A 57,671-nucleotide genomic window follows, 5' to 3' on the forward strand; every position below is an offset into this window, starting at 1 on the left:
GTCTGACGAAAGTTGGGTTTCACTTCGTTCAACCCAACCTACAATTTTAAGCTTGCCGGTCTACTACGGGGCTAGTTCATATTCTCAGATTCTGAATTTCGATCGCCTTGCTCCTCCATAGGAGCAGAGTCTGCTCGATCGAGGATATTGAGTAAATACATGCCTAATTCGAGTTCTGACATGCCTTCTCCATCGTATTGAATAATCAGGGAAGCGGCTGCCGGGTTAACCCGCACATGCTTCACTTTAGACTCGGCAGAGAGCAGTTTTTCTAGGCGTTGGGCATAGAGCGAGTCGTTAATTAAACGAGGAATGCGTAAACGAATTCGCCCAGGGACAGAATGGACAATTTTATAATCTTCTTCCTCTGTACTCGGTGTTTCTTCGCTGGCAGGTAAGGCTTGCTGACTGCTGTCTGGGCTAGTCTTGGCTTGTTTCTTGACTTGCAGGATCGCTTGCCGCACCAGGGAGGCGATCGTCAGGTTGACTAATAGGGCTTGCGCTCCTCGTAACCGCAAGCGACTGGTAACGAATAGTCCAGCAACTACTGGTAATATTGCAGCGATTTCACTGGTGTTTTCTAACCATTGTCCTAATTGAGAAGTTAAATCAGAAGAGCTTGGGTTCGTCTGGGTCAGAGTTGAGCTGGAAACTTCTGAAGGGGATGCCGCATCTGTCATGGTCTCTTAGCCGTTTCTTGAGTAGGTTTTCGTAGGGAGTCTAAATCATCCAACCCTAGTGTACTACGGGGGACAGGAATAATAACTCTTCTCAAGGAAATGTTTATTTTCTTCATATCCTTGTCAATTAACTTAATCTTCTTGCTAATAAATAGATATAAGAGTAAACTAATGGTGCAAAATAAATGAGAATAATTAGCAACTCTAATGAACACCAGTCAAGTTATGGGTTGGATGAAGCGATGGGGTCGGAACGATCGCCCAGATCGCCCCCCAGGGCGAGGAAAACACCATCACGGTCATTATGACTATCTCGGAGTCAGTTCGAGCCAAGACGAGCAAGCTAAATCAGAAATCCCCGAAAAGAATGGGTTCCTGCTCAGTGAAGGACAACCGGGACAGCAGGTATGGGTGAGGGGGTTTCAGGGAAAAGGGGGAATCTCTCGCCTGTTAGCTATGGGAATTACCCCAGGATCTCAGGTACAAATCCTCAGTCGTCAAGGCAGTGGCTCAGTAGTGGTGGCGATCGCCGATAACCGATTAGGTCTAGGCGCTGGTTTAGCCTCACGAGTCCTCGTCACCGAAACCAACCCATCTTTACACCCCAATCTAGATATGGAAAACTCAACCTCCGCCCTCCATTTAGGAGACCTGAGTGTAGGCGAAAAAGGGCGCATCATCGGCTACGAAAACACCCATCGCGCCTACAAAAGCAAACTCCTCTCCATGGGACTCACCCCAGGAACAGAATTTACCGTCGTTCGGGTTGCTCCCCTAGGCGATCCCGTAGCTATTCAGGTACGCGGCTTTAATTTAAGTGTACGCAAACAAGAGGCTGAAGCCCTAAAAGTAGAGATGGTAATGGGTAATGGGTAATGGGTAATTGGTAATTTTCCTATCTCCCTATCTCCCCATCTCCCTATCTCCCCATCCCCCCCATTCCCCCATCTCATCAACAAAATTGAAACCCCAGGTTATGACCATGCTCAAACCCATTGTTGCCTTAATTGGTAATCCCAACTGCGGGAAAACCACCCTCTTTAACGCCCTAACTGGAGCCAACCAACGGACAGGAAACTGGCCAGGGGTTACAGTCGATCGCAAAGAAGGGCAGTTTAAGGTTAATGAATCTACCATTACCCTCGTAGATTTACCGGGGGTCTATTCCCTAGATGCAGAAGAAAGTGCCACGGGGATGGATGAATTAGTCGCGCGAGATTATCTGCTTTCTGGGGAAGCGCAACTGGTGATTAATATCATTGATGCCTCCAATCTAGAGCGCAATCTTTATCTGACTACCCAGCTCATGGAAATGCGCGTACCCATGGTCATTGCCCTGAATATGACCGATATTGCCCAGAAGCGAGGCATAGATATTAATCCAGACCAGTTAGGCGATCGCTTAGGGGTTCCCGTTATTCCCATTATTGCCAGCGATCGCCAAGGCATTCAACCTTTAGTTAATCTCATCGGCCAAATCCTCGAAAACTTAACCCATACTCCCAGCTACGTGGCCTATCCCGCAGTCATAGAAGATGCCTTAGCCGAAATCGTCCCCTACCTGACTGAAAACACCACCAATCGGATTATTGAACCTCGCTGGAGTGCCCTCAACTTGCTGCAATACGATGAACGGGGAGCGAGCGAAATCGTTACTCCAGAACTCACCGAGATGATCGCCAAACATCGGCGGACAATTCATCAAGTCTTGGGGGAAGATATTGATATTTTAATTGCCGATAGTCGCTACGGCTTTATTCAAAATGTAGCCCAAGAAACCAGTCAACGCAGTGGAGAAGTCAGTCAATCCATGAGCGATAAGCTCGATGCCATTGTCCTCAACCGTTGGCTGGGTATTCCCATTTTCTTGGGCGTGATGTACCTGATGTTTTTGTTTACCATTAACGTCGGTAGTGCCTTTATTGACTTCTTTGACATTGCAGCAGGCACAATCTTTGTAGACGGCTTCGGGCAACTACTGGAAAGTCTGCGCTTTCCTGGATGGGCGATCGCCCTCTTAGCCGATGGCGCAGGGGGTGGGATACAAACCGTCGCCACCTTTATTCCCGTAATTGCCTTCATGTTCCTGTTCTTATCCATACTCGAAGACTCCGGTTATATGGCGCGAGCTGCCTTCGTCATGGATCGAATGATGCGGTTTGTGGGCTTACCCGGCAAATCCTTTGTGCCCATGTTAGTGGGCTTTGGCTGTAACGTACCCGCAATTATGGCCACCCGCACCCTAGAAAATTCCCGCGATCGCCTGATGACCATCCTCATGAACCCCTTCATGTCCTGTGGTGCAAGGCTTCCCGTTTACGCCCTCTTTGCCGCCGCCTTCTTTCCCATCGGCGGCCAAAACATCGTCTTTAGCCTCTATCTGCTCGGCATTGGCTTTGCCATTCTCACCGGGCTAGTGATGAAAAACACCATACTCAAAGGTGACATTTCCCCTTTTGTCATGGAGCTTCCCCCCTACCACATCCCCCGGTTCAAAGGAGTCATGATCCGCACCTGGGATCGGCTGCGGGCATTTCTCATCAAAGCCGGAAAAGTGATTATTATCATGGTCACCATCCTCGGATTACTCAACTCTTTAGGAACCGATGGATCGTTTGGTAACCAAGATAGCGATAAATCCGTCCTCAGTGTCACCAGTCAAGCCGTAACCCCCGTATTTGCGCCCATGGGCATTACCCAAGAAAATTGGCCCGCCACCGTCGGCATCTTTACCGGTGTATTCGCCAAAGAAGCCATGGTGGGCACACTCGATTCAGTCTACGGGCAATTGGCAATTAGTGACAATCCCGAATTAGCCGAAGCAGAGGGCAGCTTTGATTTGTGGGGAGGCATCCAAGAAGCCTTCGCCACCATTCCCGCCAACTTAGCCGAAATTCCCAGTACCTTACTCGATCCGCTCGGATTAAATATTGGCGACACCACAGACATAGAAACCGCTTCCACAGAACAAGAAGTCCAGCTAGGCACATTTGGAGCCATGGTGAGCCGGTTTGATGGTAAAACCGGAGCCTTTGCTTACCTGCTGTTTGTATTGCTCTATTTTCCCTGTGTCTCTGCCACCGCAGCCGTTTACCGGGAAACCAACTTACAATGGACTATCTTTGTGGCTGCATGGACAACCGGTTTAGCCTACATCGTCGCCACCAGTTTCTATCAAATCACTCAATTGAATGCCCAACCCCTCTTTGCCAGTCTATGGCTGGTGGGAATGGCAGCGATTAGTGTCGGTGTCTTCTTCGCTCTGAAAATGCTCCATCCCCAGTTCAAACCCCAGCGTCAGTCTGAAAACCCCATTTAGGGGATAGGGGAATGGGGGAATGGGGGAATGGGGACGCGGAGACACGGAGATTGCCTATTGCCTATTGCCTGTTCCCTGTTCCCTGTTCCCCAAATTATTAATTGTTAATTGTTCATTGAAAATGATTTTAGAACTGCAAACCTATCTCGCTCAAAAACAGAAAGTCTCTCTAGCGGAACTCGAAACTCACTTTCGCAGCCATCCGGATGCTCTGCGGGGGATGCTTAACAAATTAGTCCATAAAGGCAGAGTACGCCCCTTAGCTTCAGAAGGAAAAAAATGTGGCGGTTGCACCCACTGCAATACCACAGCCTTTGAAGTTTACGAATGGGTAGGAAATCAGTAGCGCTAGGCAAAAGCTTGTGGAAATCAGGATTTGAGACTTTGATCTTGTACCTCATAGCAGCAAAAAATGCTGTATCGTAATGAAAAGTATATTCAGGTATAACAAAAATCACGAGTCTGAATTGATTGAACTCCTGAAAGCTGAACCCGATTGGAGTTCGTTTACCAATGCCGACGCATTAGATAAATTCAAGAATGCCTTGTTGTGTAGTCAAACTTACATTTATAAAAGTCAAGACAACATTTGTGGCTATCTACGCGCTTTAGTTGATGGGTTTGGTATTTATGTAAGCGAGCTTTATATTGCACCGCGCTATAGGAACCAGGGCTACGCACGAGAGCTTCTGAAAAGGATTAAGCAAGAGCATCAGTCTTTAGACGTTTACCTGCTTTCCGATGAAGATCTATATTATGAGAAGCTAGGGTACAAGCGTGTTGGTTCAGTGTTTGAGCTATAGTAGTTGTAGACCTGGCATTGCACACCCGACTTCACGCCCATATTTTCAATCAATCCAGTGCCTATTCTCCTGTGAAAATTTCCGACAAAGAACAAGCAAACTCAGGCAGTAAAGGAGAGGTCAGTACATCATCAATCAATAGAGTTAATTCTAATTTCAGAACCCCCTGATTGCGCCGATAGACCTCTATCTGTTTCGCTCTCCAGTCAGCGATCCAGTATTCTAAGACTCCCCTAGATGAATAGAGTTTTAACTTCACTTGGCGATCGCGTCTTTCATTCTCTGATCCTGCCGACAAAACCTCGATCGCCAGTTCCGGTGCGCCCCCGAAATGTCCAGATTCATCAATTAAGGACGTATAAGTTTCCTTCTGCATCCAAATCACATCCGGAATTACATCATTCCCCTCACTAAACAATACACCCGCACCCATAACTGCATACCCTAACCCAGTTCTTTTTGACCAAGATTTCAACTCATAGTAAAGATTCCCACAGGTATCTTGATGCTTATTATGAGGCGCTCTAGTCACAAACAGTTCTCCATCAATAATTTCATAGCGGTTGCTATTGTCAGGCAGTAAATCCAGGTCAGCACTTGTCCAACGTAATTGAGGTTCTGGGTTAGAAGTGACGATCGATTCGGTCATGGGATTACCTCACTCTACTGGGAGTTTTTCTGAATTATAATATAGTGGTTCTTAGTATTCTAGGCAGTGGTGGCGAAAATTTTCTCGCCCCTACAATACCTTCGCGATATTCTCCAATTCTAATACTGTAGTGCCGTGACACGACTAAAATGAGGCAATAGGATTTTGCTTAAATTCACAAATTTCAAGAACCCTAGCGATTTTCTAATGCCCTAAATTAGCTGTGTCAAGGCAGTAGTGCCGTGACACAGCTAAAAATGTGCATTAGCGTAGGGTGGGTTAGGCGGCTAAAACCTAGACTCTGACAGCAATCTATCAATCCGCCGTAACCCACCATTTTAGGGTTGTCACGGCAGTAGGGTGCGTTAGCGACAGCGTAACGCACCGAAATCAATCAATCCCTAGTCATCCCAAAACCCTTGAGGTTTTTCTATCTGTTCTGTAGTCCCCCAATCTCTAGGATAAACGCCCAACTTCATCAACCGGTGAATCGTGGAATAGGGCCAATCCTGGGGCATTTTACAATATCCATGCCGCACGGGATTATAGTGAATATAATCGCAGGGGAAAAGAGAAGCGGGCATCTTGTGCGAGCCAAAGTGATAACATAGCTTTACTTTGAGTCTAGCTGAAGTTATTCAACCTGATATGTTAGAATTTTGGCGCAGTATACCGAGGACTGTAAGGTTAGGTCTATTATTTCCCCTAGGATTTCTGAATGCGTGGTTGCTCTCCCATGTCATTAATAACCTTCAGCCCTTAGTCAGCTTGTTTGTCACCGCGACTCTGTTTTCATTTTTACTGAATTTTCCCATTCAATTTTTACATCGTCGAGGTCTGAAACGATCTTGGGCAATTGCTGTTGTTTTTCTGGTTGCTATATTATTTGTCCTCTTTTTAGCGGGGTTACTGATCCCACAAATTCTGAGGCAATTGGCTCAACTGCTCAATAGCTTACCCAAAATATTGGCATCGGGCGATCGCCAGATCGATGCTCTGGAGCAATGGGCGATCGCTCAAAATCTCCCCTTTGACTTAAGTGCAATCAGCCTACATCTGGCCCGCAATTTATCCACCCAACTCCAATCCATCGGTTCCCAAGCCTTAGATTTACTGGTTGGAACCATTAACAATATTCTGAATGGCACGATTATTCTGGTATTTACCATTTTTTTGGTTTTAGGTGGAGAATCCTTTTGGAAGGGTATTTTTAGTTGGATACCCGATCCTTGGGGCACAAAACTGAAAGAAACTTCAGAGCAAGTTTTTGCCAACTACTTTGTCAGTCAAACCATTTTAGCCGGAATTCTCAGCGTTGCTCAGACCCTAGTTTTTCTCCTGTTACAAGTTCCCTATGGTCTTTTATTTGGCGTGGCCATTGGCATGACGACCCTAGTCCCCTATGCCAGTGCCGTGACGGTGATTTTAGCCAGTTTCATTGTGGGATTACAAGATTTTGCATTAGGGATTCAAGTTTTGGGGGCAGCTTTGATCGTTGGGCAGATTAATGACAACATTGTTGCCCCCCGTCTTTTAGGAGATATGATCGGACTTAATCCCCTCTGGTTAATGATCTCCCTGATTATTGGCGGAAAAGTGGCTGGACTTCTGGGTTTATTGCTGGCTGTTCCTGTGGCCAGTGTGATCAAAACCATGGTAGATTTTGCCCGTTATCCTGACCGCATGTCCGAGGATAGTTTAGAAGATAAGCCCGATCTTGAACCTCAGTTAGCGCCTTCAGAGCAGGAAGAACAAGCTGAAGAATAAACTTCATAGTGTCCGTTTAATAAGGATAGGGCGACAATGGGAGCAGTTACGGCTCTGAGGATGCGTTGACCGAGGGAAATGGGTTGAAACCCTGTGTTGAGGGCTTGTTGGACTTCGTGGGGAGTCCAGCCCCCTTCTGGCCCGGTGGCGATCGCGATCGATTCGCTAGGTGGGGGTAGAGGTAGGGCAAGCAGATGGGGGGCACTGGTGCGGGTAACGGCCAGGTAGCGATCGCTCCCGTCAGCAGTTTCTATGGCTTGAGCAAAGGAGAGGGGATCGGCGAGATCGGGAATATGCTGCCGTTCGCATTGTTCAGCCGCTTCTGTGGCAATGCGTCGCCACCGTTGCAGTTTTTGGGCGCTAGGTTTCAGCAGGGTGCGATCGCTGATGACAGGGATAATCGACCTTACACCCAATTCAGTGCAACAACGGATAATCTCTTCAAACCCGTTTTTAGGTAAGGCAACCATCAGGGTAATGGCGATCGCCAGTTCCGTTTGGATCTCTATTGGTTCTAAGCGTTGTGCTGTTTCGAGATCCCGCAGTTCACTTAACCACCAGTCCGGTTGCATCAAGGCAATAAAGCGATCGCCCGGTTGCAGTCGCAGCACTCGACACAGATAATGCTGTTGCTGGGCAGTCAGCCGGATTATGTCATTATGGAGTTGTTCGGGGGCGATCGCCACCCTTTGCCATTGCGTCACCATCATTGCTATAGCGATCGCGGCAGCGATGCAGAGCATTATCGCCAAAAATTATATCAAATTCGGTCAATGGGTATAAGTTTAGGAATCGGCTTTTTCTTGTTATCCTTAAGGAAGTTCGGAGACTTGCATCAACCGAGGGAGAAAAACCGAACCTGACATTTAACGAAAGTTTGTTAGATTGAATTCATCAAACAAAGGTAAGTTGTTTAGGAGGTTTATATTATGCCTTTAGTTCGTTGGGAACCGTTCCGGGAAATCGATACTTTACAACGGCAAATGAATCGCTTGTTTGATGATTTAGTGCCCAAAGAAGATCTTTATCACCACAGTTCTTTCCTACCGGCGGCTGAACTGCATGAAACCCCTGAAGCCTTTGAAATTAAATTAGAAGTTCCGGGTATGAAACCGGAAGACCTCGATATTCAAGTGACGGCTGAAGCGGTTTCTATTTCTGGCGATCGCCGCAGCGAAAACACCACTGAAGAGAAGGGGGTAACTCGCTCAGAGTTTCGCTATGGTCAGTTCCAAAGAGTGATTCCTTTACCCAACCGGGTTCAAAACAATAATGTGGAAGCGGAATATAAGGATGGAATTTTGCACTTGACGTTACCGAAGGTTGAAGAAGAACAACACAAGGTCGTTAAGGTGAAAGTGGGTTAAGGTTAGCCTAACATCGGGTGCGTTACGCTTGCGCTAACGCACCCTACTGCTATAGAGCGCAGCGCTATACAGCGCTTTTCGATGTTATGAGGTACAGTTATCGAAAGTTTAAGGGTTGAGTGCCTTCCCATGAAAAGCCTGAAAAATGGGGATTATAGCGTGAAAAATGGTTTTCCCATTACCCATTACCCATTACCCTTCTGCCGCGCGAAGCGCTGTAATTTGGTGCTTTAGGAGTGCGAGCGTCTCGCTCCCTAGAGAAAGGCAGCGAGCAAGATGCTCGCACTACATATACTGCCTCATTTTAGCTGTGTCACGACAATACAAAACCACTTGAGATCATCAAGATATAGGGGTGGGTTTACGAGATCTTTGGTTTTTCTTGCCAGATCTAGGTCAACCCGCCCCTACGGAGTTTCTCCCTTTTTTAAGGGGAGGAATGAGGGGGAGCTTGCGCCTACGGAAACTAATTGTTCAAAACGGCGATAATCTTCTCGTGCAACACGCCATTACTGACGACAACGCCACGATTATCGATCATTTTCTGCCCCTCAGCAAAGTTGAGGGGTTTTCCATACATATCGGTCACCTTTCCTCCGGCTTCTTCAACAACGATCGCACCAGCAGCATGATCCCAAATATTTTCCCGATAATCGGGATATTTGGGGGAGGGTAAGCGCAAGTATAGAGCGGCTTTTCCAGAGGCAACAATGCCATATTTGGCTTGGGAGTCCACCCGCACCGATGCGGCGGTAATGCCGACGGCTTGAGCCATGGCATTTTGCCGAGATTGGTCGCCATGGGCGGCTTCTACGCTTTCCACAAAGCGCAAATTTTCTGTATCGTCGGGACTGACGACATGGATGGGTTGCAGTTCTCCTCCCGCTAAGGGCTTCATTTGCGCTCCTTCTCCGCGCACGGCAACGTAGAGCATACCCGGTTCGGAACCTTCGACGGGCATGGCGGGACAGGCTAAAACGCCGACCTTGATATCCCCGTCTTCAATGAGGGCTAGAGCCACGGCATACTGATCTTGACGCAAAAAACCTTTTGTGCCGTCAATGGGGTCTAGTGTCCAATATCGGGGGGATACAGAGCCATTTCCGCGATCGATCCAGTCGGTTACTTGGTCGGCGGTGGCATCGGGGATTATGTTTTGCACATAACCGAGCATTTTGTTGAGGGTGTCGGCCATTTCCGGTTTGCGTAGCTCGGTTGCGTCTTCTTCCCCGACAACGGGATCGTTGGGGAAGGTTTCGGCCAATGCTTTGCAGATTATGGCTTGGGAGCCGTAATCGGCGACGGTTACGGGACTTTTATCTTGTTTTTCGATCGCCTCTGGAATGTCTTGGCGTACCTGCTGACAGAGTTTTGCGGCTAAGATGGCCGCTTCCATGGCTACCTGTTTTTCGCGATCGTAGGACATAGTTGCCTTAATGAGTTGTCATTTTTTGAAGATATCGTTTCTATCTTGGCAAGAGGATGGGCTGGTGTCACTACATCCGAGGGGCGATCGGTGGTTCGCTGTTTTGATATTCCCCGCTCAAAAAGACGGGGCTTTTTGGATAAGCTGCTCTCCAGTTAAGCTAAAGGCGCGGGTTTCGGTGATTTTTACTTTTACCAATTGACCCTTGAGTTGGTTAATATCTCCGGTAAAGAATGTTAAGCGGTTGCCGTCCGTGCGTCCCATGACTTGGGTTTGATCCTTGGGATTTTGGTCTTCAACTAGGACAGTTTCTATGCGTCCGAGATAGCGCTGCGATCGCGCCTGGGCTTTAATGGCGACTAAATGATTCAGCCTCTGGAGGCGATCGCTCTTCACTTCCTCACTTAACTGATTTTCCCATACCGCCGCCTCCGTCCCCGGTCTGGGAGAATAGGCCGCCGTATTGAGCTGGTCAAAGCCAATATCCTCGACCAACTCTAGGGTATGCTCAAACTGCTCCTCCGTTTCTCCGGGAAATCCCACAATTGCATCGGCACTAATGGAGGCATCTGGCATAACGTCGCGAATCTTGTCAATAATGCGGCGATACTTCTGATGGGTATACCCGCGCCGCATGGCCTTGAGAACCTGATTATCCCCAGACTGAAAGGGAATATGAAAATGTTTACACACTTTCGGCAATTCGGCACAAGCGCGAATTAAGCGCTCCGTGAAATAGCGAGGATGACTCGTAGCAAACCGAAGCCGCTCAATTCCTTCCACATCATGGACAAAATAGAGCAAATCGGTAAACGTATTCTCCCGTCGTCCTTGGGGGGTAATTCCCGGTAAATCCCGACCATAAGCATCAATGTTTTGTCCCAACAGAGTCACTTCCTTATATCCCTGTTGGCCCACCTGCTCCATTTCTGCTCGAATCGCTTGGGGAGTCCGAGATTGTTCTACCCCTCTGACTCCAGGAACCACACAATAGGAACAGCGCTCATTGCAGCCATAAATCACATTCACCCAAGCCGTAATCTTGCTATCGCGCCGGGGTTTGGTGATATCCTCCATAATGTGAACCGGTTCCGTGGCCACCACCTGATTCCCCTCTAGGACTTGCTCCAACAAATCCCCTAAGCGGTTCGCATGTTGGGGCCCCATGACTAAATCGAGTTCCGGAACCCGACGCAAGAGGGCTTCCCCTTCCTGTTGGGCCACACATCCAGCTACAATCAGGGTTAAATGGGGGTTTTCTTGTTTGCGTTTGGCTTGTCTTCCCAGATAAGAATAGACTTTTTGCTCGGCATTATCACGAATGGTACAGGTATTGTAGAGAATCAAATCCGCTTGATAGGGGTCTTCCACGGATTCAAAGCCGATATCGTCAAGAATGCCGGCCATGCGCTCCGAGTCGGCCTTGTTCATTTGGCATCCAAAGGTAGTAATGTGATAACGACGGTGAGTCATAGGGGTTTAGACTGGATAGGGGACAGGGGACAGGGGACGGTTAATATACCCCATTTTTGCTTTTTTGAGGTACATCTCGATCCCCCTCAATCCCCCTCTTGAAAAGCAGGGGGGGTTCATTTTCACAAATTATACCGCAAAAAGCTTGAATCTCTTGCTAATTGCTCATCCCCAGGTTTGACTTCCCTTATTCGAGATAGGCATTGAGATCTTCAATGACACGGGTCAGTTCAGCTTCCGTACTCAGGCGCAGGCGATCGCTCTTCAGGGTCACTAACACCTTAGCCGCAAAGGGACTGGCATAGATATTCGGATTACAGAATACCTCTAGGAAAACCTCCCCATTATGGCGGTATTCCATGGGAGGTTGAGGCGCTTTTCGCCCTGAAGTCACCGGGTGGGCCGCAGAAGCTTTGAGGGTGTCCATCAATTGATTAATTGCCCCTTTTAGATCTTGGGCAGCTTCAGGAGTAAAATTAAAAGAGACGGAGCCTTGGGCAAAGTTAAGGGTCAGTTGGGTCATAAATGGTAAACCAGATGAGACTATTGTATATGCTTGAAGATTATGGTGAAGGATATTCGCTCTCAAGTCCGTCAGGTTCTCTTAATTACGTTAGGACTCAATGTACTGGCGTTGTTAATTAAGGTCGCGGTCAGTTGGAAAACTGGGTCGTTGAGTTTGTTGGCCGATGCGCTCCATAGTATCACTGATAGTGCCAATAATGTATTGGGATTAGTGGCGAATCAACTAGCTTCCCCCGAACCCGATCGCGAACATCCCTATGGACATCAGAAATTTGATGCCATTGGCGCTTTGGGCGTTTCGGCGTTTTTGGGTTTTGCGTGTTTTGAAATTGTCTCTAGTTCAGTCGAGCGTCTGATGTCTGAAGCCGATCCCCTAACGATCGCCTTCCCCGATCTCTGGATTTTGCTGATTGTTTTAGGGATTAATATTTTTGTCGCCTTTTATGAACGGGGAGTAGGACAACGCATTGGTAGTGGGATTTTAGTCGCCGATGCCAAACATACCATGAGTGATGTTTGGGTAACCATTATGGTTTTAGGTGGATTGATTGGCGTGGTGTTAGGATATCCCCTCCTCGATGTCTTGTTAGCATTTCCGGTGGCTGTATTGGTGTTTTATAGTGGCTGGGAAGTCCTCAAGGATAATTTACCTTGGCTCGTGGATGAAATCGCGATCGCCCCTGAAGCCATTCACGATACAGTCATGGAAGTCCCAGGGGTCATCAACTGTCATGATATTGCTTCGCGGGGTGTGGTTGGTCGTCAAGTCTTTATTGAAATGCATTTAATTGTTGATGCGATTGATGTGGCCAGTTCCCATGAAATTACCGAAGCTGTAGAAGCCCATTTAGAGGATAAATATCACCCCGTCCGCGTTCTCATTCATGTGGAACCCCCTGATTATCATTGCGATCGAATTACGTTTCAACCGTGAGCCGATCCCGATCGTTTTTCAAAGTTTTCCACAAAATGGGTTGTTTTTCCACAGTTTCCCGGTGCTTTTCCACAACTTCATGAGGATAGATTCGAGGATCTACAAACTGGATTAGACTTGAGTATGATCGATCAGATTGGTTAATCCGGTAAGAAACAACAATGAAACGAAATTTAGCGATCGCCGCCCTAACTCTCCTATTTTCAGGTAGCCTATCCCTACCCAGTTGGGCCGAAACAGTGATGGAAAAAGTCATGCGTACAGGAGTCCTCACAGCAGGAACCCGAACCCATACAGTTCCCTTTGCTTATATTAATGAACAAGAAGAGTTAGTGGGCTATTCGATTGACATGCTTGACCGAATTCGACAAGAAATGGAAGCCCAACTCGGTAAAGAAATCACCTTAGAATTAGTGGAAGTAACTCCCGATACTCGGATTCCTGCCATTACGAATCACACCGTTGATTTGGTCTGTGGAGTCACCAGTTTTACTTGGGATCGGGATATTTTTGTAGACTTTTCTCTCAGTTATGCCGTCACCGGTACTCGTTTATTAGTCAAGCAAGGGGATACATTAGGGTCGCCAGAATCTTTAGAAGGAAAAAAAGTCGGCGTATTGCTGGGAACCACTAACGAGCAGGTGATTCAACTCATTCAACCGGATGTGGATCTGGTTCCCATGCGCGGTAGTGCGGAAGGATTAACCGCTCTACAAGAAGGAGAAATCGATGCCTTTGCTTGGGATGGGATTCTCTTAGAAGGATTACGGAAAACGGCTGGCGATCCCGATGAGTTCAGCGTTGTACCGGAAATTCCTTATACCCGTGAAGGGATTGCCTGTATGATGCCCGAAGATAACTCTACCTTCCGCGATCTGGTGAACTATACCCTGGCTAAATTCATGCAAGGTTACCTGATGGAGCGCCCAGACGATGTAGCCGTGGTTAATCGCTGGTTTGGCCCAGAAGGGGTGACTCCTGTGAACGAAGAGTTAGTGGTTGAGTTTTTCCGAGATATTATTGATACTCATAGTCAAGTCCCGATCGCCCCATAGCCTCCCTTTCAAGGGAATGATTTGATATCAAGTTCGGTTAATCGGAAAAGAGAAGCGGGCAAGATGCCCGCACTCCTAGAATCAGTTGATCTTACTGGAGTGGGAGCGTCTCGCTCCCTAGATTTTTACTTCGGGTAATGATGCCAAATCTGCTGGTTGGAGAAAGTTTTCCCCGATATTCCGTAGAGATTTCCAGACCATTACCCATAACCGAAGTTTAAAAAAACCCTGACTATTAAATCAGGGGTTTAGATACCAATTACATATTTTTTCCATTCTTGATGTGTACCGCTCGTCACATGCTTGTGCAGCTCAAAATAGAGGCTGCTGTAGGGTTTTCGCGGGGAATGAGATAAAATCATCAAGGCCTCTTCAGGAGTCCGGTTACCTTTTCTGACATTACAGCGTACACAGGCCGTGACTAAGTTTTCCCAAGTCTCACCTCCTCCGCGCGATCGCGGAATCACATGATCGAGGGTTAACCCATCTCCCTTCTGTCCACAATATTGACAGCAATGGGAATCCCTGTATAAGATATTTCGGCGTGTCAAAGGAATTTCTTTATAGGGAACTCGGATATAGTGCCGCAGTCGAATTACGGTTGGTAAGGGAAAACCAGGACACAACAACTTACCATTGTGTTCTACTTGTTCGGCTTTTCCCTTGAGCAACAAAACAACCGCCCGTCGCCAGGTAGCGATGTTGAGCGGTTCGTAAGAGGCATTTAACACCAGAACCTTGCTCATGGATATAATGAATTGCAAAAATATTTTCACATAGCGTAGCACATTGTTGGGCAGAAGGGTAATGGGTAATGGGCAGAAGGCTAATGGGTAAACCATTCTGAAAATAATCTAGAATTTTCTCGGTTTTCCTAAAAAAACATAAAATTTATACTAAAATCTAAATAAAAATTCTGAAATTTATGTTAATGCATAACCCTCCATTAGAGTCTACTTTGACTCCAGAATCAGCGATCGCCGGAACCCCTAACGCCGATCTCCTCATGGGAACTGCCAACCCGGATCGAATTTTTGCGGATGCCGGAGAGGATTGGATCGCCGGAAACCAAGGCTCCGATACCCTTAACGGTAATATAGGTCAAGATCTGCTCTATGGCGGCCAAGACTCGGATTTGCTCTATGGCGGTCAGGGAAATGATACCCTTTACGGAGATAAAGGGAGCGATCGCCTTTCCGGAGACCTGGGTTCAGACCTGCTCATCGGGGGTGCAGGTCAAGACCTCTTTATCCTCAGCCAGCCATCCTCCACCCATCCTAGCCAAGCCGACTGGATACTCGACTTTGAAGACACTCAAGATTATATTCAACTTCCTAACGGATTAACCAGCGATCGCCTCAGCATCGCTTTAGGACGGGATAACTTAACCGGAACAACCCTCATTCAAGACCTAAGCACCGGCCAAACCCTCGCCATTTTACCCGGTATTCATCCCAACCAACTCACCGCCGAAGACTTTATTAGCGATCCTCTCCCCTCCACCCTCGCCCAAACCGCCCAATTCGATTCCCCCTTACTTTTAGCAGATCCCCAAACCCCCACCTCCTTTAACATTGAATTTGACTACCGATTTGACCACAGTGGCTTTTTCAACGATCCCAACCGTCGCCAAATCCTAGAAACAGCCGCCTCCTTCTGGGAGCGACATATTCTCGATGAATTTACCGATCTGGCTCCCGGAACCCCCATTTACGTCAAAAATCCCACCACGGGAGGCACAGTATCCTTTAACCTAGATCGCTCCATTGATGATGTCCTCGTCTTTGTCGGAGCAACTCCCCTATCTTCCCAAATCATTGCCCAAGCCGGGCCAAGTGGCAATTGGACTCCCGGTAGCGAACTAGATGGGCGGTTTAATAGCACCAACTTTGAACCTTGGACAGGTCACATCAGCTTTAATTCCACCATGAATTGGTTTATCGATCCCACCCCCCAAACCCATAACGATATTCCTCCAGGACAAATTGATTTAATGACTGTTGCCACCCACGAACTTGGGCATATTCTCGGCATTGGCAACACCCAAGCCTTTAACCAATGGATATCCGGTCAAACCTTCATGGGGCCCAATGCCCTAGTGATTACCGAAGGTTTAGGCATTCCCTTAGCTACCGATCTATCCCATATTCAAGACCACTTTTTACCCAATGCTATTGGTGGAGAGTCCTTACTCGATCCAATGATTTCTTCTGGGGTACGACAATTCCTTACTCAGCTTGATTTAGCACTCTTGCAAGATATTGGGTATCAAATTACGGTCTAAGTGGGAAGGGGGAAGGCATACACTCTCCTTATCAATGTAGTTGTGTTACTCTTCGTCACCCAAATTAGCCAGATGCTCTTCTAACCCCATGCGGGTTTCGGCTTTATGCAGAAAGTAGCCTGTCATCATTGCCGAAGCTAACAAACGACCCAACTGTTCCCGATTGGTGGTGATGGTAACGCCGAAATGTTCTGGAGGCAATTGTCCGAGCAGTCCGACAATGTTGTGTTCCATCACACTGAGGGCTTCTTTGGAGGGTTGCGAGAGATGATTGACTGTTTGCGGATCTAGGGAATGCAGATATTCACCTAGGGCATTGTTTTCGTTAGCGAGTTGCTCGAACAGGTGGGAGTTTTGGGTGTTGTGATTCATAATAATCTGCTGAATGAGAGAACTAAATTCTGTTGACTGGTCTTTGTTGACTTGTTTTTACTCTAGACGAATTCGCTAAAACGCCATTGGAGGTGAACCGAACTTACGAAGCAGGGATTTTGCGAAACCTTAAAAACTGTTGCCTGCCCGATTAGGGCAGGACTGATGGGTTGAATTAATCACAGTAGAGGGTATCGCGGGTTTTTTCTCCGGTGATGGGATTGGTTCCTTTGGCGATCGCACATAGATATTCCTGAGCATCATATCGGAGAATCACGTCCGTAAAGTCGGCTCCTTCGATGTTAGCATCTCTAAAGCTGGCGAGTTGGGCGAAGGCCCCTTCAAACAGCACATTTTTTAAGTTGGCCTTCCTAAAATTGGCTTCTGCAATGGTGGAATATCTCAGATCGGCTCCTTCTAAATTGGCTCTAATCAGTTTGGCTCCAAATAAACTCGCTCCCCGCAAGTCTGCCCCCACAAAGCTACTTTCGGTCAGATCTGCCTGATCGAATTGGGCTTCTTTCAGGTCTTTGCCGGAAAAATCAGCCCTTTTCAGGTCTACTTTTTCATAGTTTTGGGCTAAGGCTGGAGGTAAGTTACTGATGCCTCCGGTGAGGCTCAGACCGAGGATGAGGCATACACTCAACCATAGAATCAGATAAGTAGGGATTTTTTTGACGGTCATGACGATGGTACGTTTAGGTGTTCAACAGCGATATATAGCTAGTCTAAATGAGTTGTGCCACGGGAAATGCCCTCTCCCTCAATCCCTCTCCCGTGGGAGAGGGACTTTCCCCCTTCTCCCTTCGACTTCGCTCAGGGCAGCGCCTGCGGGAGAAGGGGGTAGGGGGATGAGGGGCAATCGTTATATGAGTAATCCAGGACTGCAAGGGGAAGAGGTGGTTGCCCAATGGTTGCAACAGCAAGGGGCAAGGATTTTGCACCGTCGCTGGCGCTGTCGTTGGGGAGAGTTGGATCTGGTTGTCCAATGGGGGGAGGAGCTGGTATTTGTGGAGGTGAAAACCCGCAGCGCGGGCAATTGGGATGGCAATGGGTTATTGGCTCTCTCGTCCCAGAAACAGGCAAAATTGCGCTCTGCGGCTGAGTTTTTTCTAGGGGAGTCCCCCCAATGGTGTGAGGCTGGATGTCGGTTTGATGTGGCGTTGGTTTATTATCAGCCGGTGGGCAAGTCGGTGGAGGTTGCGGCGATCGCCCCCCCGGTTACCTATGAAAATCACCAGTTTTTGATTATAGATTATCTTCAAGATGCATTTTCTGGCTAAAACTTGTGTGATTTAACCCATTCCAAAGCCGGGTTAAACCTTCTATGATCGAAGTAATACCATCTCAAACCATCTGATTACCCAATCATGAGGATCGCCCGATGTTGAAGTTCGTGATTTTATTCCTGGGAGCTTTTACCCTCATTCTCTGGACAACTCTTATCTCTAATCCTGTCCAAGCCCAACCCCCCAGCGAGCATACCGTTGTCTATAGCTGGGGATACGATCGCCTGGGAAGCGATCAAAGGGTGTGCAAGCAGTTAGAGTCTGTGGTTGAACTCGATCCGCGCTACCCTGACAAGCCTTCTTTACATACCCATAGCCGTGTGGTGAGCGATCGCTATTGCTCCTAAGAGCCAGATCTCAAGACAATCCGCTTAAAAAATACAGGGAAAGGTCACGGTAAAAGTGCTACCCTTTCCTTGTTCGCTTACCACCTGGATTTCCCCTCCATGGAGATCGATCAAGCGTTTGACAATGGAGAGTCCTAAGCCAGTTCCAGGGATTTTGCCCACATTATGCGCCCGTTCAAAGCGTTGAAACAGCTTATCTTGATACTCTAGAGGTAAGCCGATTCCGCGATCGCGAACAGCAAACGTAATCTCCGTTGTCGTTGGCGTAACATCCAGGTTAATTGTGCCACCCTCTGGAGAATATTTGATCGCATTGGAGAGCAAATTCGAGAGGATGTGGCGTAGGATCAGGGAATCGAGATTAATAATTTGGTTTTCCCCATAAAGCGTAAGTTTCAAGGCATGTTTAGAAGAAGCGATCGCCTTCACTTCCTCCAGTACCTCTTCACAAAATTCCACCACATTAATCGGTTCTGGATGAAAGTCTAATTTTCCCGATTCAGTCTGACTTAACGTTAAAATATCTTCCAGTAACTGCTGCATATGTTGCGCTGCGGTTTGAATGCGTTTCAAATGCTTCTCTTTTTTCTCTTCCGTCAGCTTATGTCCATAATTTTGTAACATGCCCGCCGACATTTGAATTGCCGTTAAAGGCGTTCTTAAATCATGGGAAGCCAATGAGATATACTCGGTTTTTTCTTGACTTCTTGATTCCGCATGAGCTAAGGAAGATTCTATGTTGACATTTTCCTGATGTTTTTTTAGAGCCATTTTAATGGTAGCATGAACTTCCCGTTCCTTAAACGGCTTGAGCAAATAGCCATAAGACCCCGTTTCTTCAGCTCTAGTCAACGTTTCATCGTCCGCATAAGCCGTTACATAAATTACTGGAACATTATATTGTTTTCTGATTTTTTCAGTCGTTTCAATCCCATCCATATCCCCTTTAATCACAATATCCATTAAAATCAGATCGGGGATAACCTCTGTCATTTTTTCAAGAGCTGCCTTTCCAGAAGACACGATTCCCGCCACTTCATAGCCTAACTTTTCTAATTTTCGGGCTAATCCTTTGGCAATCAGTAATTCATCCTCAACAATTAAAATTTTGATAAAAGACATAGTTATACCCTCTGACGATACTTTAACTCTAAAAATCGTAATTCAAATGTTGTGCCATGATCTCGAATTAATGTAATTTCACCTTCTAATTGTTCCGTTAGGGTACAAACCAACTCCATTCCCAAAGAATCAACATGACGGAAATCTAAATTTTCTGGAAAGCCAATTCCATTATCGGCTACTTTGACCACAATCCGATCGTTCTCTTGCTGATGCAGGATAATCTTGACCTTGCCTTTTCTCCCTTCCGGAAAAGCATGTTTCAGGGTATTGGATAATAATTCATTAACAATGAGACCACAGGGATGAGCGGTTTCTATATTCAGCAGAACCGGTTCAATATCTAAATCGAAGGTTACTCGATTATTTTCTAGATTATAAGATTCAAACAAGTTATGAACTAAATCTTCTAAATATTCACCAAAGTTGATTGTATCTAGAGTCATGGAGCGATAGAGTTTTTCATGGATCAGAGCCATGGAATAAATGCGACTGCGGCTATCTTCTAAGACCTTAATTAAACTCGGATTGCTGACATAATCCGCTTGAAACTCTAATAAATTAGAAACAACCAATAAATTATTTTTGACGCGATGATGAATTTCTTTTAAGAGAATTTCTTTTTCTTGTAAAGAAGTTACCAATCTGCTCTCAGCTTGTTTGCGATCGCTAATGTCTCGATACATCCATAAATGGCCTCGATCGACGGAATCAATCAGAATCGGCACATAGTTTTGTTCAAGGATGCGACCATCCGCTAATTGAATTTCTTGGTTGGTGACAATTTGTTGATTGGCGACAATTTTTTGATGTTGTTGACTGATTTGTTCTGGATGCTCAAATAAGGGTGCAAATTCATCACCAATATTTCCCCATTCTTGTCCAATTAATCGATTAGAACAGTTGATTGTTTTGAAAGTATCGCAAAATGCTTGATTAATTAAAGCGACTTTATTATGTTCATCTTTGACTAATACTCCAAGCTGAAGATTGGAAATCAAACTGGTTAATCGAGAGGTTGTTTCTTGTAATTTTTCTTCAATTTCTTTGCGATCGGTGATATCAATCCAATAGCCAATAATTTCTATAGGATTTCCTTGCTCGTCCCGGACTAAGTTCAGTTGATCGTAAATCCAAATATATCTGCCTTCTTTATGCAAGAAACGGTACTCATGGCTATAAGAACCTTGTTCAAATAAAGTCTTTAGTCCGTAGTGATTAATTTTAACTCGATCTTCTGGATGGAGATGATTCCACCAAAAGTTATTCTCAAACATTTCCAGTAATTGATAACCAATTAAATCATAGGCATTGTCACTAACAAAGGTTAGTTCAAAGCTATTATGGGCACGGAAACTATATAAAATACCAGGACTGGAGGAGAGCAAATATTGAATCCTTTCTTGACTCATTAACAATGCTCTTTCAGCCACAATCCTTTCTTTGAGTTCTCTTTGAAGTTGTTGATAATATTCGGATTGTTGAATGGCGATCGCTAATTGGGAAGAAATTTGTTTCAATAACTCGATTTCTTCGATTTTCCAATCTCTGGGTCGATCGCATTGATGTACAATCAATAATCCCCAAAGTGATTTTTTTTGAATAATGGGGACGACTATTTTGCTTTTAACTTGAAATTCTTGTAAAAATTCGATTAAACAAGGATGAATTTGAGCAGAAATTACATCGGGAACTACATAAGTTTTTCCTGCTATATATTCATCATAGCATTCTACAGGAAAGGTTTCTTCAGGAAATATTTTATCTAAGGTGGATGACCAACCTGAATTGACTGCTTCAGCGATTACTTGTCCAGTATAATTGGGTAATACTCGATAGACTAAGACTCGATCGGAGAGTAAAAGCTGTTTGACTTCTTTAACCGTAGTTCTTAAAATCTCTTGCAAGTCTAAGGATTCTCGGATGCGTTGAGTAATAATACTGAATAGCTCCTCGCGTTTAACTTTTTCCAGTAACCTAGCTTCAGCATTTTTAAGTTCTGTAATATCATTTTGAATGCCTAAATAGTGGGTTAAAGTTCCTCGATCGTTATGAATGGGTGAAATACTAATTCTATTCCAAAATAAAGTGCCATCTTTGCGATAGTTTCGTAAAATGACTGTACAGCCTTCTTCCTCTTTTAAGGCCTGACGAATAGTTTTTAGTCCTTGTTGATGTCGATCTTTTCCTTGCAGCAAACGACAATTTTTGCCGATGATGTCTTGTGCTGAATATCCGGTAACGCGCTCAAAGGCAGGATTAACGGAAATGACGGGAAAATCGGGCTGCTTGGCATCAACAATGACGATACCATTACTACTAGCAGCGATCGCCCGTTCGCTCAAGCGTAATTGTTCTTCGACTTTCTTGCGTTGGGTGATATCGGAGGCAGCGCCTAAAATTTGTATGGGTTTTCCCTGGTGATTTCGAGTAAAAATTGTATCTCGACTGATGAACCAATGCCATTCGCCCTGGCGATCGCGCATTCGGTATTCAATTTCCCAAATTTCTGTATCACTTGTATCCATCAATTCTTGATGAAATTGATAGACTCTGGGCCGATCTTCTGGATGCATGAGTTTCTCAAACAGGGTATTGCCCATGCCCTTAATTTCACGGGGACTATAACCTAGAACTAACGCAATATTTTTATTGGCATAAATATTTTTTTGCTTCTCTAAGTCATAAATATATAAAATATTTGGACTGGCATCGGCAATGCGTTGAATAAATCGCTCGCTCTCTTGCAGGGCTAATTCAGCTTTTTTGCGATGGGTAATATCTAGGGCTGCACAAGTGACTCCAATGAGTTGCTTCTCTAAATTAAACAAGGGGTCAACGGTTAAGTCATAACACTTTAATTTGCCTTTGTTGGTGACGATAACTTCTGCTCTAACTCCCATCTTAGACTCTAAAACTTGTTGTTTAATTGCCTCTAATCTTTGACCTTCTTCTGGGACAAATAAATCTCTATCCGACTTGCCAATAACGGCTTCTGTTTCATAACCAGGAGGAGGATTATAAATCCAGGTATATCGCAGATCTAAATCTTGGTTAAAAACAACAATGGGAGAGTTTTTTAGGGCAATTCTAAACCGTTCTTCGGCATAGCGGAGGGCTTCATTGGCGGCTTCTAAATCAGCCGTGCGTTGAGCGACTTGATCTTCTAGGGTTTGATTGAGATATTTGAGGGCTTCTTCGGCTTGCTTGCGATCGCTAATATCAGTAATACTGCCCACATATCCGATGATGTTGCCGTCCTCATCCATGTCCGTAACGGCCTGACCCACGACCCAAACCACTGTGCCATCACGATGTTGAAACCGATACTCGGCATAAAACAGGCGATTCTCCTTGACCGCTTGACACCACTGGTCAAGCACCCGTTCTGAATCTTGGGGATGGAGAGTTTGAGACCACCCTTCGATTATCGCTTCTTGTGGGTGTAAACCGGTCATCTCACACCAGCGATGATTGACGTATAAACATCGACCTTGAGCGTCCGTCTGAAAGATGCCCACGGGAGAAGCGCTGGCTAAAGTCCAGTAGCGTTTTTGGCTTTCTCTTAAGGCGGCTTCCATCTCTCGGCGATCGGTAATATCTCGACCGACGGCGTAAAAATAGGGTTCATCGGCTGGCATAGCTGTCCAGGAGATCCACCGATAAGAGCCATCTTGAGTGCGATACCGATGTTCAAAGTTAACGGTGGGGACTCTAGAGGCCAGTTGCTGCACTTGCGCTTGGGTGGCGGCTAAATCGTTGGGATGGACGAAATCCAATAAGTTGCTCGATTTGAGTTGTTCTGGACTATAACCCAATAGTCCTTGAAAACGGGGGTTGATGCGCTTAAAGGAGCCGTCAAAGCCGATAATGCAAAAGAGATCCAGGGAAAGGTTAAAAAATTGGTTTAATTCTTCCGTGAGTCGGTGTCGTTCCAGCACAGAAGCCAATAAATGGCCGATCGCCTCTAAAAATTGCACTTCGTCGGTAGTAAAATGACGATGCTCCTTGGTATGTACGCCCAACACGCCAAAGGGATGCTCTAAGCCAGGAATCAGGGTGGTTACGCCGCTAATGACGCGCCCTTGATTGAGTAACACTGAACCGCGAAACCGGGTTTCTACCCGTAGGTCATCCACGACCACGGATTTACCCGACCATAAGGTATAGCCCGATTGGGTGTTTTTTGTGGCACTGAGGGTTAGTTGTTCCAGGGAATGCTGAAGCGGTTGATGGTGAACCGACTTAAATCCATAGGAGGCTTTAATTTGAAATGCTGCTTGATTGGGCAACAGTTCGAGGATTTCTACATAATCTACATTGAGAGTTTTAGTCATCCGATCGACGATTTCATTCATGAGAACCTGGAGGTCTGTGGTGGCGATCGCCAAGTGGCTTAAATCCGTTAACGTTTGTTGCTGGCGATCGCGAAACCGAAGCTGTATTTGCGCTTCCTGTCGCCGACTTAAATCTATCCCCGTGATAATCACATGGGTAATCATCCCCCGGTCGCGAAAAATTTGGTTCGACCACTCAATGCGGCGTTGTCCACTATTTTCAGTGACCCAATGGCATTGATAAACCTCCGTCGCTTCTCCCCGAAGCGCTTGCTGAAGAACTTGTTTAATCTCCAGTTGTTCGCTGACTGGAATTAAAAATTCCCAAAATTGCTGACCTTGGGCGTGTTTTTCTCCATAACCACTCAAATGTTGACAGGTGTGATTAAAATAAATGATTTCACCCTGGCGATTAACCACAACGACCAAGGCATCAACCGCACTGAGAATGGCGCGGGTAAAGTTCTGCTCTTGCTCCAAAGCGTACTGCATCCATTGATGTTCCCTCAGTTGGGTGGGTAAATCTTGGAAATTTAAGCTTTGTTTTAAGGCGATCGCCAATTGTTCCGCTTCCTCTTTCAGCCAAGCTTCCTCTTGTCTCGACCAATGCCGAGGGGCGATCGCCTGTTGTGCGGTCAGCAATCCCCAAAGATGATGATCTTGGACAATGGGAACCACCAAGTTGGCCCTGACCTGAATTTGGCGCAATAATTCCACATGACAAGGCGTTAACGATCCGGACTCAATATCATGGGTAACTTGGGTGCGTCCATTTTGATAGGCTTTAAACAGATCTTCACCAAAGTGAGGATCGGTGATTTTTTTACCTAACAGGGATTGGCATAGGGGATGTACGGATTCGGCAATGACTGTGCCACCGCCATCGGGTTCAAAGCGATAAATTAAGGCCCGATCGCACTTTAATCCCTGATGAATCTCTTTAACGGTGCGATTGAGAAGGGTCTGAAAATCACTCTTGTGGCGATCGTTGGGCTTTTGCTGTGTGGCTTGAAGCTGGGCCAGCCCATAGTAAACGGCGATCGCATCCAGACCTTGTAAACTTTGTTGCAGTTTTTCCGCCAAGATCGCGCCCATAATCTCTCCCTGGCGATCGAGTATGGGCAAATACTCGATCTGCTGCACATGCATCAGTTTCGTTACTGCCAACAGATCTAAATCCGGTTGCCAAGTTAAACTCCAACCCTGGGTTGTCATCACCTGCTCAACCGCAACCGCTCCCCATTCCTGGCGATGGCGGTACATCTGATGATAATCGGAGACTGTCACCACCCCTAGAACTTGTTGGTTGTCGCGAACCACTAGATAAGGATGAGGTGCTTGATGATCCCAACAGGCGATCGCCTCCTCCACGGTTAGATCGGGTGAAATGACGATCGGATGGCGATCGAGAACATTTTCTAGACTGGGCAGTTGCAAAGATACAGACGAAAAGGACATAATTTAGATGCCAGAACAATTCCAGCCAAAAGCCTTACCTATAGCAGGGGAAAGTTGACAGCGATCTAGGCACTCCTGACCTACCCTCTCTCTGCTATATCACCTGATTTCATCATAGCTTGACTTGAATAAATGGTTTTCCCATTACCCTTCTGCCGCGCGAAGCGCTGTATGATTTCGGTTATTGTCCAACTTTGCAATTTGTCGATAAAAGAATCGTGATTGAACAGCAGTTATATCAAGAAGGGATAGAAAAGGCAAAGCAAAAGGATTATCAGGGAGCGATCGCCCTTTTCACTGAGGTCATTACCCTGAATCCCCATTGGGCAGATCCTTATTACCAAAGGGGTTTAGCCTACTTTGACTCTGGAGAAATCTATCCGGCTATCTCCGATTATACCCAGGCTATAGAGCGCGATCGCTACCATACTCAAGCCTACTATGCCCGCGCCCTTGCCCGCATCAGCCTCAAAAACATCCCCGGAACCCTCGAAGACATCAATTGGGTGATTCAGCGCAACCCTGACTTTGCTGCTGCCTATCAACTGCGAGGGACTGTAGAGCGCAAACGGGGGAACATCCAAAGTGCGATCGCCAACTTCAAACAAGCGGCACACCTTTATTTAGACCAAAAAGACAAAGAAAACGCCAGTCGCACTCTCGCTCTGATACAGCAACTCAAACCCAAAAAACATACCCCACAACCTACCGCCCCATCCGCCCCCTTAATCACCCAATCTGACTTTTATCAAAACCTCATCAACAAAGCGCAACAGGGAAAACCCCAAGAAGCCCAAGAGGAATTAAACTGGATCTTAAAAACCGATCCCAACGACCCTCGCGCCTATGGTTGTCGGGGAATTATTTATTGTCAACTCGGCAACTATCAAAGCGCCATCTCCGACTTTAACCGCGCCCTTGCCCTCAACTTTCAAGACCCCATTATTTATCGCAACCGAGGCAAAGCCCGCGCCCAAATTGGCGATCATTTAGGAGCCATTGAAGACTTTAATCAAGCCCTAAACAATGAAAGTAACGATCCCCTAATTTACATCGCCAGAGGAGACGCTTACCGCTTAACCAGTCACTACGCCCAAGCCATTCAAGACTATACCACTGCCCTCAACCTCGATCCCAACCATGGCACAGCCTACTATAGCCGAGGACTCGCCCATGCTTGCTTAGAAGAAATGAAAGAAGCCATTGACGACTATCAACGGGCAGCCAGTAAATTTTGCGAACAAGAAAAATGGTCAGACTATAATCAGGCGATAGCCCAACTCAAAAAACTCCAAAAAGCCGTCCCCCAAAGTAATACCATTCAACTCGAATCTTTGCTACGTCAAAGACTCTTACGCCTCGTCGGAGGTCATTGGGAAATTGCCCAACGGTTGATCGATCGAGCCAAACAAGACTATCCGGGAATGGCCCAAGAATGGTATCTAGAAAAAGTAATTACGGATTTAGAACAAAGGTAATATCAAATCCGCTAGTTTCGATTAAAAACGTAGGGAGCAAGATGCTCCCAATCCAGTAATATCAAGGGATTTAGTGCGGGCATCTTGCCCGCTAGTTTAACCCATTTACCGGATTTGATATAAGTAGGGGTAGAAAAAATTGTCCAAGGAAAAGTCCTGGGCTGCCACTTCCCACCCGACGCAAATCCTCTAGGACAAGTTGATATTTTCGTTAATTCTCTCACCTACACTTGAACTAGCAATCACTTCGTGAAGCTGTAATTGCTCGAGTAAATCCATTGCTTGTTCGAGAGCTTCTCTACGGGTTTGGGCTTGATGTTCAGGTGGAATTCGATCCAATAACTTCAAGCGTTGCAGGCGTTGTTTTACATCTCCCGTCGCGCCTACGACAAACACCCAACGGCGCTGATTCAAAGCCTCATTGACCATATTTTCGATCGCCAAAGAAGCGGTAACCCCCAACAACGGCACATCTTCTAGATCCAAAATCAACACATCATAGTCTTCTACCATTCCCATCCGTTGAGAAATGGACTTAGCCGCCCCAAAACTCATCGGCCCTCCCAAACGTAATAGCAGAATGTGGCCCCTTGCTTGCTGTAATAATTGCCGCTCCCACGCCGTTAAAGGCAAATGATGATCTTCATGATGTCCGGTCGTGGCTTGCACATCCTGTTGTTGGAGATCGCTTAACTTTTTCACCGTTAACAGATTGGCCACAAATACTCCGACTGCTACCGCCGTAATCAGATCGACAAACACGGTCAGAAACAGCACAATATACATTAAACCTGTGGCTTTAACGGATAATTTATGGGCCCGTTTAAGAAAACTCCAATCAATAATATCGATGCCCACCTTAATTAAAATCCCTGCCAATACCGTATGGGGAATGGTTGCTGTTAAGGGCCCTGCACCAAACAAAATCACCATTAACACCAACCCATGGACAATGCCAGAAAGGGGCGTTTTTCCTCCTGCTTGCACATTAATCACTGTTCGCATGGTAGCTCCAGCACCGGGTAAACCCCCCAGAAATCCAGAGACCATGTTACCAATCCCTTGACCGATTAATTCGCGATCGGAGTCATGTTCAGTGCGGGTAATATTATCGGCCACCAAAGAAGTCAGTAGAGAATCAATCGATCCCAGTGTGGCTAAAATCAAACTATAGCCCACCATATCCTTTAAGTCCTGCAAGCGAAACTGGGGAAAATGGAGGCTAGGTAGTCCGCTCGGAATTTCGCCAATACGAGGAATCTGAGTTCCTTCTGGGAAAAAGAGGGACACTGAGGTACATACAATTAAGGCCAGTAAGGGAGAGGGAATGACTCGATTAACTCGCTTCGGAGTTAAAAATACGATCGCCAAGGTGAGTAAGCCTAACCCTGTGGCTTCTGGATCGGCATTTTGGAAGAAATACCTAAAGTTTTCCACTGCTTCAATCACGTTGGCTGAATTGGGATGACCCAATAGGGGGCCGACTTCAATCAGGATAATGATTACCCCAATACCAGACATGAAGCCAGAGATCACCGTGTAGGGAATCAAGGTGATATATTGCCCTAGTTTCAGCGCTCCAAACAGGATTTGTAAGGCTCCACCGAGCATAATTACGGTAAAGCTCATGGCTAGACCGGTTTCTGGATATTTGGCAATCAGTGCTGTAAATACACTGGCCATGACTACGGTCATTGGCCCTGTGGGGCCAGAAATTTGTGAGGGAGTTCCCCCAAATAGGGCTGCCAACAGGCCGATGCAAACTGCACCATAGAGACCGGCGATCGCCCCTGCACCAGAGGAGACCCCAAAGGCTAGAGCTAGGGGAAGGGCCACAATGGCGGCCGTAACCCCGCCAAAGAGGTCACCTCGCAGGTTTTTAAACGTAATCTGATTAATCAGTTGCATAGCAAGTTAGAGGAAACGGGGTGATGGGTAATGGGTAATGGGTAATGGGTAATGGGTAATGGGTAATGGGTAATGGGTAATGGGTAATGGGTAATAGTAACCAGTTTCAGTTATACAGAAAGTTTGCTTTTCTATGAGTGAATTATGAGCATCAGAAGCGATCGATCTCCATTAAATAAACATTAAAAATACCCCCAATAAGTAAATACTTTGGGGGATATGTTAATAGATATTTGATCCTAGACCATTTAAAAATTACTGAGCTGGAAAGACTCCTGGACGAACGGTTAACGGTAAGGACTGGTCACCGCGACGAATTAAGACCTTCAAAGGACTGCCCACCTGGGTATTTTGTACTGCTTCTTGAATCTCTATGGCTTCTTTCATCGGTTTGCCATCAATTTCGGTAATCACATCTCCAGCTCGGAGTCCAGCTTGGGCCGCTGGAGATTGGGGCATCACTTGCACAATTAAAACGCCCTGCTCTGCGGAGAGATTAAAGCCACTGTTGGGGTTTTGATTAATGTCTTTTTGCAGCTCTGGCGTTAGGGTGACCATCTGAATGCCGAGGAACGGATGCTCTACTTGGCCTTTAGTGACCAATTGATCGGCAATGTTTTGGGCGGTATTGATGGGAATGGAAAAGCCTAAACCTTGGGCCCCTTGAATAATGGCGGTATTGATGCCAATCACTTCCCCTTTTTGGTTGAGTAGGGGGCCGCCGGAATTACCAGGGTTAATGGCTGCATCGGTTTGAATAAAGCTGACTCGTTTATCGGGAATTCCGACTTGGGCGCTAGAGCGACCGGTGGCGCTGATAATGCCTACGGTAACGGTGTTGTCTAAACCGAGGGGGTTGCCAATGGCGATCGCCCATTCACCCGGTTGTAAGGTATCGGAATTGCCCAATTTCACCGTGGGTAGATTTTCCCCGTCAATCTTAACTACCGCCACATCGGTTACTGGATCTGTGCCTAAAACTTTCCCTTCTAAGGTGCGGCCATCTTTCAGGGTCACGTCTACGGTATCTGTACCCTCAATCACATGGGCATTGGTTAAAATCACACCCTCTTGATTAATGATAAATCCAGAACCCGATCCCTTCACTTCTCGCTCTTGGGGCATGGGGGCAGCACCGCCAAAGAAGCGCCGGAAAAAGGGATCGTTGAATACATCCGGTACTTGTTGAGTAACAATTCGGGAAGCATCAATGCGAACGACAGCCGGCCCCACATTTTGCACCACTTGACTGACAAAACTCCCTTCACTGGGGGAGACTAGGGGCGCAGTTGGAGTTGAAGGGATGGCAGGGATGGTATTAGAAGCTTGTTGAGTCGCAGGAGATGAATGGGGCGATCGCGATAAAACCTGAGTCCCCGCTAAGGTCAGGGTACTGCCAAAGAGCATCAAGGTGATATAGATGAGGGGTTGTTTCCAGGGGGCTGGAGTTGCGGTTTGATCGGATGGATGGGAATTGGTCATGGGTCACACTCTGGCGATATCAGGTTAAGTCAAGGCTGACTGTTTAGATTCATATTATCTGTTATTAGATTAGCGATTTTCTCAGTTGATTGGCTGTTTCGGTTAACCGCACTGGGGGCGCTATGTGCTGGTAATGGGTAATGGGTAATCGGTAATGGGATGGGGAGATCCTTAACCTATAGGGCTATAGGGGCCAAAAGCCTTCATCGGTTTCATCGGATGAAGAGTTATCGCCGCTTCCGCCATTCAAGGCAGCAATTTGACGTTCATAGGTATTGGGATCGAGTCCGTCACCGATGGTGGCAAATTCTGGGTCGATCGCCTGTTCTAGAGCTTGAATGCGATCGCTGGTATGGGGATGGGTGCTTAGAAAAGTGGGAACAGAGCGCGATCGCAGCAATTTTTTCATAAAGTCTATCATGCCAATTTGGGCATAGCCGGCCGCTGTCATCATGTTTAGTCCCACTCGATCGGCTTCATATTCGGCTTCCCTAGAGTGGGGTAAACGTAGGGCAATTTCTACGCCTATTTGCACAATTTGGCTTTCATCGACTCCCGCAGCAGTGGCTAACCCATTGGTTAAAGCCATGCGGCGCATCTGGTTAATGGCATGACGTTCGGCAATGTGGGCAATTTCATGGCCGACGACGCTGGCGAGTTCGGCTTCGTTTTCGGCTTCTTTAATCAGTCCGGTGTGGATATAAACAAAGCCGCCCAGGGTAGCAAAGGCATTTACGGAATCATCGTCAATGACTTGGAACGTATACTGATAATTGGATGTGGGGGGACGATAACTTTCTTGCGCTAATCGTTGACCAATGCGATCGATATAATCAGTTAACTCTGGCTCGTCATAGATTTGGACTTCCTGGCTAATCAGTTGCTGGTTTATTTGTTTACCTAGGGCCATTTCTTGGCGATCGCCTAAACTGGCCAGTTGCACATATTGAATCACATCTGGCAAAATATCCCAAATCGAAAATCCTTGGCTCACTTGGGGAGTGCCCACCCAAAGTCCGAGGGCAACCCACAGGGAAATTATGGGATAGATCCATCGCCGAAACCGCGATCGCTTCATAAGGTTTAACATGATGCTCATTCATCGTCACACAAATCGAGTTGACGCACCTAGAGCCTTAAAAGTTGCTTCAGCTTCTAACGGTTTTCCGCTCTGCCGCGCCTTCATCTCCGCGAAGCCCAAACGCTATCTGAGGGATTCAGCGCTCTGAGTTCAGTTCTAAAGCCTGTTCTACAGGAGAAACAATCCCCAAGACTAAGAATAAGGCTCCCACCGTGGTTACTCCCAATAGGAGCAGAAAAATTAGGCTTTTGAACCATCCCAACCCGTCGCGATCAACAGAATCTATTGTCTCTACGGCCTTTTGTTCAGCTTGCAGCTCTGGTACACCCGCAGAAACTACAGGTGTAGGGGTGAAATAGGATAATTCTCTCATGGCAGTTCTACCCAAACTAAAGGGAATAAAATAATGAATGATGCGTTTTATTCCTGACTAACTGATTGTTATTAACTCTTTTATCTTATGGTAACACTTTCTGGAAAAATTTTCCATCAGGATTTACACTCATTCGATAAAAACATTTTTTTATTGATCTAGAATCTCAGGAAAAAAGATATTATATCTATAATAACAATACTATTTAGATATGGGGATCAATTTTCACAATTCTCAAAATAAGGCTCGATATCAGGTAAGGATCGAACCGTATAGCCGTCGGTTTAAGCAGCCCTTGCAGACCCATCATGGACTGTGGCGCGATCGCCAAGGAATTTGGATTCAGTTGTGCCCCATGGCAGCATCGGAGGCTGGAGAGTGTGGCTGGGGAGAAATTGCCCCCTTACCGGAGTTTGGTTCAGAAAACTTAACAGAAGCCTTACACTTTTGTCAGTCCTTGAGGGGTGAGATTTCCCCTGAAGAGATTAACTCAATTCCGGATGATTTACCAGCATGTCAGTTTGGTTTTGAGTCAGCCTTAATGGATCTGCATCCTTTAGAAAATCCGCCCCATTTAATGAACATTTGTGGATTATTACCTACAGGAAAAGCCGCCCTCGACCCCAAATTACCGATTTGGAATCAGGGCTATGCAACTTTGAAATGGAAAATAGCGGTAACGGAGATTTCCCAAGAATTGGCCCTGTTTCAAGACCTCCTATGGATGCTCCCAGAAGGGGTAAAGTTGCGCCTCGATGCTAATGGGGGACTGACGGAGGCTGAGGCCCATCAATGGTTACAAGCGTGCGAACATCAGCCGGTGGAATTTTTGGAGCAACCCCTAGGGAGATCTGAGTTTGAGGCTATGTTAGCCCTCTCTCACGAGTATGAAACCCCTTTAGCTTTGGATGAGTCGATCGCCACCTGGCAACAGTTCCTACAGGTTTATCATAGGGGATGGCCAAGCATCATGGTGATTAAACCGGCAATTTTTGGCTTTCCTTCTCGGTTAATCGAATTTTGCCACGCTCATCCGGTGGATATAGTTCTCTCGTCTGTCTTTGAAACGGCGATCGCCCGGAAAATGCTCTTCAGATTAGCCACAACGCTCCCCAACCTAGATCGTGCCCTGGGATTGGGAACCGATCGCTGGTTCGAGGATGGGGGAATGGGGGAATGGGGGAATGGGGGAATGGGGGAATGGGGGGACACGGGGAGATGGAGACGCGGGGACGCGGGGACGCGGGGACACGGGGAGATGGAGACGCGGGGACGCGGGGACGCGGGGACGCGGGGAGATGGAGACGCAAAGAAATGACCTATTGCCTATTGCCTATTGCCTATTGCCTATTGCCTCAAATCTTGACCAAGCGTTCAGAGTCTGATCGCAACCGTTGCAGAATCTGTTTTAACACCATTGCTGTCCAATCCACATCTGCTGCTGTGGTTTGTTTGCCCAACGTAAAGCGAATACCGCCGATCGCCTCGCGATCGGAATATCCCATGGCGCTTAAAATTGGACTCGGAGAGAGTTTCCCACTATGACAAGCCGAACCTGCGCTAATACCAATTCCCGCTAAATTCAGTTGCCGCACCAAGGTTTTCCCTGTAATTTCCTGGGTATCTTGCCAACACAAACTTACATGATGGGGCAAACGATGCCAGCGATCGCCCGTCGGAACCAAGCCTTCAATATCGACTAATTGCTCAAACAGGCGATCGCGCAACCGTCTTAAACGCAGTATTTCCTCCGGTAATTCTTCACTTGCTAACTCCGCAGCCACCCCAAAACCGGCGATCGCCACCGTTGCCTCCGTTCCCGAACGTAATCTCCGCTCCTGTCCTCCTCCCCCAATCAACGGATGCAACTCCACTCCCGGACGCACATACAACGCCCCCGCTCCTTGAGGCCCATAAATCTTATGACTCGACAACGACAGCAAATCAATCGGCAAACTGTCCACATCTAAGGGCAACCGTCCCGCCACCTGTACCGCATCCGTATGAAACAGAATCCCATGGGCTTGAGCAATTTTGCCCAACCTCTCAATCGGCTGTAGGGTTCCCACCTCACTTTGACCATAGATAATCGAAATCAACACCGTATCGGCACAAATCGCCGCCTCTAAATCGGCTGGATTTACCCGTCCCTGGCGATTCACCGGTAAACGAGTCACCCTCCATCCCTGTTGCTCTAAAAATTGGGCCGGTTGAGCAACAGCCGAATGCTCCACACTAGAAATAATCAAATGTTGCGGTTGACGATATTGCCGAGCAACTCCCATCAGGGCTAAATTATCCGCCTCCGTTCCCCCAGAAGTAAAAATAATCGACTCGCTAGAGGTCGCTCCGATTAAACCCGCCACCTGCATTCTGGCTAATTCTAATACCGTCGCCGCCCGTTGCCCCCAACTGTGTAAACTCGACGGATTACCCCATTGATGGAGCAAAGTATCCTGCATAGCAGCGATCGCCTCTGGGCGCGTCGGGGTGGTAGCACTATAATCCAGATAAATTTGCATAGGTGGGGTTTAGTCGCATTGGGATCTCCTCTTTTCAGCTTAGTATGGTTTGACCTCTGTGTGTCAATTGGCATCTTCGACTAGAGATTAGATACACTAAGCAAGGCGATCGCCATACAGGACTCCGGCCATCGAAGTCCCAAAATTTAGGCGACAGGGAGCATTATCGCCAATTAATCTACCCATGCTTAGACAATGATGGAAATTTTGGCTAAACAACAGCACAAACAGGGAATTCGGTGGTTGATGGGATCGGGGGCGATCGCCGCCATTTCTGTTTTTAGCCTTCTGGGTTATACCTGGATGGCTCAACGTAGCCCTGCACCCGTAAAAGTGACCACAACGGCAATCGAGTTAGAGTCAGTAAAGACGACCATTAATGAAAGTGGGATCTTAGAATTGGCCGATCAGCAAACCCTGAAAGCCCCCAATGATAGTACCGTCGAGCAAGTGTTAGTGACGGTGGGTCAACGGGTACAGGCTGGAGAAGAGGTGATTCGTCTACGCAATCCCGAACGGGAAACTCGCCTGCAAGAGCAACTGACTCAGATCGAAGAAACCATGGTTCAATTGGCTCACGATCAACAGAGGGTACAAACAGCCCAAGAGAAATTAGGGACAGCCCAAAAACAGTTTCAGATTGATACCTTGGAATTGGAAGAAAAACAGTTAAGACTAGAGCGTTCGCAGCAAGAGGTACAGGAAAAACAAGCTAATCTAGAGGATGCCCAGGAAGAGTTAGAGAATATACTGGAATTAGAAGAGAAGGGATTTATTTCTGGGGATCAATTGCGAAGCCAGCGCCAAGAGGTGCGAAATGCCGAAATTGCGGTACGCGATGCCCAATTAAGGGTAGAAACAGAAACATTAAGCTTAGAACGGGATAGATTACAAAAATCGAATCAACAGCAAGCGGCGATCGCTAATGCCACTTCTGAGCTGCAAAATGCCCAACTCAATGTCAACAGGACGCAACTGCAACTGCAACGGCAAGAGCTAGAACTACGCAAAATTGAACAAGAACTGCAAGATACTCTGATTATCGCTCCCATTGATGGGATGATTTTAGGGGTGAATGTGAATAATGGTGAGGGGGTTGCACGGGGACACGAGTTATTGACCCTTGGAGACCCCAACCAGGAATATGTACGGCTGAGTTTATCGACCCTGAATGCGGCGAAAGTGCGCTTGAATCAACTGGCTCGGATTACGATTATTGGCCCCGATTCTCCGGTGTATGAGGGTCAAGTGGTGTCCTTATCTCCCCAGGCAAAGTCTGCTTCAGAAACGGAAGGGAGTGGACTGGCTACGGTTTCGGCGATCGTTCAACTCCATCAGCCCACAGGAACCTTGATTCCCGGAAGTCAGGTGAATGTAGAAATTATCCTTGAGCAACGTCAAGATGTGGTAGGAGTTAGTTTAGAAGCCCTACAAAGGTCAGGCAAAACCACCTTTGTTTGGGTCAAAGATGAGCAGGGGTTAGCCCAAAAACAAGAGATTACTTTAGGCTTAGAGGGGTTGGACTCCGTTGAAGTGCTTTCGGGATTAGAACTAGGAGATCGAGTGATTATACCGACTCCCGGCCTGAATTTGGAACCGGGAATGCCCTTAGAACAGGCATCCAGTTCAGAGGAGCCACTTAAGAATCGGTGAGGGCGGTATGTTGAAGCACTCGATATAGTAGCCACAGCGTGACCATTAAACCAACCAGTTCGGCGGCGATCGTATTGATCATCGCTTGCAGGGCAATCATATTCATCGGCACAACGATCGAGCCAGGATTAACCACGGCTGCTCCTGGAACAGGCGTATAAATCGTTGAGGCTCCAGGGGGTAAGGATAACATCCGAAATAATAGGGTTCCAACTTGCCAAAGAGCCACAATCAAGGCACAGCTCATGCCACACAAATTCACCAAAATGCCAATCCATAAGCTACGCCTAATTTCTGCCTTGGAAGGGCGAGTGTCTAGATTTCTGAGCCGATCGGACAGTTGAGTATAATGAAAACACCAATAAATCGTAAAAATTAAGGTTAATAAACATCCATAGGCTAAAATTGTCCCAAGCCAAGCATTTCCGGCTTGTGAAGCGTTTGGCTTATTGTCAAATAACAAGACAAACAGCAAAATCAGAATGGGGATAATGCCTAAACCGAGTTGCACCCAAAAGCCAATCCACCCCCATCGATGGAACGACTTGGCAATTTGGTGGACGTTAAGATTAGGGCTGGGTATCGGATCAAACATAAATTAGGGAATTTAGGGGTTATGATCGATAGTGTACAGGGAAGAGGAAGATAAGGAGTATGGCATCTCTTGTTTTAGAGAATTGGTTTATCCTAAAAACAACTATGTCAGGATGCATCTAGGGACATCATAACTGTAATGAGGCAGTCCACAGTGAGCTTAAATACTCATCCTTATCTTGTCCTTAAAACCCAGTCATCAATTCGCCATTTTTCGTTAACGGGGAATCAGTGTTGGACACTTGGACGAACTCAGGACAATACGGTGGTATTGCCTGACCCGTGGATTTCGCGAAACCATGCCATGATTCAACATACAGACACGGGATCGGTTTACCTGATCGATCTGGGAAGTCGTAATGGAACGTTTGTCAATGGCCGTCGGGTGAATGTGCCGGTTACTCTACAGGATGGGGATCATTTAATGTTTGGCCAAACGGAGGCCCACTTTCACGATCCTTCGGCTGCTCCAGAAGCGACTTTAGATTTGGAAGAGACGGAGGATAATTCCCATGTGACGGCTGCTTTGCATGTGCGGCGGTTGATTTCGGTGATGGTGGTGGATATTCGCAATTTTACCGGTCTGACTCAACAGATGGATGATGTGACCTTATCGACGATGATGGGGAATTGGTTTCGGAATGTGGGCAAGATTCTCCGCAAGTATGATAGTTGGGTGGATAAGTATATTGGGGATGCGGTGATGGCGGTTTGGTTCCATGGAACGGAGGGGGTGAATCACACGGAGGTGATGAAAATTCTCTATGCTCTCAATCAATTGCATCAGATGACCGACGAGTTGGCTCAAGAGTATCCTTTACCGTCACCGATGCGGATTGGGGCTGGGGTAAATACGGGCTATGCCATGGTGGGAAATACGGGAAGTGGCGATCGCCCCGATTATACGGCTTTGGGCGATACGGTGAATGCGGCTTTCCGGCTAGAATCTTGTACGAAGCAAATTCAGAAGGATATTGCTCTAGGTAAAACAACTTATCAATATCTATTTAGCGTGGGAACGAATCCGACGTTGTTTGAAAAACATATGGTGCAACTGAAAGGGTATGAACATCCGGCGGTGACCTATGGCTGTTCCTTTCGCCAACTCCAGGCATTTTTGCTTAAATCGGCTAAATTTCACTGATGCATGGCATCAATGGGCCAAATCAGTTCCATAATAGGAAGGATGGCTGTGTCATGGTTTAGTAATAACTGATTAACAAAGGAGGAATGATACCCATGAAACGATTGCTGTGCCTATTCTCTGCTTTCGTGATTTTGATTGCCACTCTGATGACCCTGAATACAGCGCCTGCTACGGCTGGGTCTTGGCAGGTTTTGAGTGGACAGCCGATCTTGGCCGAGGTGGATGTCCGCAATAAGGCAGATGATAAACTGGCAGAAATTGGCGATCGCATTGATTTGAATAACTCGAGTGTCCGCTCCTTTCTAGATCTGAAAGGGTTTTATCCAGTCTTGGCCACCAAAATTGTCAACAATGGCCCTTATGAGAAGGTTGAAGATGTTCTGAACATTCCTGGACTGAGCGATCGCCAAAAAGCTAGACTTGAAGCCAACTTGGATCAGTTCACCGTTACTGAACCCACAGAAGCGTTTGTCTATGGACAAAATAATGTGAACAATGGTAACTATGACTAGACCCAATTCGTGAAACGGACGGTTAGGGATCATCTCAGATGATTCTCATTCAGACTCCGGCTCAGTTTTAAGTTAAAGTTAAGTTAAAGTTTTGTATCCCAGTCCCTTACTCTATTCATGGAAAGAGACTGGGATTTTTCTCGCCTTTTTTTGTGGTGGACTGATAGAGAAGGTGTTATACTGAAGGGGATGGATAAGTTATCGAACTTCACAACAATTAAAAACGCCCATAATCGTGAATTATCTGTTACCGAAGCTACTGAATTATCAAACCCCCCTGAGCTACAGTGGGTCGTTATGGAGTTCATCTCTCCGTCGATCGGGTTTGATGGGGTTACAACTCACTCAGTTTGCGTTCACTCTAAATCCGGACATAGAAGAAAGTCGGGTTAACTTATCCTCTGACCCTTTTTGTTTTGGGTTCGTGAATATTGACGATCCGTTGAGGGTCTAAACCTCTTTTAGATTTTAGATCGCCTTAGCGACCTCCAGTATCTCCAGTTCGGTCAGGAGACCCGTTATCAGGAGGTTCGTACCCCTTGAGCAGTTGGATTACATTTTGATGGATTGGGTCAACCCTCTCAAGAGAGGTGTGGGCCCAACTTGGTTGCGAACAAGTGGCGATCGCTAATGCTCCAGCGAATAGGATTGCTGTGTGTTTTTCAAGTCTTAACTGTGTTCCCATACCCAATAGCCCTAGTCAACGCGAGACTTACTTTCCATTATACCGGCAATTTTACTGGCAGTTTTACCCAATTTAACAATTATTGTTCATTCGTCAATTCTGGAGGTTCCGTAGATATACGGTTTCATTTTCAGAGGTTTCACGATACTGCCCAGTACCGCCTTCCAGCAATTAGCCTGGAAAATTACGGAGCCTTGTTCTTCTATTCTTACTGCGAAATATTAAAACCGGAAGAAAAAGAGCGGAATTTATAAAGATTTCATAAAGTCCCCTACTGAGGACAAGAAGCCAGGAGATAGCGATTCTTCCCCTGTAGTTTGGCTTGGTACATGGCTTGATCCGCCGATTTGATCAGTGCTTCAAGAGTTTTGCCATCTTGAGGATAGACACTAATCCCCAAACTTAGCGTAATCTTAAGATCCTCTCCGTTCAGCATCAGGGGTTGAGTAACAGCCAAGATGATTTTTTCGGCGACTCGAATGGCTATGGATGGATTGGGAATTTGAGGTAACAGCACCGTAAATTCATCTCCTCCGAGTCGAGCAACGGTATCGCTACCGCGCAAACAATGGGTGAGCCGTTGAGCAACTTCCTTAATCACCAGATCTCCCATATCATGGCCAAACGTATCGTTAATCTGCTTAAAGCCGTCTAAATCGAGGAAGAAAGTGGCCAGCATGGTTTCATTGGCTTGGGCATAAACGAGAGCTTCTTGCAGTTTTTCTTCAAACAACTTGCGATTGGCTAAACCGGTGAGTACATCATGATTGGCCATATGTCGCATCTGGTCTTCTGAGAGTTTCAGTTCCGCATTGTGACGTTTGAGATCTTCGGCTAACCGTTGCAGTTCAGCTTCCCGTTCTTTTTGCTGGGTAATATCTCGGATCACACCCACCAAAAATAAATTCCCCCCAGCATCCTGATGAAGCGATCGCTTGGTCTCGATGACTCGGTGAATTCCCCCAGCATCCGTAAATTCTTCTTCTTGCTGGGTGCTTTCCTGAGTCAGAAACAAGCTCTCATCTTGTTGCCAAAATTGTTCGGCTTCTTCAGTAGCAAACAAATCATAATCCGATTTGTCCATTAACATTTCTAAAGGATAGCCCACTAACCGGGAGTAGGCTTGGTTTAAGACAATCCACCGATGATTTTGATCTTTAACAAAAATCGGATCGGGAATGCTGTTAATAATGCCCTGGAGTAATTCTGTAGAGCGTTTGAATTCTCCTTCTTGATGGGCAAAGTGAATTAAAATCATCAGGGCCGAGCCAGTAAATCCGAATATAGGAGGAATGAGGGGAAACCACCAGCGAGAGATAAACAGGACATAGCTGGTCAGGCCTAGACTTCCTAGGGTAATTCCTGAACTGACCATTAACTGGGAGGGGTCTCTTAACTTCCAAGCCAGAATAGAGCCTAATGCTGACCAGGCGAAAATCCACAGAGCTTCAATGGGATCGGGTAAGGTTTTGATCGGAGTTTGTTCCCCAGTGGCCAGATCTAAAATAAAGCTAATGAAATTGGCTTGAGCTTCGACACCGGGAACCTCATCGGGATTACTGTAGGGAATCGGTACAAAGTCTTTGAGGCTAACTGCGGTTGAGCCAATTAAAACAATGCGATCGCGAAATAAATTGGGGTCAACCCCTCCATTCAAAACCTCAGAAACAGAAACCGTGGTGAAGGTATCGCGAGGGCCGCGAAAATCCGCTAAAAAAGGGTATCCACTGGCATCTGCATTCACATAGGCTCCATCATTAGGCTCAAAGGGATAGAAGACTCTTTTGCCTAATTGTAAGTAGTCGGGATTGACAGATGCGGGTTCTTCTTCAATGTCGAACTGGTCTAGGTACTTCAGAGCGAGTTGTAGGGCAAAGCTTTTGTGAAGGGTGTCTGTATGTACATAGAGTAACCCTCGACGCACTGTCCCATCCACATCTAAGAGAACATTATTAAACCCAACTTGGGTTTTAGGATCTAAGGCTGGAGGGGGGGGAATATTCGGTACGGTTTTATCGGCAACCCGCTCAATCCCTACTAGGTTAGGCAATTCTTTCATCACCTGTTGTAATTGTTCGTAACCGGGATTGACGGGTAAATCTCGATATAAATCTAATCCAATGGCTTGAGGTTGGTTCTGGGCAATTGTTTCTAGGAGAGTCGCCAAGGTGCGATCGGGGATCGGCCATCCTAGGTTTTGTAAGTCTGGTTCATCAATACCGACAATCACAATCCGGTCATCTTTGGGTAAGGAAGGTCGAAGACGAACCAGGCTATCAAAGGCCATGAGTTCGATCGCCTGTAAGAGACCGAAAAATCGTAGCGTCAGAATTACTAGAGTAATTCCGGAAGCGGTAAAAACAACTCGATGTCGATCGGAAAAGCGTCGGGTGAGCCGATGCCAAAAAGCCTGTATGGAAGTTGGATATGACACGGATCGGGTTTTGGGTTAGGAGAAAGGAGAGTAACCACAGAAAGAGGATGACATATCCTGTTCTTGTTCTTGATCGGAAAAAATAGATGCACAGAACTACAGTCAAAAAATCGGAGTGCAAAATTTTTCACAGAAGGGGGTGAGGGTCATTTTGACTGATGAATGGGCGTTTACCTTCTCCAGGGATAGGTTTTGATCGAAGTCTTGATGTAAGAGTTGATCGAGATGAGCGATCGCACTGAAACCCATCGTTAAGGCGATCGCTTGCACAAAAACCCATCCCTTGAATTGTAAACCCATGATCCTCGCCCCTCGCAACACTATCGTATTCTGTTATATGGGCTTTTGCATTGTAAGACTGTGATGGTTTACCGATGGGTTGAGTGATTTGCATCACTGTTGCCCAAAGTCACTCGGGCCCTGATAATCGGATAATTCGGCTAATTCGTTGAGCGATCGCACTCCGGCATAGATTTGACCGTTTATTTCCCAACTGGGAAAGGCTTGAATTCCAGCCGCTTTGCACTGTTCGACTTGGGAATTCACCCCATCGGCAGCACATTCAACATAATCGAGTTTAGCGGCTGCTTCTTTGCCCAACAATTGTTTTTGTTCATGGCAGTGGGGACACCAATACGCGCCATAGTTTTTGGCTCCAATCTCATTGAGATGGTCAATCAAAGCCAATTCAGCCGGCCCGGAGGTAGTGGTAATGGGGGGAACTGTTCCTGGAGCTGCGGTTGGATTATTCACACTGCCATAGACTCCTAGGGTCGCCACCAGGGTGACCATGGCTACCGTTAATCCGGTCAAGGCTAATTGGCCCATATCTTCCCAATCATGGCCGATCAGGGTGACTACAAATAGGGAGAGGGACAAGAGAGCCGAAAGCACACAGTAGGGACAAAAAGCTCCAATCGTGAAGGCCATGATATACATCAAATAGGCACTCCCCACGACCATTACCGTACTGGTAACGAACATCAGGAAACGAGTCCACTGGTCTAGGGTGGTTCGCACTTCCTTGTTTCGATCGGGATTAATCAATAAGGGGGCGATCGCCAACATCAGCATTCCGGCATAGCCAAAAAAGCCAAACAGGGTCAGAGGCAAGCCAAAAACCGTTGCATAGGCACTGCCCAAGACCTCTTTACAGCCATTGGTTGGGCAAACCGCTTCTGCGCTACCCAAAACCTCAGCCACGGTTAAAAATGCCGTTTCGATCGCCCCAAGAGTGGCGATGGCGGCCGTAATGGGTCGAGACCAACGATGAATCCAGGGACTAGAACGCCTACGCCTCATAGCTTTATTTCTTTATTTAGTAATAAACAATAGGGATATTTCTGATTGCAGCATAAAAATCTTCGGCTTGCCACCTGACAGGGCTTCAGAACCAGCCTATTTTTTGCTTGCTAAAACTCCTGTGAGCCTTGATATCCAGAGACTTCCGCCAACTGCTGTAAGGGCAAATTTCCTTCATATTTTTCCCCATCAATCACCCAAGTTGGATAAGCCCCAATTCCTGCCTGTTGACAGACTTGGGCTTGGGGCGTTGTTCTCCCTTCTGGAGAACATTCGATATAAACCGGCTCTGTTTCTTCCAGCAGGATTTGATTGACCGCTTCTTCCCCAAACCGCTCTTTTTGCAAATGGCAATGGGGACACCAGTAAGCCCCATACATTTTAGCGCCAATGTTCTGAAGATGTTGGGCTAGGGCTAAACTCGCTGGAGTCGAAGCCGTTTCGATGGGCGGACTTTGGGAGGGTGAGACTTGAGCTTGAGCGGGTGTGCTGATGGGGGAAGGATTAAGATTTCCCAGGAAGAATAATCCCCCCGTACCTAATCCTAGCCAGAAGAGGGAAAGGGTCAACCTTTTGGAAATCGATTTTTGGGAAGAGTTCACAGTTTTTCCTCCATTGATAAAGTTTTGATGGCTGTGGCCATGGACTGGGATTCAATCGGGGAAGTTTCCTGAAGGAAGGTTGTTCAGTTCGGGGTTAAACTCCGTTGGGCGGCTTCCACAAACTGGCTCACGCGGTTGGGATCGATGGGTTGTTCTATTTGGCCATGGCGTTTAAGGGTACTGGCAACAATGATGCCATCGGCATGGGGGAGCAGGTTACTGATATTGTGCCAAGACGCTCCACTGCCAATAAATACGGGGGTTTCTGGGGCCAGTTGGCTGGCTAATTTCAGCTCTTCGATATCGGGGGGCGTTCCGGTTGTTGGCCCGGATAGGATTATGGCATCTGCCAAGCCTCGTTCTATGGTGTCTTTAATGGTAGCCGCAAGGGGTTGATGCCCTAGGGGGTGTGCATGTTTGACGAGGACATCGGCTAGAATTTTTACGTCTGTTCCGAGTTCGCGCCGATAGCGTAAGAGTTCGTGCGCTTTGCCTTCGATTAAGCCTTGATCGGTTGCCATTACGCCAGTCAGGACGTTGACGCGAATAAATGCTGAGTCGGTGCAGGAGGCGATCGCCAGGGCACTCTGAGCATCATTTCGCAACACATTCACCCCGATGGGTAAGGTGACTAGGTTTTTGAGGCGATCGATAATCAGGCTCATGGCACTAACCACGGCCGGATCGACCCGATCTTTGGTGAAGGGAGCATCAAAGAAGTTTTCTACCATGATGCCATGGACTCCGCCGGATGCTAGAGCCGTGGCTTCTCGTTCGGCCCTAGCGATGACGGTTTGCAGGTTCGATCCCCACCGCGATGACGTGGGTAGGGGGAGCAGATGAACCACACCAATAATGGGGTTTGAGGTTTGAAAAATCTTAGTTAAGTCCACCCGTTTTCTCTTTCCGGACTCATCAACAACAACTCCCAATGGGCTTCTCCGATCGGGTTACTGCAACAGTTGTAAACGTTATGGGTTAGGAATCGCTCTTTCATAGGTTTAGGCCGGCTCGCAGGAACAGATGGAAGAATAAGCCAAGAGTTGCTTTTTACCTGTGTTGGTAAGACAACACCGTATGATAATACCATAGGCTTGATCTGTGGGATTCAATCACGCAAGGGGATAGCTATATGCTCAGTTATCTGAGGGGAAGGGTTGACCAGGTTCAGAAGCGATCGCCAAATCGCGTCACGCTAGTTTTGGAGGTTCATGGACTCGGTTATGAGATCCAAGTGACTCGTCAATTAGCAGAAGCGGTTTCGGAGCATCAGGAGGGTGAGGTTCAGGTGTTTACTCATTTGATGATTCGGGAGGAGCAACCCCTGTTGTATGGGTTTGCTTCCTCAGCAGAGCGGGATCTGTTTCGCCAGTTGGTGGGAGTCAGTGGTATTGGAGCGCAGTTGGCGATCGCCCTTTTGGATACCCTGGGACTGTCGGATTTGGTTCAGGCGATCGTTACCGGCAACATTAAACAGTTGGTACGCACTCCTGGGGTGGGCACTAAAACGGCCGAACGCATTGCCCTAGAATTAAGAACCAAGTTATCCCAATGGCGCGATACCTCTGGAGTCACTCTACCGGTTTCTAGTACCATTCCTTCTGCTTTACAAGAAGATGTGGAAATGACCCTTCTCGCTTTAGGATATAACCAGGAAGAAATTGCCCAAGCTTTAGGTGCATTAAGTCAGAAACCTAATCTCATGAAAACAGAAGATCCGGAAGATTGGATCAGGGAAGCCATTAGTTGGTTAAGTTGAAATTGATTTTTTAAGAGGTAATTCTATGAATTCATCTGTTAAGTTACCTAATTTTTTGATCATCGGTGTTCAGAAATCAGGCACAACTTCAATCTATCATTATTTAAAAGAACATCCTCAAGTCTACATGAGTCCTCGGAAAGAAACGAATTTTCTGTCTAAAGATCCGAATAAAGACCCCAAAGACAGACCGCCTTTACCCTCCCAGAAGAAACGAATTGATACATTTGAAAAGTATTGTGAGCTATTCCAAGATGTAACGGATGAAATAGCTATTGGTGAAGCGTCTCCCAACTATATGGCTAACTATGAAATCGCAACCCAACAGATTAAGCGTTATATGCCGGATGCCAAGTTAATCGCTATTTTGAGAAATCCAGCCGATCGCGCCTATTCCGATTATCTGATGCATGTTCGCGATGCGATTGGCAAACCGAGAAAATTGTCCGAACAGATCGTTAAAAAAGGCAAGCAATCAGCCACTCTAAAAAAAGGGTTTTATGGAGAACATTTGAGCTATTTTTATGAAAATTTTGATCGGAACCAAATTCAGGTTTTTCTGTATGACGATTTACGCAAGGATTCCCAAGAATTAATGAGAAATATTTATCAATTTATTGGAGTAGATGAAAAGTATCAACCAGATACTTCTAAACGATCGCAAGTGGCTAAATTACCAAAAAACAAAAGCCTAAATCAAATCCTCAATACTCATAACCCCTTGCGAGAAACAACAGCTAAGATTTTAAATAGTCTATTTCCAGCAAGTGTTGTCCAATCCTTTCGCCAAAAGCTAATGGACTTAAACCAATCCCAGGAAAAGATCCCCCCTCTGTCAGATGAAGAACGCCAACAACTGATTGAGTTTTATCGTGAAGATATTCTCAAGTTGCAAGAATTGATTAACCGTGACCTTTCTCATTGGCTCCTGTAGTTGGATGATTCGCTCAAGCGCTTGAGTGAATCTCGAAATTTGTGTTATAGTGTAAAATTGCTGAATTTTGATGGATTACACCAAACGAATACCCTATGAGTCTCACACAAACCCAAAAACATCAAATAATGGCTGAGTACCAGGTTCACGAAACGGACACGGGTTCAGCAGATTTGCAAGTTGCTGTTTTAACTGAACGGATTAACCGTTTAAGCGCGCACTTAAAATCGAATAAGAAGGATTACGCTTCCCAGCGAGGTCTGATGAAAATGATTGGCCAGCGCAAGCGTTTGTTAAGTTATATTAACAAGCAAGACAAGGATCGCTACAAAGCGTTAATTAGTCGTTTGAGTATTCGAGGCTAGAGAATTGCCCATGTCCCCTGAACCAGATCAAAAGGGTGGATCGGCTTCTAAGGAACGGTTGCCTTTTGAGCCGAAAACCAGTCGCAAAAAAAATAGCCCTACCCCTTCATCTTCCTCCCCAAAGGAGCCTAAGTCCTCTAAAGGGTCGAAGAAGCGAACCCCAATTCGTAAAGAAGACCGCGTGATTCCTGATGCAGTGAGTAAGCGGATGATTAGGCGTATGGCTTTGTTGTCTGGTATACCGACTGCCCTAGGTGTGTTAACATTTGCGGCCAGTTATTGGATTTTGACCCAAACGGAGTTCGATTTACCCCATATTGCTGTGGTGTTGGTGAGTATGGGTTTCTTTGGACTGGGTGTCCTCGGTTTAAGTTATGGGGTACTCTCGGCCTCCTGGGATGAAAATCGGGTAGGGACGTTGCTCGGTTGGCAGGACTTTACCCAAAATTTAGGTAGAACGATCGCCGCGTGGCGATCGGTCAAACAAGATTAAGTATTGAAAATAACCTTATCGAATCAGGATAATCAACCATGATTGTAGTAATGAAAAGCGGTACACCAACCGCAGAGATCGACCGAGTGACTGATGAATTGGGCGCTTGGGGCCTGACACCGGAAAAAATTGTCGGCCAGCACAAGGTTGTCATTGGTTTAGTTGGGGATACGGCAGATCTAGACCGGGAAAGAATTCAAGAATTGAGTCCTTGGATTGAATTAGTATTGCGCGTTGAACAACCCTTTAAGCGAGCCAGTCGCGAATATCGCCATGGTCAAGCTTCGGATGTGGTGGTGTCTACGCCTCAAGGGGATGTTCCCTTTGGCGAAAATCATCCTTTGGTGGTGGTTGCCGGCCCTTGTTCGGTAGAGACAGAGGAGATGATTACTGAAACGGCCCTGCGGGTGAAGGCTGCTGGGGCGAAGTTCCTCCGGGGTGGCGCTTATAAACCGAGAACCTCTCCCTATTCCTTCCAAGGCCATGGGGAAAGTGCCCTAGGACTCCTGGCCGCAGCACGGGAAAAGAGCGGCTTGGGAATTATTACGGAAATTATGGATACGGCGGATCTGCCTGCGGTGGCTGAAGTGGCCGATGTGATTCAGATTGGGGCCAGAAATATGCAAAATTTTGCCCTGCTGAAGAAAGTTGGAGCGCAGGATAAGCCGGTTCTACTTAAGCGCGGCATGTCAGCGACAATTCAGGAATGGCTGATGGCGGCTGAGTATATTTTGGCGGAGGGCAATTCCCAGGTGATTTTGTGTGAGCGGGGAATTCGCACGTTTGACCGTAAGTATACTCGTAATACGTTGGATCTGTCGGTGGTTCCGGTGTTGCGGACGCTGACCCATTTGCCGGTGATGATTGACCCGTCCCATGGTACGGGATGGTCTCAGTATGTACCAGCGATGGCGAAAGGGGCGATCGCCGTGGGAGCTGATTCTTTGATGATTGAAGTTCATCCTAACCCCTCGAAAGCCCTCTCGGATGGGCCCCAGTCCCTCACCCCCGATCAGTTCGATCAACTGATGAAGGAATTGGCGGCGATCGGTAAAACGGTCGATCGCTGGTCTATCCCGGAAACAGTCCTCGCCTAAAGCCTTCAGCACCGATCGAGAGATCGAGATTGGGTAGGGTGGTTTTCCATCCTACCCTTTTTAGTGAAATAAACTATAATTAAAAATGAAAGTAATAATAGTTTGGGTTATTATTCACCTTGTTTACTGCCGTCCCCTCCCCCACTCAATTCTCTGAACTTCCTGACGATCTGTTTCAGGCGATCGCCACTCTCAAACAAGACCTCAACGCCATAGTCCTGGCTCACTACTACCAAGACCCGGATATTCAGGACATTGCCGACTATATCGGCGACTCCCTCGGTTTATCTCGCAAAGCCGCCCATACCGATGCAGAAGTCATCGTCTTTGCCGGAGTTCACTTTATGGCCGAAACCGCCAAAATTCTCAACCCCAATAAATTGGTACTTTTACCAGATCTCGATGCCGGTTGCTCCCTAGCCGATAGTTGTCCACCGGATGCCTTCGCCGCATTTAAGGCCCAACATCCCGATCATTTGGTCATTTCCTACATTAACTGCACGGCCGAAATTAAGGCCATGAGCGATATTATCTGTACCAGTTCCAATGCTGTTCACATTGTTGAACAAATTCGTGCCGACCAACCGATCATTTTTGCCCCCGATCGCAACTTGGGGCGCTATGTCATGGAACAAACCGGGCGGGATCTGCTCCTCTGGGATGGCAGTTGCATCGTCCATGAAACCTTTTCCGAAAAGAAAATCGTGCAACTGAAAGTGCAGCACCCCGAAGCCCAAATTATTGCCCATCCCGAATGCGAACCCCCAGTGCTGCGCCATGCCGATCATATCGGTTCCACCACCGCTTTACTCAACTATGCCCAAACCAGTGAGAGTCCCGCCTTTATTGTGGCTACTGAACCGGGAATCATCCATCAAATGCAGAAGGAAGCGCCCCATAAACAGTTTATTCCCGCTCCCCCGATGAATAACTGCGCTTGTAATGAATGTCCCCATATGCGACTCAATACCTTAGAAAAACTCTACTTGGCCATGAAAAACCGGACTCCAGAAATTACTTTACCCGAAGAGATCCGGGTCGCTGCTTTACGCCCTATTCAACGGATGCTGGAGATGACCTAGGGGCTATTACTGTAGATCTCCTCCTGGATTAGACAGCATTTGTTGCCACTCAGGGGCTTCCATTTCTGAAGAGTTGCTTGGGCTTTCTATGGGAGAGGATTCCATGGGAGTCATGTTTATGGGTTCTTCTAGCGGCGCAGAATCAACTAAATTGGGCAGGTCGATCGCCTTTTGCTCTTCTTCTAACTCTTCTGGAGCCTCGACTTCTTCTTCTACAACTTCGGGTTCAAGATCTTGGGGTTCTTGGGTTTCAACTTCTTCCTCTATGGGTTCTGGTTCAGAGGGGGATTGAATGGGTTCTTCTACAATGGAAGGTTCTGGGACAGTTTCTAGAGTCTCTTCTGGTTGTTCTGCTTGATTACCAAAGGGATTAATTGAATCCAAATCGAATTGATTCCATTTGGATTCTAAATCTAACTGATTCCATTTGGATTTTAGGCGATCGCGCCATTGATTCAGATTCAGTTGCTTACGCCATGCTGGAGTCTCACTCACCACTGGTTCAGGTTCCGGTGTAAGTTCTTCTGGTTCGACGGTTTCCATTGGTTCTGACTCTGGATTTTCAGAAACCTCTTCTTCCACTTCCACCATTTCCGGAACTGCGTCTTCCTCTACCTCTGGAGTTTCAGAAACCTCTTCTTCCACTTCCACCGTTTCCGGAACTATTTCTTCCTCTACCTCTGAAGTTTCCGGTAATTCTTCCTCCACTTCAGGTGCTTCTTCTTCTATTTCTAGGAGTTCTTCTACCTCTACCGGTTCTTCCTGCGGTTCTACTTCTTCCGTCTCAGGTGCAGCAGTAGAGGGGGCAATATAGTCTGGATTGACAATTGCTTGGGCAACTTCAGGGCTAATTTCACCCCGAATCAGTTGAGATAGGCGATCGGTGGCTTGAGGATCGTAAGTCACCAAGCGAGCAGTGGTATTGAAAACATTGTTAACCGGGTTACCCAGTTCGTCTAGAATTTCCAGTTTCACCCAGTTTTGGCCTCGGTCAAATCCTTGCAGATAGAGGGGTTCCCATTGATCGAGGATAAATTCTTCACCGTTCACGGATGCCCGAACCCGCCAATCTCGGATGTTGTCGTCTGGATTTTCTTGGGCAACCACATGCAGGGGCGCATTAGTGAGATAGAAGTCTAGGAGGATCGGTTGTGCGCCATATGTACCGATGGGATTGCTATAGGTGAGCAGGGGAAGGTCAGGATTGGGGATTTGGTCTTCAGTTTTTGTAAAGATATGAAACGTGGTTTGTGCGTAAGCGCCTTCATTTTTGAAACTCTCTCCCCAGGGCGTGGTGGCGAATACTCTAAGGGTATGGGTTCCGGGATTTAGATTTGTAAAGGTAACGGGTTGGGAGAGGTCGTCAACATTGCTGTAGGGTTGGTTGTCGAGGATAACTTCTAGGTGAGGGCCCAGGTTTAGGTTGGGGTCTTGATAGATGGGCAGGTCTTGAACGTCAAGTTGGACGGTAAGGGTTGTGTCTTGGAGGGTTTGGTTGGGTTGAGGATTAAGGATGGTGACCTGGGGTTCGTAGGTTTCGAGAAGTGGCCGGAGTTTTTGGATCGCTTCTGGGGGCGATACTTCGGTGATTTTGGGTTCGGCTTGTCGTTTGAGGGGGTTGGAGATCCTGGAGCTAGGATTGGGGAGATCGAGGCGATCGCTTCCCTGGTTCCCACAACCGACCATTCCCAGGGATAGACCCAGCACTAAGATCAGTCCCAACAGGCTTGTTGCGATCCTTTTTCTGATTCGTTGACTCAACACCGACATCCTTCAATCCCTTGCACGTTAAAGTACAGCGCTATTTTATCACCAACCTGGAAAGGTCTAAACGCCAGGTCTTTATTTGTATTGATTTTTGTAAATATTATTGATAGATTATTGACTTTTGTTCTCTTTTTTGAACAAAAAGCCATCTGTGATTGAACCGGAGACTTGATGAAGGCAAATTTGAATTATTGTTAAGTAGCTTCCTCAAACGGGAGACAAGTCCTATAATTCACATTCAGTACACTACTTAAAAACGGTGACCTTCTGGATCTGCCGATCTTCGTGAAACCTTCGGAGCATTGGGGTCTACAGAGAAAGTGCTATCAAAGAGCAGTGTTCTGAGAGAGGACATAACTTTTCCTCAAATTCAGTAACAAAGCTTTACATAGCCCCAAATCTGGAAAAAAAACTCATCTTGAATATCAAGAAATCTAATCTTGAGCATCAAGGTAGAACAATAGGTCTCTATCCGGCCTCGAAGGAACTCACAGAAATAACCCTTTTAAGTTGTGCATGGCGTTCTGTAATGACGCTACTTGTCTAAAGAGAGGAGAGTCTCAATGACAACTACCCCAAAGGAGCAAAAAGCAAAGGCGAGGGTGGTCGTCGATAAAGATCCAGTCCCCACTTCATTTGAAAAATGGGGCAAGCCGGGTCATTTTGACAGAACCCTAGCTAGAGGACCCAAAACCACAACCTGGATTTGGAATCTTCACGCCGATGCTCACGATTTCGATAGTCATACCAGTGATCTAGAAGACGTATCTAGAAAAATCTTTAGTGCCCATTTCGGTCATTTAGCTGTTGTATTTGTCTGGCTAAGTGGCGCTTACTTCCACGGTGCTAAATTCTCAAATTACGAAGCTTGGTTGAGCGACCCCCTAGGGATTAAACCGAGCGCCCAAGTGGTTTGGCCGATTGTTGGCCAAGATATTCTCAACGGTGATGTTGGTGGCGGATTCCACGGAATCCAAATCACTTCCGGGTTATTCCAACTCTGGAGAGCCTCCGGCTTCACGAACTCTTACCAACTTTACTGCACCGCAATTGGTGGGTTGGTGATGGCTGGCTTAATGTTATTTGCCGGTTGGTTCCACTATCACAAAGCAGCTCCCAAACTGGAATGGTTCCAGAATGTGGAGTCGATGATGAACCATCATCTATCCGTACTGCTCGGTTGTGGTTCCCTCGGTTGGGCTGGTCACCAAATCCACGTTTCCTTACCGATCAACAAGTTGTTGGATTCGGGAGTAGCCATCAAGGATATTCCCTTACCCCATGAGTTCATTCTCAATCCCAGCTTGATGACGCAATTGTACCCCGGTGTAGAGTGGGGAGGTCTCGGTGGAATCCAGCCTTTCTTTACCCTGAATTGGGGCGCTTTCAGTGACTTCTTAACCTTCAAAGGTGGACTGAATCCGGTTACCGGTGGATTGTGGTTGTCTGATACAGCCCATCACCATGTGGCGATCGCCGTTCTGTTCATCATTGCTGGCCATATGTACCGCACCAACTGGGGCATTGGTCACAGCATGAAGGAAATCCTCGAAGCTCACAAAGGCCCCTTCACTGGAGAAGGGCACAAGGGATTGTACGAAATCTTCACAACCTCTTGGCACGCTCAACTGGCCCTCAACCTCGCGTTGTTGGGATCATTGAGTATCATTGTGGCCCATCATATGTATGCGATGCCTCCGTATCCATACATCGCTACAGACTATCCGACTCAACTCTCCCTGTTTACTCACCATGTTTGGATTGGGGGATTCCTGATTGTCGGCGCGGGCGCTCACGCAGCTATCTTTATGGTTCGTGACTACGACCCCGCGAAAAATGTTGATAACTTGTTAGACCGGGTGATTCGTCATCGGGATGCAATTATCTCCCACCTCAATTGGGTTTGCATATGGCTAGGCTTCCACAGCTTTGGCTTGTATGTTCATAACGACACCATGCGTGCGTTAGGTCGTACCCAAGATATGTTCTCGGATACGGCAATTCAACTCCAGCCGATCTTTGCCCAGTGGGTACAGAATCTACATAATCTGGCTCCTGGAAACACAGCCCCCAATGCGTTGGCTAGTGTTAGTCCCGCCTTTGGTGGTGAAGTCGTAGCCGTTGGTGGAAAAGTAGCTATGATGCCCATCGCGCTGGGAACAGCCGATTTCATGGTTCACCACATCCATGCCTTTACCATCCACGTTACGGTACTGATCCTGCTTAAAGGTGTTCTCTATGCCCGTAGCTCTCGTCTAATTCCTGACAAGGGCAATCTGGGCTTCCGCTTCCCCTGTGATGGTCCGGGTCGGGGCGGTACTTGTCAAGTCTCAGGATGGGATCATGTCTTCCTGGGTCTATTTTGGATGTACAACTCCCTGTCCATTGTGATTTTCCACTTTAGCTGGAAGATGCAATCGGATGTATGGGGCACTGTCTCCTCTGACGGAACCGTTTCCCACATCACCAATGGTAATTTTGCCCAAGGCTCAATTACTATCAATGGCTGGTTACGTGATTTCTTGTGGGCGCAAGCTTCTCAAGTGATTACGTCCTACGGGTCTGCTTTGTCCGCCTATGGCATTATGTTCCTAGCCGGTCACTTCATCTTTGCCTTTAGTCTCATGTTCCTCTTTAGTGGTCGTGGCTACTGGCAAGAGTTGATTGAATCGATTGTTTGGGCCCATAATAAACTCAAAGTCGCACCCGCGATTCAGCCTCGCGCCTTGAGTATCATTCAAGGTCGCGCTGTAGGGGTAGCCCACTACCTCTTGGGAGGAATTGTCACTACTTGGGCATTCTTCCTGGCTCGCATTATTGCAGTAGGATGAGGTCGAGAAGGACTTAAACATGGCAACAAAATTCCCCAAGTTTAGCCAAGACCTCGCACAAGATCCCACAACTCGTCGGATCTGGTACGGGATAGCTACCGCCCACGATTTTGAAACCCACGATGGCATGACGGAAGAAAATCTTTACCAAAAGATTTTCGCCTCCCACTTTGGTCATCTGGCAATCATCTTCCTGTGGACTTCTGGCAACCTGTTCCACGTAGCTTGGCAAGGTAACTTTGAACAGTGGATCAAAGATCCTCTCAACGTCCGTCCCATTGCTCACGCGATTTGGGACCCACAGTTTGGACAAGCGGCGATCGATGCTTATACTCAAGCCGGTGCGTCTAGTCCAGTAAACATTGCTTATTCTGGTGTCTACCACTGGTGGTACACCATCGGAATGCGAACCAATGGCGATTTGTATCAAGGGGCTATTTTCCTGTTGGTCTTAGCTTCGTTGATGCTGTTCGCTGGCTGGTTACACCTCCAGCCGAGCTTCCGTCCTAGCTTGTCTTGGTTCAAGAATGCTGAATCCCGTCTGAATCACCACCTGGCTGGTTTGTTCGGTGTTAGCTCTTTGGCTTGGACAGGTCACTTAGTTCACGTTGCGATCCCCGAATCTCGCGGTCAGCACGTGGGCTGGGATAACTTCCTTAGCACTTTGCCTCACCCGGCTGGTTTGGTTCCCTTCTTCACAGGGAACTGGGGCGTATATGCCCAAAATCCAGATACGGCGGGTCATGTGTTTGGCACATCTGAAGGTGCAGGGACTGCAATTCTAACCTTCTTAGGTGGTTTCCATCCCCAAACTGAGTCCCTGTGGCTCACGGATATGGCTCATCACCATTTGGCGATCGCAGTTCTCTTCATCGTTGCTGGACATATGTACCGCACGAACTGGGGCATTGGCCACAGCATGAAGGAAATCATGGAAGCCCATAATCCTCCCAAAGGAACTCCCTTTGGAGGCATGATCGGTGACGGTCATAAAGGAATGTACGATACCTACAACGAATCGTTACACTTCCAGTTGGGATGGCACTTGGCTTGTCTGGGTGTTGTGACTTCCTTAGTCGCCCAGCATATGTATTCCATGCCTCCTTATGCTTTCATGGCTAAGGACTACACCACCATGGCAGCTCTATACACCCATCACCAGTACATTGCTGGATTCCTGATGGTGGGAGCTTTCGCTCACGGTGCGATCTTCTTAGTTCGGGACTACGATCCAGAAGCCAACAAGAACAACGTATTGGCTCGGATGCTTGAACATAAAGAAGCTCTCATTTCTCACCTGAGCTGGGTTTCCTTGTTCCTTGGTTTCCATACCCTGGGACTGTATGTTCACAACGATGTTGTGGTTGCCTTTGGTACTCCTGAGAAGCAAATCTTGATTGAACCGGTTTTTGCCCAGTTCATCCAGGCTTCTCACGGTAAGTTAATGTACGGAATGGATATTCTACTGTCCAATCCTGATAGCGTTGCTTATACCGCATTCCCCAATCACGCCAACTTCTGGCTACCCGGATGGTTAGATGCCATTAATAGCACCTCTAACTCTCTGTTCTTACCCATTGGCCCTGGTGATTTCTTGGTTCACCATGCGATCGCCCTCGGCCTGCACACCACCACCTTAATCCTCGTGAAAGGTGCGTTGGATGCACGGGGTTCTAAGCTGATGCCCGATAAAAAAGACTTCGGTTACAGCTTCCCCTGCGATGGCCCCGGTCGTGGCGGTACTTGCGACATCTCTGCTTGGGATGCCTTCTACCTCGCCATGTTCTGGATGCTCAATACCCTGGGCTGGTTAACTTTCTACTGGCACTGGAAGCATTTGGCCATCTGGCAAGGAAATGTGGCTCAGTTCAATGAGTCCTCTACCCACCTGATGGGTTGGTTCCGCGATTACCTGTGGTTAAACTCCTCTCAGTTGATCAATGGATATAATCCCTACGGCATGAATAACCTGGCGGTTTGGGCTTGGATGTTCCTCTTCGGACACCTGGTCTGGGCAACTGGATTCATGTTCCTGATTAGCTGGCGCGGTTACTGGCAAGAATTGATTGAAACGATTGTTTGGGCCCACGAGCGCACTCCTCTGGCGAACCTGGTTCGTTGGAAAGATAAGCCCGTTGCTCTCTCCATCGTTCAAGCTCGTGTAGTTGGTCTAGCTCACTTCACGGTTGGCTATGTCCTCACCTACGCAGCCTTCTTAATTGCCTCCACTGCGGGTAAGTTCGGTTAAATCCTGGCTGGACTGATTCTTAAGTGATAAAAAACCCCTCACCTTCGGGTGGGGGGTTTTGTGGTGGGATAGACAATGAACAATGAATCATTAACAATTAATAATGAATAACTGGAAAAAGTAGAGATCAAAGCCACCGATGACCGCACTACCCCAAACTCTAGATGAGGCGATCGCCCAAGCGAAAGCAGCCACCTTGCAAGCGCTCGAAGATGGAGTGCGCTTAATTCAAGTCGAGTTAGTCTTTCCCGAAATTGCCCTCGAAGCACAGAAACTTGCCCAAGACTTTATCCCCGTTTTACAAGAGTTTGGGGGACAACCGAAGGTCTTCTTTCCCGATACCGGAGCGGCAGCTCTAGCCCGTCGAGACTGGGGCGAAATCCCCTTTAAGGTCACTGACTTAGGCAGTAGCCGATCGCCCATAGACAATAAAATAGACCCCGAAGACGATAGCTTTCTGGTCGTTAATCCCTCATCGGTGGAAGTCGGACAAGTCGAGCGCCTGGTGAATTTCGCTGGCGATCGCCCCATTGTCCTCTTAATTCCCAAACTCGAAGATGTGGCTGTTGTCGGTATCGGTTATGCCGCTCGTCAACTGCGCGAGAGACTTCTGAGCCAAATCTACTCCTGCTATTATATCCGCCCCCTAGAAGGAGCAGCCCTCTATCGCTGCCATCCCCATCCCTGGCAAGTTTGGTTAGAAACCCCAGAAGGCAACTATACTCAAATCGCCGAACAACCGCAAAAACCCGTAGGCGAAGCCCTAGATCAAATTTTAATTCAGGCTACTGCTGGTGAAAATACGGATCAATCGGCCCCGACTCGGCAACGACGGGGGGGGATCTTCGGAGAACTCGAACGCTTTATTAAAGCTTTAACCCAATAATCCCAGAAGAGTTGTCCAGGATTAAACTTTCTCAGTACACTGTAAAGACACCGAAACAGCTCGGATCTCCAGAGAGATCCGCAAAGCTAACCCGGTGTTTGAGGGAATCTGTGGTAAATTATACTTTTCTTGTAAGGTTCCCCTTAACCAGGGCCCCAGAGCAACTTGGCTCTCAAAGACTGATTAAGGGCAAACTTCACCAGAAAGGGTATGACCCTGGATTCGCGATCGGGAACCGACTTAAATTAGCACACAGGGAACACAAAGCAATGATAGGAGTAACAGGGCGACGGATTGTTATCGGTGATGTCCACGGAAATTATGATGGCTTAATGTGTCTTCTGGAGGCGATCGCCCCTGGAGACGGCGATCGCCTATACTTCCTAGGAGACCTGATCGATCGCGGGCCAAAAAGCGCAGATGTGGTGAACTTCGTTCGTGACAACCACTATCCCTGCATTCGCGGAAACCACGAACAACTGCTAATCGACAGTTTCCCCGACGGCAAAATCCACTATCCCGCTCTCCAAGCATGGCTCTATAGTGGTGGACAAGCCACCCTCGCCAGCTATCAAGATGCTCACCTGCTCCTTGAGCATCTGCAATGGATTAGCCAACTCCCCCTCTACCTCGACCTCGGCGATCTTTGGCTCGTACATGCTGGCGTTCATCCCGATTTACCCATCGAGGAGCAAACCGAATACGAACTCTGTTGGATTCGCGATCAATTCCACAGCATTCCCACCCCCTACTTCCCCGATAAAACCATTATCACCGGTCACACCATCACCTTTACCTTCCCAGGCGTAAACCCCGGTAACATTGTCCAAGGAAAAGGCTGGTTAGACATCGACACCGGAGCTTACCATCGCCGTAGCGGATGGTTAACCGCCCTAGACTGGACTAACCAGCAAGTCTATCAAGCCAACATCTATAATCAGACCTTGCGTATTTTACCCCTGGAAGAAAGCGTGACCTGTGTAGAACCTGAAGCCATTATTCCTCGGCATTCTGTTGCTGCTCATTAAGATTTCCCCCTCTGGTTTCCTTTCGGTTGGAGTAACGTTGAATGCCGATTCGAGTCATAATTGTGGAAGATTCTCCCATTGCGATGACCATCCTCAAGCGGATGCTCAATGCCTCTCCAGATATTGAGGTGGTGGGTACAGCTCGCACCGGAAAAGAGGCGCTCGGCCTGATTGCTAGAGTCGATCCCCAAGTCATCTGCA

50 protein-coding genes and 1 pseudogene (1 of these 51 running past the window's edge) are annotated in these 57,671 nt (G+C 47.1%); 27 read left to right on the plus strand and 24 right to left on the minus strand.

All coding sequences use genetic code 11. The features are described 5' to 3' along the window. Positions 1-71 precede the first annotated feature (71 nt). A complete protein-coding gene (locus PJF56_RS14620; RefSeq protein WP_283763421.1) occupies positions 72-680 on the minus strand; it encodes an HMA2 domain-containing protein in 609 nt (202 codons plus the stop codon). Between the two features lie 207 nt (positions 681-887). On the opposite strand from PJF56_RS14620, the gene PJF56_RS14625 reads away from it, so the two are divergent. The 4 genes from PJF56_RS14625 to PJF56_RS14640 all read left to right on the plus strand — a co-directional run bounded on the left by PJF56_RS14625 (position 888) and on the right by PJF56_RS14640 (position 4,802). Further along, positions 888-1,556 carry a FeoA family protein gene (locus PJF56_RS14625; protein WP_283763422.1) on the plus strand — a complete coding sequence of 223 codons (669 nt, stop codon included), beginning with the start codon at positions 888-890 and terminating at the stop codon, positions 1,554-1,556. 106 nt (positions 1,557-1,662) lie between these two features. After that, the gene (feoB, locus tag PJF56_RS14630; protein ID WP_347179552.1) at positions 1,663-3,999 is read left to right on the plus strand and encodes a Fe(2+) transporter permease subunit FeoB; all 2,337 of its coding nucleotides are present in this window, start codon (positions 1,663-1,665) and stop codon (positions 3,997-3,999) included. A 121-nt stretch (positions 4,000-4,120) separates the two neighbouring features. Then, a complete protein-coding gene (locus PJF56_RS14635; protein WP_283763424.1) occupies positions 4,121-4,345 on the plus strand; it encodes a FeoC-like transcriptional regulator in 225 nt (74 codons plus the stop codon). A 79-nt stretch (positions 4,346-4,424) separates the two neighbouring features. Next, positions 4,425-4,802, plus strand: coding sequence for a GNAT family N-acetyltransferase (locus PJF56_RS14640; RefSeq protein ID WP_283763425.1), 378 nt, complete (start codon positions 4,425-4,427; stop codon positions 4,800-4,802). A 61-nt stretch (positions 4,803-4,863) separates the two neighbouring features. Here the strand turns inward: PJF56_RS14640 and PJF56_RS14645 are convergent, their stop codons facing one another. Together PJF56_RS14645 and PJF56_RS14650 are read right to left on the minus strand one after the other, a co-directional pair. Next, positions 4,864-5,451 carry a Uma2 family endonuclease gene (locus PJF56_RS14645; RefSeq protein WP_283763426.1) on the minus strand — a complete coding sequence of 196 codons (588 nt, stop codon included), beginning with the start codon at positions 5,449-5,451 and terminating at the stop codon, positions 4,864-4,866. A 401-nt stretch (positions 5,452-5,852) separates the two neighbouring features. Beyond that, a pseudogene (locus PJF56_RS14650) lies at positions 5,853-6,014 on the minus strand (REP-associated tyrosine transposase); the annotation flags it as partial. An 85-nt stretch (positions 6,015-6,099) separates the two neighbouring features. Here PJF56_RS14650 and PJF56_RS14655 point away from each other — a divergent pair. Continuing rightward, positions 6,100-7,218 (plus strand): AI-2E family transporter, encoded by a 1,119-nt coding sequence (locus PJF56_RS14655; protein WP_430540892.1) that lies wholly within the window; start codon positions 6,100-6,102, stop codon positions 7,216-7,218. Here the strand turns inward: PJF56_RS14655 and PJF56_RS14660 are convergent. Next, positions 7,176-7,961, minus strand: coding sequence for a 16S rRNA (uracil(1498)-N(3))-methyltransferase (locus PJF56_RS14660; protein ID WP_283763429.1), 786 nt, complete (start codon positions 7,959-7,961; stop codon positions 7,176-7,178). The two genes, PJF56_RS14655 and PJF56_RS14660, sit on opposite strands and share 43 nt — an antisense overlap. A 186-nt stretch (positions 7,962-8,147) precedes the next feature. On the opposite strand from PJF56_RS14660, the gene PJF56_RS14665 reads away from it, so the two are divergent. Continuing rightward, positions 8,148-8,585: an Hsp20/alpha crystallin family protein gene (locus PJF56_RS14665; protein WP_283763430.1), complete on the plus strand. Its 438-nt coding sequence runs from the start codon at positions 8,148-8,150 to the stop codon at positions 8,583-8,585. A 466-nt stretch (positions 8,586-9,051) separates the two neighbouring features. On the opposite strand, the gene PJF56_RS14670 is transcribed toward PJF56_RS14665, so the two are convergent. From PJF56_RS14670 to PJF56_RS14680, 3 genes are all read right to left on the minus strand, one after another. Then, on the minus strand, positions 9,052-10,011 hold the full coding sequence (locus tag PJF56_RS14670; protein ID WP_283763431.1) for a 3'(2'),5'-bisphosphate nucleotidase: 960 nt from the start codon (positions 10,009-10,011) through the stop codon (positions 9,052-9,054). Positions 10,012-10,128: 117 nt separating this feature from the next. Beyond that, positions 10,129-11,484 carry a tRNA (N6-isopentenyl adenosine(37)-C2)-methylthiotransferase MiaB gene (gene miaB, locus PJF56_RS14675; protein WP_283763432.1) on the minus strand — a complete coding sequence of 452 codons (1,356 nt, stop codon included), beginning with the start codon at positions 11,482-11,484 and terminating at the stop codon, positions 10,129-10,131. A 187-nt stretch (positions 11,485-11,671) separates the two neighbouring features. Further along, positions 11,672-12,007, minus strand: coding sequence for a hypothetical protein (locus tag PJF56_RS14680; RefSeq protein WP_283763433.1), 336 nt, complete (start codon positions 12,005-12,007; stop codon positions 11,672-11,674). Positions 12,008-12,049: 42 nt separating this feature from the next. On the opposite strand from PJF56_RS14680, the gene cdf31 reads away from it, so the two are divergent. Both cdf31 and PJF56_RS14690 read left to right on the plus strand, forming a co-directional pair. Next, entirely contained in the window at positions 12,050-12,943 is an 894-nt protein-coding gene (gene cdf31 / locus PJF56_RS14685; protein ID WP_283763434.1) for a CDF family zinc efflux transporter Cdf31, read from the plus strand. A 161-nt stretch (positions 12,944-13,104) separates the two neighbouring features. After that, entirely contained in the window at positions 13,105-13,998 is an 894-nt protein-coding gene (locus PJF56_RS14690) for an amino acid ABC transporter substrate-binding protein (RefSeq protein WP_283763435.1), read from the plus strand. 248 nt (positions 13,999-14,246) lie between these two features. Here PJF56_RS14690 and PJF56_RS14695 read toward each other — a convergent pair whose 3' ends face one another. Next, positions 14,247-14,744 carry an HNH endonuclease gene (locus PJF56_RS14695; protein ID WP_283763484.1) on the minus strand — a complete coding sequence of 166 codons (498 nt, stop codon included), beginning with the start codon at positions 14,742-14,744 and terminating at the stop codon, positions 14,247-14,249. Positions 14,745-14,923: 179 nt separating this feature from the next. Between PJF56_RS14695 and PJF56_RS14700 the strand changes: the two genes are divergently transcribed. Continuing rightward, a complete protein-coding gene (locus PJF56_RS14700) occupies positions 14,924-16,282 on the plus strand; it encodes a M10 family metallopeptidase C-terminal domain-containing protein (protein WP_283763436.1) in 1,359 nt (452 codons plus the stop codon). Between the two features lie 45 nt (positions 16,283-16,327). On the opposite strand, the gene PJF56_RS14705 is transcribed toward PJF56_RS14700, so the two are convergent. Together PJF56_RS14705 and PJF56_RS14710 are read right to left on the minus strand one after the other, a co-directional pair. Next, positions 16,328-16,654: a DUF760 domain-containing protein gene (locus PJF56_RS14705; RefSeq protein ID WP_283763437.1), complete on the minus strand. Its 327-nt coding sequence runs from the start codon at positions 16,652-16,654 to the stop codon at positions 16,328-16,330. Between the two features lie 175 nt (positions 16,655-16,829). Next, positions 16,830-17,339, minus strand: coding sequence for a pentapeptide repeat-containing protein (locus PJF56_RS14710; RefSeq protein ID WP_283763438.1), 510 nt, complete (start codon positions 17,337-17,339; stop codon positions 16,830-16,832). A gap of 184 nt (positions 17,340-17,523) precedes the next feature. On the opposite strand from PJF56_RS14710, the gene PJF56_RS14715 reads away from it, so the two are divergent. Further along, positions 17,524-17,937, plus strand: a complete 414-nt coding sequence (locus PJF56_RS14715; RefSeq protein WP_283763439.1) for a YraN family protein — start codon at positions 17,524-17,526, stop codon at positions 17,935-17,937. Positions 17,938-18,038: 101 nt separating this feature from the next. After that, on the plus strand, positions 18,039-18,290 hold the full coding sequence (locus tag PJF56_RS14720) for a hypothetical protein (protein ID WP_283763440.1): 252 nt from the start codon (positions 18,039-18,041) through the stop codon (positions 18,288-18,290). Between the two features lie 24 nt (positions 18,291-18,314). Here the strand turns inward: PJF56_RS14720 and PJF56_RS14725 are convergent, their stop codons facing one another. Both PJF56_RS14725 and PJF56_RS14730 read right to left on the minus strand, forming a co-directional pair. Beyond that, on the minus strand, positions 18,315-19,412 hold the full coding sequence (locus PJF56_RS14725) for a hybrid sensor histidine kinase/response regulator (RefSeq protein ID WP_283763441.1): 1,098 nt from the start codon (positions 19,410-19,412) through the stop codon (positions 18,315-18,317). A gap of 2 nt (positions 19,413-19,414) precedes the next feature. Further along, complete coding sequence (locus PJF56_RS14730; protein ID WP_283763442.1) at positions 19,415-25,207, minus strand: PAS domain S-box protein; 5,793 nt, start codon at positions 25,205-25,207, stop codon at positions 19,415-19,417. 218 nt (positions 25,208-25,425) lie between these two features. Between PJF56_RS14730 and PJF56_RS14735 the strand changes: the two genes are divergently transcribed. Continuing rightward, positions 25,426-26,685 carry a tetratricopeptide repeat protein gene (locus PJF56_RS14735; RefSeq protein ID WP_283763443.1) on the plus strand — a complete coding sequence of 420 codons (1,260 nt, stop codon included), beginning with the start codon at positions 25,426-25,428 and terminating at the stop codon, positions 26,683-26,685. A gap of 189 nt (positions 26,686-26,874) precedes the next feature. Here the strand turns inward: PJF56_RS14735 and PJF56_RS14740 are convergent, their stop codons facing one another. The 4 genes from PJF56_RS14740 to PJF56_RS14755 all read right to left on the minus strand — a co-directional run bounded on the left by PJF56_RS14740 (position 26,875) and on the right by PJF56_RS14755 (position 31,529). Then, entirely contained in the window at positions 26,875-28,593 is a 1,719-nt protein-coding gene (locus tag PJF56_RS14740; protein WP_283763444.1) for a SulP family inorganic anion transporter, read from the minus strand. Positions 28,594-28,848: 255 nt separating this feature from the next. Next, a complete protein-coding gene (locus PJF56_RS14745) occupies positions 28,849-30,075 on the minus strand; it encodes an HhoA/HhoB/HtrA family serine endopeptidase (RefSeq protein WP_283763445.1) in 1,227 nt (408 codons plus the stop codon). A 184-nt stretch (positions 30,076-30,259) separates the two neighbouring features. Next, a complete protein-coding gene (locus PJF56_RS14750) occupies positions 30,260-31,165 on the minus strand; it encodes a M48 family metallopeptidase (RefSeq protein ID WP_283763446.1) in 906 nt (301 codons plus the stop codon). Between the two features lie 127 nt (positions 31,166-31,292). Then, positions 31,293-31,529, minus strand: a complete 237-nt coding sequence (locus tag PJF56_RS14755) for a hypothetical protein (RefSeq protein WP_283763447.1) — start codon at positions 31,527-31,529, stop codon at positions 31,293-31,295. Positions 31,530-31,740: 211 nt separating this feature from the next. On the opposite strand from PJF56_RS14755, the gene PJF56_RS14760 reads away from it, so the two are divergent. Further along, the gene (locus PJF56_RS14760) at positions 31,741-32,847 is read left to right on the plus strand and encodes an o-succinylbenzoate synthase (protein ID WP_283763448.1); all 1,107 of its coding nucleotides are present in this window, start codon (positions 31,741-31,743) and stop codon (positions 32,845-32,847) included. Between the two features lie 37 nt (positions 32,848-32,884). Here the strand turns inward: PJF56_RS14760 and PJF56_RS14765 are convergent, their stop codons facing one another. Continuing rightward, positions 32,885-34,051 carry a cysteine desulfurase family protein gene (locus tag PJF56_RS14765; RefSeq protein WP_283763449.1) on the minus strand — a complete coding sequence of 389 codons (1,167 nt, stop codon included), beginning with the start codon at positions 34,049-34,051 and terminating at the stop codon, positions 32,885-32,887. A 195-nt stretch (positions 34,052-34,246) separates the two neighbouring features. Here PJF56_RS14765 and PJF56_RS14770 point away from each other — a divergent pair, with 195 nt between their 5' ends. Then, complete coding sequence (locus PJF56_RS14770) at positions 34,247-35,704, plus strand: efflux RND transporter periplasmic adaptor subunit (protein ID WP_283763450.1); 1,458 nt, start codon at positions 34,247-34,249, stop codon at positions 35,702-35,704. Here PJF56_RS14770 and PJF56_RS14775 read toward each other — a convergent pair. After that, complete coding sequence (locus tag PJF56_RS14775) at positions 35,691-36,299, minus strand: DUF3611 family protein (RefSeq protein ID WP_283763451.1); 609 nt, start codon at positions 36,297-36,299, stop codon at positions 35,691-35,693. The genes PJF56_RS14770 and PJF56_RS14775 overlap by 14 nt on opposite strands. 138 nt (positions 36,300-36,437) lie before the next feature. Between PJF56_RS14775 and PJF56_RS14780 the strand changes: the two genes are divergently transcribed. Together PJF56_RS14780 and psbU are read left to right on the plus strand one after the other, a co-directional pair. Further along, positions 36,438-37,442 carry an adenylate/guanylate cyclase domain-containing protein gene (locus tag PJF56_RS14780; protein WP_283763452.1) on the plus strand — a complete coding sequence of 335 codons (1,005 nt, stop codon included), beginning with the start codon at positions 36,438-36,440 and terminating at the stop codon, positions 37,440-37,442. 95 nt (positions 37,443-37,537) lie between these two features. Further along, entirely contained in the window at positions 37,538-37,957 is a 420-nt protein-coding gene (psbU, locus tag PJF56_RS14785; protein WP_283763453.1) for a photosystem II complex extrinsic protein PsbU, read from the plus strand. 956 nt (positions 37,958-38,913) lie between these two features. On the opposite strand, the gene PJF56_RS14790 is transcribed toward psbU, so the two are convergent. From PJF56_RS14790 to btpA, 5 genes are all read right to left on the minus strand, one after another. Further along, on the minus strand, positions 38,914-41,076 hold the full coding sequence (locus PJF56_RS14790) for a CHASE2 domain-containing protein (RefSeq protein ID WP_283763454.1): 2,163 nt from the start codon (positions 41,074-41,076) through the stop codon (positions 38,914-38,916). Positions 41,077-41,178: 102 nt separating this feature from the next. Beyond that, positions 41,179-41,376, minus strand: coding sequence for a hypothetical protein (locus PJF56_RS14795; RefSeq protein ID WP_283763455.1), 198 nt, complete (start codon positions 41,374-41,376; stop codon positions 41,179-41,181). A gap of 93 nt (positions 41,377-41,469) precedes the next feature. Beyond that, positions 41,470-42,378, minus strand: coding sequence for a vitamin K epoxide reductase family protein (locus PJF56_RS14800; protein WP_283763456.1), 909 nt, complete (start codon positions 42,376-42,378; stop codon positions 41,470-41,472). A 110-nt stretch (positions 42,379-42,488) separates the two neighbouring features. After that, on the minus strand, positions 42,489-42,980 hold the full coding sequence (locus PJF56_RS14805) for a hypothetical protein (RefSeq protein WP_283763457.1): 492 nt from the start codon (positions 42,978-42,980) through the stop codon (positions 42,489-42,491). Between the two features lie 83 nt (positions 42,981-43,063). Beyond that, positions 43,064-43,873: a photosystem I biogenesis protein BtpA gene (btpA, locus tag PJF56_RS14810; protein ID WP_283763458.1), complete on the minus strand. Its 810-nt coding sequence runs from the start codon at positions 43,871-43,873 to the stop codon at positions 43,064-43,066. Between the two features lie 239 nt (positions 43,874-44,112). On the opposite strand from btpA, the gene ruvA reads away from it, so the two are divergent. The 6 genes from ruvA to nadA all read left to right on the plus strand — a co-directional run bounded on the left by ruvA (position 44,113) and on the right by nadA (position 48,710). After that, positions 44,113-44,739 (plus strand): Holliday junction branch migration protein RuvA, encoded by a 627-nt coding sequence (gene ruvA, locus PJF56_RS14815; protein WP_283763459.1) that lies wholly within the window; start codon positions 44,113-44,115, stop codon positions 44,737-44,739. 25 nt (positions 44,740-44,764) lie between these two features. Continuing rightward, positions 44,765-45,673, plus strand: coding sequence for a sulfotransferase family protein (locus PJF56_RS14820; RefSeq protein ID WP_283763460.1), 909 nt, complete (start codon positions 44,765-44,767; stop codon positions 45,671-45,673). A gap of 95 nt (positions 45,674-45,768) precedes the next feature. Then, positions 45,769-46,038, plus strand: coding sequence for a 30S ribosomal protein S15 (gene rpsO, locus PJF56_RS14825; RefSeq protein WP_283763461.1), 270 nt, complete (start codon positions 45,769-45,771; stop codon positions 46,036-46,038). A gap of 10 nt (positions 46,039-46,048) precedes the next feature. Next, complete coding sequence (locus PJF56_RS14830; RefSeq protein WP_283763462.1) at positions 46,049-46,531, plus strand: PAM68 family protein; 483 nt, start codon at positions 46,049-46,051, stop codon at positions 46,529-46,531. A gap of 38 nt (positions 46,532-46,569) precedes the next feature. Next, positions 46,570-47,628 carry a 3-deoxy-7-phosphoheptulonate synthase gene (aroF, locus tag PJF56_RS14835; protein WP_283763463.1) on the plus strand — a complete coding sequence of 353 codons (1,059 nt, stop codon included), beginning with the start codon at positions 46,570-46,572 and terminating at the stop codon, positions 47,626-47,628. Positions 47,629-47,747: 119 nt separating this feature from the next. Further along, positions 47,748-48,710: a quinolinate synthase NadA gene (nadA, locus tag PJF56_RS14840; protein WP_283763464.1), complete on the plus strand. Its 963-nt coding sequence runs from the start codon at positions 47,748-47,750 to the stop codon at positions 48,708-48,710. 6 nt (positions 48,711-48,716) lie between these two features. On the opposite strand, the gene PJF56_RS14845 is transcribed toward nadA, so the two are convergent. Continuing rightward, complete coding sequence (locus tag PJF56_RS14845) at positions 48,717-50,432, minus strand: hypothetical protein (protein ID WP_283763465.1); 1,716 nt, start codon at positions 50,430-50,432, stop codon at positions 48,717-48,719. A gap of 608 nt (positions 50,433-51,040) precedes the next feature. Between PJF56_RS14845 and psaA the strand changes: the two genes are divergently transcribed. The 5 genes from psaA to cheB all read left to right on the plus strand — a co-directional run. After that, positions 51,041-53,308, plus strand: a complete 2,268-nt coding sequence (gene psaA, locus PJF56_RS14850; protein ID WP_283763466.1) for a photosystem I core protein PsaA — start codon at positions 51,041-51,043, stop codon at positions 53,306-53,308. 19 nt (positions 53,309-53,327) lie between these two features. Continuing rightward, positions 53,328-55,556: a photosystem I core protein PsaB gene (gene psaB, locus PJF56_RS14855; RefSeq protein ID WP_283763467.1), complete on the plus strand. Its 2,229-nt coding sequence runs from the start codon at positions 53,328-53,330 to the stop codon at positions 55,554-55,556. Between the two features lie 139 nt (positions 55,557-55,695). Next, positions 55,696-56,442, plus strand: a complete 747-nt coding sequence (locus PJF56_RS14860) for a DUF1995 family protein (protein ID WP_283763468.1) — start codon at positions 55,696-55,698, stop codon at positions 56,440-56,442. Between the two features lie 269 nt (positions 56,443-56,711). Continuing rightward, positions 56,712-57,470 (plus strand): metallophosphoesterase family protein, encoded by a 759-nt coding sequence (locus tag PJF56_RS14865; protein WP_283763469.1) that lies wholly within the window; start codon positions 56,712-56,714, stop codon positions 57,468-57,470. A 41-nt stretch (positions 57,471-57,511) separates the two neighbouring features. Further along, positions 57,512-57,671 carry the 5' portion of a chemotaxis-specific protein-glutamate methyltransferase CheB gene (gene cheB, locus PJF56_RS14870; RefSeq protein ID WP_283763470.1) on the plus strand. Its footprint extends 956 nt past the window's final position, so only the first 160 of its 1,116 coding nucleotides appear in the window; its start codon is at positions 57,512-57,514; the stop codon falls past the right edge of the window.

The organism is Roseofilum halophilum BLCC-M91 (genome assembly GCF_030068445.1).
In the GTDB taxonomy this organism is placed as follows: domain Bacteria; phylum Cyanobacteriota; class Cyanobacteriia; order Cyanobacteriales; family Desertifilaceae; genus Roseofilum; species Roseofilum halophilum.

Bases quoted from the DNA above. Each gene is read 5' to 3' on its own strand.
- PJF56_RS14620 (WP_283763421.1), bottom strand. From the start codon at position 680: ATGACAGATGCGGCATCCCCTTCAGAAGTTTCCAGCTCAACTCTGACC.
- PJF56_RS14625 (WP_283763422.1), top strand. From the start codon at position 888: ATGAACACCAGTCAAGTTATGGGTTGGATGAAGCGATGGGGTCGGAAC.
- feoB (WP_347179552.1), top strand. From the start codon at position 1,663: ATGCTCAAACCCATTGTTGCCTTAATTGGTAATCCCAACTGCGGGAAA.
- PJF56_RS14635 (WP_283763424.1), top strand. From the start codon at position 4,121: ATGATTTTAGAACTGCAAACCTATCTCGCTCAAAAACAGAAAGTCTCT.
- PJF56_RS14640 (WP_283763425.1), top strand. From the start codon at position 4,425: ATGAAAAGTATATTCAGGTATAACAAAAATCACGAGTCTGAATTGATT.
- PJF56_RS14645 (WP_283763426.1), bottom strand. From the start codon at position 5,451: ATGACCGAATCGATCGTCACTTCTAACCCAGAACCTCAATTACGTTGG.
- PJF56_RS14655 (WP_430540892.1), top strand. From the start codon at position 6,100: ATGTTAGAATTTTGGCGCAGTATACCGAGGACTGTAAGGTTAGGTCTA.
- PJF56_RS14660 (WP_283763429.1), bottom strand. From the start codon at position 7,961: ATGCTCTGCATCGCTGCCGCGATCGCTATAGCAATGATGGTGACGCAA.
- PJF56_RS14665 (WP_283763430.1), top strand. From the start codon at position 8,148: ATGCCTTTAGTTCGTTGGGAACCGTTCCGGGAAATCGATACTTTACAA.
- PJF56_RS14670 (WP_283763431.1), bottom strand. From the start codon at position 10,011: ATGTCCTACGATCGCGAAAAACAGGTAGCCATGGAAGCGGCCATCTTA.
- miaB (WP_283763432.1), bottom strand. From the start codon at position 11,484: ATGACTCACCGTCGTTATCACATTACTACCTTTGGATGCCAAATGAAC.
- PJF56_RS14680 (WP_283763433.1), bottom strand. From the start codon at position 12,007: ATGACCCAACTGACCCTTAACTTTGCCCAAGGCTCCGTCTCTTTTAAT.
- cdf31 (WP_283763434.1), top strand. From the start codon at position 12,050: ATGGTGAAGGATATTCGCTCTCAAGTCCGTCAGGTTCTCTTAATTACG.
- PJF56_RS14690 (WP_283763435.1), top strand. From the start codon at position 13,105: ATGAAACGAAATTTAGCGATCGCCGCCCTAACTCTCCTATTTTCAGGT.
- PJF56_RS14695 (WP_283763484.1), bottom strand. From the start codon at position 14,744: ATGAGCAAGGTTCTGGTGTTAAATGCCTCTTACGAACCGCTCAACATC.
- PJF56_RS14700 (WP_283763436.1), top strand. From the start codon at position 14,924: ATGTTAATGCATAACCCTCCATTAGAGTCTACTTTGACTCCAGAATCA.
- PJF56_RS14705 (WP_283763437.1), bottom strand. From the start codon at position 16,654: ATGAATCACAACACCCAAAACTCCCACCTGTTCGAGCAACTCGCTAAC.
- PJF56_RS14710 (WP_283763438.1), bottom strand. From the start codon at position 17,339: ATGACCGTCAAAAAAATCCCTACTTATCTGATTCTATGGTTGAGTGTA.
- PJF56_RS14715 (WP_283763439.1), top strand. From the start codon at position 17,524: ATGAGTAATCCAGGACTGCAAGGGGAAGAGGTGGTTGCCCAATGGTTG.
- PJF56_RS14720 (WP_283763440.1), top strand. From the start codon at position 18,039: ATGTTGAAGTTCGTGATTTTATTCCTGGGAGCTTTTACCCTCATTCTC.
- PJF56_RS14725 (WP_283763441.1), bottom strand. From the start codon at position 19,412: ATGTCTTTTATCAAAATTTTAATTGTTGAGGATGAATTACTGATTGCC.
- PJF56_RS14730 (WP_283763442.1), bottom strand. From the start codon at position 25,207: ATGTCCTTTTCGTCTGTATCTTTGCAACTGCCCAGTCTAGAAAATGTT.
- PJF56_RS14740 (WP_283763444.1), bottom strand. From the start codon at position 28,593: ATGCAACTGATTAATCAGATTACGTTTAAAAACCTGCGAGGTGACCTC.
- PJF56_RS14745 (WP_283763445.1), bottom strand. From the start codon at position 30,075: ATGACCAATTCCCATCCATCCGATCAAACCGCAACTCCAGCCCCCTGG.
- PJF56_RS14750 (WP_283763446.1), bottom strand. From the start codon at position 31,165: ATGTTAAACCTTATGAAGCGATCGCGGTTTCGGCGATGGATCTATCCC.
- PJF56_RS14755 (WP_283763447.1), bottom strand. From the start codon at position 31,529: ATGAGAGAATTATCCTATTTCACCCCTACACCTGTAGTTTCTGCGGGT.
- PJF56_RS14760 (WP_283763448.1), top strand. From the start codon at position 31,741: ATGGGGATCAATTTTCACAATTCTCAAAATAAGGCTCGATATCAGGTA.
- PJF56_RS14765 (WP_283763449.1), bottom strand. From the start codon at position 34,051: ATGCAAATTTATCTGGATTATAGTGCTACCACCCCGACGCGCCCAGAG.
- PJF56_RS14770 (WP_283763450.1), top strand. From the start codon at position 34,247: ATGATGGAAATTTTGGCTAAACAACAGCACAAACAGGGAATTCGGTGG.
- PJF56_RS14775 (WP_283763451.1), bottom strand. From the start codon at position 36,299: ATGTTTGATCCGATACCCAGCCCTAATCTTAACGTCCACCAAATTGCC.
- PJF56_RS14780 (WP_283763452.1), top strand. From the start codon at position 36,438: ATGAGGCAGTCCACAGTGAGCTTAAATACTCATCCTTATCTTGTCCTT.
- psbU (WP_283763453.1), top strand. From the start codon at position 37,538: ATGAAACGATTGCTGTGCCTATTCTCTGCTTTCGTGATTTTGATTGCC.
- PJF56_RS14795 (WP_283763455.1), bottom strand. From the start codon at position 41,376: ATGGGTTTACAATTCAAGGGATGGGTTTTTGTGCAAGCGATCGCCTTA.
- PJF56_RS14800 (WP_283763456.1), bottom strand. From the start codon at position 42,378: ATGAGGCGTAGGCGTTCTAGTCCCTGGATTCATCGTTGGTCTCGACCC.
- ruvA (WP_283763459.1), top strand. From the start codon at position 44,113: ATGCTCAGTTATCTGAGGGGAAGGGTTGACCAGGTTCAGAAGCGATCG.
- PJF56_RS14820 (WP_283763460.1), top strand. From the start codon at position 44,765: ATGAATTCATCTGTTAAGTTACCTAATTTTTTGATCATCGGTGTTCAG.
- rpsO (WP_283763461.1), top strand. From the start codon at position 45,769: ATGAGTCTCACACAAACCCAAAAACATCAAATAATGGCTGAGTACCAG.
- PJF56_RS14830 (WP_283763462.1), top strand. From the start codon at position 46,049: ATGTCCCCTGAACCAGATCAAAAGGGTGGATCGGCTTCTAAGGAACGG.
- aroF (WP_283763463.1), top strand. From the start codon at position 46,570: ATGATTGTAGTAATGAAAAGCGGTACACCAACCGCAGAGATCGACCGA.
- psaA (WP_283763466.1), top strand. From the start codon at position 51,041: ATGACAACTACCCCAAAGGAGCAAAAAGCAAAGGCGAGGGTGGTCGTC.
- psaB (WP_283763467.1), top strand. From the start codon at position 53,328: ATGGCAACAAAATTCCCCAAGTTTAGCCAAGACCTCGCACAAGATCCC.
- PJF56_RS14860 (WP_283763468.1), top strand. From the start codon at position 55,696: ATGACCGCACTACCCCAAACTCTAGATGAGGCGATCGCCCAAGCGAAA.
- PJF56_RS14865 (WP_283763469.1), top strand. From the start codon at position 56,712: ATGATAGGAGTAACAGGGCGACGGATTGTTATCGGTGATGTCCACGGA.